50 protein-coding genes (2 of these 50 cut by a window edge) are annotated in these 57,086 nt (G+C 61.5%); 24 read left to right on the top strand and 26 right to left on the bottom strand.

Annotated features, from left to right (window positions below; genetic code table 11):
• The 3 genes from ACU680_RS13490 to ACU680_RS13500 form a co-directional block, all read right to left on the bottom strand.
• Positions 1 to 551, bottom strand: partial view of an autotransporter assembly complex protein TamA gene (locus tag ACU680_RS13490; protein WP_448179688.1) — the 5' end (the start) only. Its footprint begins 1,177 nt before the window's first position; 551 of the gene's 1,728 nt are visible here — the first part of the coding sequence; the start codon lies at positions 549 to 551; its stop codon lies beyond the left edge, outside the window.
• A gap of 66 nt (positions 552 to 617) precedes the next feature.
• Entirely contained in the window at positions 618 to 1,268 is a 651-nt protein-coding gene (locus ACU680_RS13495) for a GNAT family N-acetyltransferase (RefSeq protein WP_007961094.1), read from the bottom strand.
• Between the two features lie 27 nt (positions 1,269 to 1,295).
• A complete protein-coding gene (locus tag ACU680_RS13500) occupies positions 1,296 to 1,598 on the bottom strand; it encodes a hypothetical protein (protein ID WP_448179689.1) in 303 nt (100 codons plus the stop codon).
• Between ACU680_RS13500 and xthA the strand changes: the two genes are divergently transcribed.
• Positions 1,597 to 2,409 (top strand): exodeoxyribonuclease III, encoded by an 813-nt coding sequence (xthA, locus tag ACU680_RS13505; RefSeq protein ID WP_007961102.1) that lies wholly within the window; start codon positions 1,597 to 1,599, stop codon positions 2,407 to 2,409. The genes ACU680_RS13500 and xthA overlap by 2 nt on opposite strands.
• Before the next feature lie 188 nt (positions 2,410 to 2,597).
• Entirely contained in the window at positions 2,598 to 3,932 is a 1,335-nt protein-coding gene (locus ACU680_RS13510; RefSeq protein WP_448179690.1) for a substrate-binding domain-containing protein, read from the top strand.
• 145 nt (positions 3,933 to 4,077) lie between these two features.
• On the opposite strand, the gene ACU680_RS13515 is transcribed toward ACU680_RS13510, so the two are convergent.
• Positions 4,078 to 5,307 (bottom strand): acyl-CoA dehydrogenase, encoded by a 1,230-nt coding sequence (locus tag ACU680_RS13515; RefSeq protein WP_367084113.1) that lies wholly within the window; start codon positions 5,305 to 5,307, stop codon positions 4,078 to 4,080.
• A 157-nt stretch (positions 5,308 to 5,464) separates the two neighbouring features.
• Here ACU680_RS13515 and ACU680_RS13520 point away from each other — a divergent pair, with 157 nt between their 5' ends.
• The 3 genes from ACU680_RS13520 to ACU680_RS13530 all read left to right on the top strand — a co-directional run bounded on the left by ACU680_RS13520 (position 5,465) and on the right by ACU680_RS13530 (position 8,024).
• Positions 5,465 to 6,394, top strand: a complete 930-nt coding sequence (locus ACU680_RS13520) for a LysR family transcriptional regulator (protein WP_448179691.1) — start codon at positions 5,465 to 5,467, stop codon at positions 6,392 to 6,394.
• Between the two features lie 187 nt (positions 6,395 to 6,581).
• On the top strand, positions 6,582 to 6,980 hold the full coding sequence (locus ACU680_RS13525; RefSeq protein WP_098968123.1) for a MerR family transcriptional regulator: 399 nt from the start codon (positions 6,582 to 6,584) through the stop codon (positions 6,978 to 6,980).
• 144 nt (positions 6,981 to 7,124) lie between these two features.
• A complete protein-coding gene (locus ACU680_RS13530; protein WP_448179692.1) occupies positions 7,125 to 8,024 on the top strand; it encodes a hydroxymethylglutaryl-CoA lyase in 900 nt (299 codons plus the stop codon).
• 665 nt (positions 8,025 to 8,689) lie between these two features.
• Here the strand turns inward: ACU680_RS13530 and ACU680_RS13535 are convergent.
• On the bottom strand, positions 8,690 to 10,387 hold the full coding sequence (locus tag ACU680_RS13535) for an AMP-binding protein (RefSeq protein ID WP_448179693.1): 1,698 nt from the start codon (positions 10,385 to 10,387) through the stop codon (positions 8,690 to 8,692).
• A 346-nt stretch (positions 10,388 to 10,733) separates the two neighbouring features.
• Between ACU680_RS13535 and ACU680_RS13540 the strand changes: the two genes are divergently transcribed.
• From ACU680_RS13540 to ACU680_RS13555, 4 genes are all read left to right on the top strand, one after another.
• Positions 10,734 to 11,897: an isovaleryl-CoA dehydrogenase gene (locus tag ACU680_RS13540; RefSeq protein WP_003223703.1), complete on the top strand. Its 1,164-nt coding sequence runs from the start codon at positions 10,734 to 10,736 to the stop codon at positions 11,895 to 11,897.
• Between the two features lie 12 nt (positions 11,898 to 11,909).
• On the top strand, positions 11,910 to 13,517 hold the full coding sequence (locus tag ACU680_RS13545; RefSeq protein WP_139054542.1) for a carboxyl transferase domain-containing protein: 1,608 nt from the start codon (positions 11,910 to 11,912) through the stop codon (positions 13,515 to 13,517).
• A gap of 115 nt (positions 13,518 to 13,632) precedes the next feature.
• A complete protein-coding gene (locus ACU680_RS13550; RefSeq protein ID WP_448179694.1) occupies positions 13,633 to 14,448 on the top strand; it encodes a gamma-carboxygeranoyl-CoA hydratase in 816 nt (271 codons plus the stop codon).
• A complete protein-coding gene (locus tag ACU680_RS13555; protein WP_448179695.1) occupies positions 14,448 to 16,397 on the top strand; it encodes an acetyl/propionyl/methylcrotonyl-CoA carboxylase subunit alpha in 1,950 nt (649 codons plus the stop codon). The genes ACU680_RS13550 and ACU680_RS13555 overlap by 1 nt, the downstream gene beginning before the upstream one ends.
• Positions 16,398 to 16,436: 39 nt before the next feature.
• On the opposite strand, the gene ACU680_RS13560 is transcribed toward ACU680_RS13555, so the two are convergent.
• Positions 16,437 to 17,096 (bottom strand): LexA family protein, encoded by a 660-nt coding sequence (locus ACU680_RS13560; protein ID WP_448179696.1) that lies wholly within the window; start codon positions 17,094 to 17,096, stop codon positions 16,437 to 16,439.
• Between the two features lie 131 nt (positions 17,097 to 17,227).
• Between ACU680_RS13560 and ACU680_RS13565 the strand changes: the two genes are divergently transcribed.
• From ACU680_RS13565 to ACU680_RS13575, 3 genes are all read left to right on the top strand, one after another.
• Entirely contained in the window at positions 17,228 to 17,566 is a 339-nt protein-coding gene (locus ACU680_RS13565; protein ID WP_003223691.1) for a DUF6124 family protein, read from the top strand.
• Positions 17,567 to 18,047: 481 nt separating this feature from the next.
• Positions 18,048 to 19,199 (top strand): M14 family metallopeptidase, encoded by a 1,152-nt coding sequence (locus tag ACU680_RS13570; RefSeq protein WP_448179697.1) that lies wholly within the window; start codon positions 18,048 to 18,050, stop codon positions 19,197 to 19,199.
• A 149-nt stretch (positions 19,200 to 19,348) separates the two neighbouring features.
• Positions 19,349 to 20,548, top strand: coding sequence for an MFS transporter (locus ACU680_RS13575; RefSeq protein ID WP_448179698.1), 1,200 nt, complete (start codon positions 19,349 to 19,351; stop codon positions 20,546 to 20,548).
• On the opposite strand, the gene ACU680_RS13580 is transcribed toward ACU680_RS13575, so the two are convergent.
• A complete protein-coding gene (locus ACU680_RS13580) occupies positions 20,545 to 21,090 on the bottom strand; it encodes a cytochrome b (protein WP_400758821.1) in 546 nt (181 codons plus the stop codon). The genes ACU680_RS13575 and ACU680_RS13580 overlap by 4 nt on opposite strands.
• Complete coding sequence (locus ACU680_RS13585) at positions 21,087 to 22,181, bottom strand: catalase family peroxidase (RefSeq protein WP_448179699.1); 1,095 nt, start codon at positions 22,179 to 22,181, stop codon at positions 21,087 to 21,089. The genes ACU680_RS13580 and ACU680_RS13585 overlap by 4 nt, the downstream gene beginning before the upstream one ends.
• Positions 22,182 to 22,339: 158 nt before the next feature.
• Between ACU680_RS13585 and ACU680_RS13590 the strand changes: the two genes are divergently transcribed.
• Entirely contained in the window at positions 22,340 to 22,846 is a 507-nt protein-coding gene (locus tag ACU680_RS13590) for an RNA polymerase sigma factor (protein WP_258679384.1), read from the top strand.
• A complete protein-coding gene (locus ACU680_RS13595; RefSeq protein ID WP_448179700.1) occupies positions 22,843 to 23,598 on the top strand; it encodes an anti-sigma factor family protein in 756 nt (251 codons plus the stop codon). The genes ACU680_RS13590 and ACU680_RS13595 overlap by 4 nt, the downstream gene beginning before the upstream one ends.
• A 103-nt stretch (positions 23,599 to 23,701) precedes the next feature.
• Here ACU680_RS13595 and ACU680_RS13600 read toward each other — a convergent pair whose 3' ends face one another.
• The 7 genes from ACU680_RS13600 to ACU680_RS13630 form a co-directional block, all read right to left on the bottom strand.
• Positions 23,702 to 24,673: a Csu type fimbrial protein gene (locus ACU680_RS13600; RefSeq protein WP_448179701.1), complete on the bottom strand. Its 972-nt coding sequence runs from the start codon at positions 24,671 to 24,673 to the stop codon at positions 23,702 to 23,704.
• Positions 24,670 to 27,027, bottom strand: coding sequence for a fimbria/pilus outer membrane usher protein (locus tag ACU680_RS13605; RefSeq protein WP_448179702.1), 2,358 nt, complete (start codon positions 27,025 to 27,027; stop codon positions 24,670 to 24,672). The genes ACU680_RS13600 and ACU680_RS13605 overlap by 4 nt, the downstream gene beginning before the upstream one ends.
• A gap of 258 nt (positions 27,028 to 27,285) precedes the next feature.
• A complete protein-coding gene (locus ACU680_RS13610; RefSeq protein WP_367084101.1) occupies positions 27,286 to 28,074 on the bottom strand; it encodes a fimbrial biogenesis chaperone in 789 nt (262 codons plus the stop codon).
• Between the two features lie 34 nt (positions 28,075 to 28,108).
• A complete protein-coding gene (locus ACU680_RS13615; RefSeq protein WP_400758810.1) occupies positions 28,109 to 28,609 on the bottom strand; it encodes a Csu type fimbrial protein in 501 nt (166 codons plus the stop codon).
• A 4-nt stretch (positions 28,610 to 28,613) separates the two neighbouring features.
• On the bottom strand, positions 28,614 to 29,150 hold the full coding sequence (locus ACU680_RS13620) for a Csu type fimbrial protein (protein ID WP_007961145.1): 537 nt from the start codon (positions 29,148 to 29,150) through the stop codon (positions 28,614 to 28,616).
• Positions 29,151 to 29,170: 20 nt separating this feature from the next.
• Complete coding sequence (locus ACU680_RS13625; protein ID WP_096795681.1) at positions 29,171 to 29,704, bottom strand: Csu type fimbrial protein; 534 nt, start codon at positions 29,702 to 29,704, stop codon at positions 29,171 to 29,173.
• A 104-nt stretch (positions 29,705 to 29,808) separates the two neighbouring features.
• Positions 29,809 to 30,330, bottom strand: a complete 522-nt coding sequence (locus tag ACU680_RS13630) for a Csu type fimbrial protein (protein WP_448179703.1) — start codon at positions 30,328 to 30,330, stop codon at positions 29,809 to 29,811.
• A gap of 287 nt (positions 30,331 to 30,617) precedes the next feature.
• Here ACU680_RS13630 and zapE point away from each other — a divergent pair, with 287 nt between their 5' ends.
• Positions 30,618 to 31,739, top strand: coding sequence for a cell division protein ZapE (zapE, locus tag ACU680_RS13635; RefSeq protein WP_448179704.1), 1,122 nt, complete (start codon positions 30,618 to 30,620; stop codon positions 31,737 to 31,739).
• Between the two features lie 224 nt (positions 31,740 to 31,963).
• Positions 31,964 to 33,277, top strand: a complete 1,314-nt coding sequence (locus tag ACU680_RS13640; RefSeq protein ID WP_448179705.1) for a leucine-rich repeat-containing protein kinase family protein — start codon at positions 31,964 to 31,966, stop codon at positions 33,275 to 33,277.
• A 124-nt stretch (positions 33,278 to 33,401) separates the two neighbouring features.
• Here the strand turns inward: ACU680_RS13640 and ACU680_RS13645 are convergent, their stop codons facing one another.
• Positions 33,402 to 34,106, bottom strand: coding sequence for a YebC/PmpR family DNA-binding transcriptional regulator (locus ACU680_RS13645; protein ID WP_027614601.1), 705 nt, complete (start codon positions 34,104 to 34,106; stop codon positions 33,402 to 33,404).
• Positions 34,107 to 34,325: 219 nt separating this feature from the next.
• On the opposite strand from ACU680_RS13645, the gene ACU680_RS13650 reads away from it, so the two are divergent.
• Entirely contained in the window at positions 34,326 to 35,711 is a 1,386-nt protein-coding gene (locus ACU680_RS13650; RefSeq protein WP_448179706.1) for a type VI secretion system Vgr family protein, read from the top strand.
• Positions 35,712 to 36,251: 540 nt separating this feature from the next.
• Here the strand turns inward: ACU680_RS13650 and ACU680_RS13655 are convergent.
• Both ACU680_RS13655 and ACU680_RS13660 read right to left on the bottom strand, forming a co-directional pair.
• Positions 36,252 to 37,643, bottom strand: coding sequence for an FAD-dependent oxidoreductase (locus ACU680_RS13655; protein WP_448179707.1), 1,392 nt, complete (start codon positions 37,641 to 37,643; stop codon positions 36,252 to 36,254).
• Positions 37,644 to 37,714: 71 nt separating this feature from the next.
• The gene (locus tag ACU680_RS13660; protein WP_448179708.1) at positions 37,715 to 39,040 is read right to left on the bottom strand and encodes an MFS transporter; all 1,326 of its coding nucleotides are present in this window, start codon (positions 39,038 to 39,040) and stop codon (positions 37,715 to 37,717) included.
• A gap of 269 nt (positions 39,041 to 39,309) precedes the next feature.
• On the opposite strand from ACU680_RS13660, the gene ACU680_RS13665 reads away from it, so the two are divergent.
• Entirely contained in the window at positions 39,310 to 40,182 is an 873-nt protein-coding gene (locus ACU680_RS13665; protein WP_367084093.1) for a LysR family transcriptional regulator, read from the top strand.
• 120 nt (positions 40,183 to 40,302) lie between these two features.
• Here ACU680_RS13665 and ACU680_RS13670 read toward each other — a convergent pair whose 3' ends face one another.
• On the bottom strand, positions 40,303 to 41,163 hold the full coding sequence (locus ACU680_RS13670; protein ID WP_367084092.1) for a LysR substrate-binding domain-containing protein: 861 nt from the start codon (positions 41,161 to 41,163) through the stop codon (positions 40,303 to 40,305).
• 113 nt (positions 41,164 to 41,276) lie between these two features.
• On the opposite strand from ACU680_RS13670, the gene ACU680_RS13675 reads away from it, so the two are divergent.
• The 3 genes from ACU680_RS13675 to ACU680_RS13685 all read left to right on the top strand — a co-directional run bounded on the left by ACU680_RS13675 (position 41,277) and on the right by ACU680_RS13685 (position 44,109).
• The gene (locus ACU680_RS13675) at positions 41,277 to 42,386 is read left to right on the top strand and encodes a 2-aminoethylphosphonate--pyruvate transaminase (RefSeq protein ID WP_367084091.1); all 1,110 of its coding nucleotides are present in this window, start codon (positions 41,277 to 41,279) and stop codon (positions 42,384 to 42,386) included.
• A gap of 154 nt (positions 42,387 to 42,540) precedes the next feature.
• Positions 42,541 to 43,368 (top strand): phosphonoacetaldehyde hydrolase, encoded by an 828-nt coding sequence (gene phnX / locus ACU680_RS13680; protein WP_367084090.1) that lies wholly within the window; start codon positions 42,541 to 42,543, stop codon positions 43,366 to 43,368.
• A 192-nt stretch (positions 43,369 to 43,560) separates the two neighbouring features.
• Positions 43,561 to 44,109: a cytochrome b gene (locus ACU680_RS13685; protein ID WP_448179709.1), complete on the top strand. Its 549-nt coding sequence runs from the start codon at positions 43,561 to 43,563 to the stop codon at positions 44,107 to 44,109.
• 161 nt (positions 44,110 to 44,270) lie between these two features.
• Here ACU680_RS13685 and ACU680_RS13690 read toward each other — a convergent pair whose 3' ends face one another.
• Complete coding sequence (locus ACU680_RS13690; protein ID WP_448179710.1) at positions 44,271 to 45,197, bottom strand: 1-aminocyclopropane-1-carboxylate deaminase/D-cysteine desulfhydrase; 927 nt, start codon at positions 45,195 to 45,197, stop codon at positions 44,271 to 44,273.
• A gap of 227 nt (positions 45,198 to 45,424) precedes the next feature.
• Complete coding sequence (locus ACU680_RS13695; RefSeq protein ID WP_448179711.1) at positions 45,425 to 47,464, bottom strand: 2,4-dienoyl-CoA reductase FMN-binding domain-containing protein; 2,040 nt, start codon at positions 47,462 to 47,464, stop codon at positions 45,425 to 45,427.
• A gap of 206 nt (positions 47,465 to 47,670) precedes the next feature.
• Here ACU680_RS13695 and ACU680_RS13700 point away from each other — a divergent pair, with 206 nt between their 5' ends.
• Together ACU680_RS13700 and ACU680_RS13705 are read left to right on the top strand one after the other, a co-directional pair.
• Complete coding sequence (locus ACU680_RS13700; RefSeq protein ID WP_448179712.1) at positions 47,671 to 48,801, top strand: nitrilase-related carbon-nitrogen hydrolase; 1,131 nt, start codon at positions 47,671 to 47,673, stop codon at positions 48,799 to 48,801.
• Between the two features lie 3 nt (positions 48,802 to 48,804).
• On the top strand, positions 48,805 to 49,845 hold the full coding sequence (locus ACU680_RS13705) for an AraC family transcriptional regulator (RefSeq protein WP_448179713.1): 1,041 nt from the start codon (positions 48,805 to 48,807) through the stop codon (positions 49,843 to 49,845).
• Positions 49,846 to 50,164: 319 nt separating this feature from the next.
• Here ACU680_RS13705 and ACU680_RS13710 read toward each other — a convergent pair whose 3' ends face one another.
• Together ACU680_RS13710 and ACU680_RS13715 are read right to left on the bottom strand one after the other, a co-directional pair.
• Positions 50,165 to 51,052 carry a DUF2242 domain-containing protein gene (locus ACU680_RS13710; RefSeq protein ID WP_400758776.1) on the bottom strand — a complete coding sequence of 296 codons (888 nt, stop codon included), beginning with the start codon at positions 51,050 to 51,052 and terminating at the stop codon, positions 50,165 to 50,167.
• Positions 51,053 to 51,143: 91 nt separating this feature from the next.
• Entirely contained in the window at positions 51,144 to 52,043 is a 900-nt protein-coding gene (locus ACU680_RS13715) for a LysR family transcriptional regulator (protein WP_448179714.1), read from the bottom strand.
• Positions 52,044 to 52,163: 120 nt separating this feature from the next.
• Between ACU680_RS13715 and ACU680_RS13720 the strand changes: the two genes are divergently transcribed.
• The gene (locus ACU680_RS13720; RefSeq protein WP_448179715.1) at positions 52,164 to 53,366 is read left to right on the top strand and encodes an MFS transporter; all 1,203 of its coding nucleotides are present in this window, start codon (positions 52,164 to 52,166) and stop codon (positions 53,364 to 53,366) included.
• A 583-nt stretch (positions 53,367 to 53,949) separates the two neighbouring features.
• Here the strand turns inward: ACU680_RS13720 and ACU680_RS13725 are convergent.
• The 3 genes from ACU680_RS13725 to lon form a co-directional block, all read right to left on the bottom strand.
• Entirely contained in the window at positions 53,950 to 55,821 is a 1,872-nt protein-coding gene (locus ACU680_RS13725; protein WP_367084082.1) for a SurA N-terminal domain-containing protein, read from the bottom strand.
• Between the two features lie 236 nt (positions 55,822 to 56,057).
• Positions 56,058 to 56,330, bottom strand: a complete 273-nt coding sequence (locus tag ACU680_RS13730; protein WP_002552737.1) for an HU family DNA-binding protein — start codon at positions 56,328 to 56,330, stop codon at positions 56,058 to 56,060.
• A gap of 147 nt (positions 56,331 to 56,477) precedes the next feature.
• Positions 56,478 to 57,086: the end of an endopeptidase La gene (lon, locus tag ACU680_RS13735; RefSeq protein ID WP_027614583.1), read on the bottom strand. Its footprint extends 1,788 nt past the window's final position; only the last 609 of its 2,397 coding nucleotides appear in the window; its start codon lies beyond the right edge, outside the window; the stop codon is at positions 56,478 to 56,480.

Raw genomic sequence — 57,086 nt, forward strand, 5'->3', positions numbered from 1 at the left:
CTTTCGTAGATCAATTCGACATCGGCCACCCCGGCACGCGGATCGACCAGGAGTTTTTGGCTGGTGAAATGACCACTGAAGAAACCGAAGCGCGAGGCCTGGTTCTGGATCAGGCGTTTGGCGTCTTCATAACGCCCGTGGTTGAGCACGGCGCCGGACTTGAGCGTGTCACTGCTCGGCACACGAAAGGATTTGAGGGAGGCGGCAGGCCCGTCGACGCGGATGGTGACGTTGCGCAGACGAATAGGCTCGCCGGGATCGATGTTCAGTACCAGGCGCGGTTTTTCGCCGCCCTTCACGTCACTGTCGATCTGCGGCTGGTAATAACCCAAGGCCTGCGCGGCTTTGCGCGCCTGCTCCTCGGCCCCGCGACTGAAGCGCAGCAAGGCTTGTTCGTCACGGTCGCCGAGGCTGCCGATATAGCCTTCTATATTGGCCTTGAGTTCGTCGTTGGACGGTTTGATCCGCACGTCCAATTCACTTTGCGCCAGCGCCGCGCAGCTGGTTAACAGCATGAGCACGCCACTGGTAAATCTTCCTGGAAACTTCATAGGCGCGGATGCTATCACGGGCTTGGGAGCGTGATAGAACAGGAAATTTCCGAAGAAGTTCGATCGCTATGCTGTTGCAGTTTGTAACACCTGCGGATTGGCGTGGAAAAACACGTGCTCGCGCACCGGGCCGACGGCCACTTCGCCGATCTCTTCGTAGCCCTGGCGTTTATAGAATTCCAGGTAACGCGGGTTGCCGGTGTCGAGCACCACGCCTTGGGAGGTTTCGTCCACCGCGCACCAGTTGTGCACAGCGGTCAGCAACTGCTCACCGAAGTGTTTGCCCTGAAACTGCGGATGAATCCCCAGCAGCGGCAGCATGTGCACCGAATCACTGGGCACGCAGGCGGCCACGGCATCGTGGTATTCCAGATAGCGCCGAGTGCAGCGAAATCCGGTGCTGAGCACCATGCGCAGACGCCAGGCCCAACTCTCGGTGATGCCCAGGCGACGCTGCGGCGGCGCGATCAGGGCGATGCCGATCAGCCGGTCGTTGACCAACAGGCCGATGGCCGGCTGATCCTGCAGAAAATGCTGTTTGACCAGTTCACGCACCGTGGCCCGCACGCGCTGCTCGTAGCCCGGCCGCTCGGCCTCGAACAGGTAACCGAAGGTCGGCTCGTGCCGATAGGCCTGATACAGCAGCGAGCGGGCTTCGCGCGAGTAACCGCGGTCGAGCATGTGGATGTCGGCGATGGCGGTCTGGGTTTCAGGCATAACGGTGATTCTCCCCCGGGGCGCGGCTCAAATGACTGCGCTCTTGTTGGTACGAACCTTTTGCGGGTGGCGCAGTTCCCCACAGGTATAGACCAACTCGGGATCTTCATCGACTGGGCGGGCCTCATCGCTGGCAAGCCAGCTCCCACAGGTTTTTCGGGTGTACATGAATTGTTTGTCCGACATGGACACTGTGGGAGCTGGCTTGCCAGCGATGAGGCCCATCCAGGCACCACCCATCCCACAGATGAAAATGATTTCTCCCACCCCACACTGGCCCCCATCCCACATGTCAGCTAGCATCGCCCTTTTGCCAGGACTGCCGACCATGAAGATTGTTTCCTTCAACATCAACGGACTGCGCGCCCGTCCGCATCAGCTGGCAGCGCTGATCGAAAAGCATCAGCCGGACGTGATCGGCCTGCAGGAAACCAAGGTCCACGATGACCAGTTCCCGCTCGAAGAAGTGCGTGCGCTGGGCTATCACGTTTATTTCCACGGCCAGAAAGGTCATTACGGCGTCGCCCTGCTCTCGCGCAATGAACCGATCGCCATTCACAAAGGCTTCGCCAGCGATGAAGAAGACGCCCAGCGCCGCTTTATCTGGGGCACCTTCGCCGACGCCAATGGCGTGCCGGTGACCATCATGAACGGCTACTTCCCACAGGGCGAAAGCCGCGACCACCCGACCAAGTTCCCGGCCAAGCAACGTTTTTACAGCGACCTGCAAACCCTGCTGGAAAGCCAGTTCCACAACGAACAGCCGCTGGTGGTGATGGGCGATGTGAACATTTCCCCGGAAGACTGCGACATCGGCATCGGCCCGGACAACATGAAGCGCTGGCTGAAAACCGGCAAATGCAGCTTCCTGCCGGAAGAACGCGAGTGGATGGCCCGCCTGAAAAACTGGGGCCTGACCGACAGTTACCGTCACCTGAACCCGGACGTGACCGACATGTTCAGTTGGTTCGACTACCGCAGCCGTGGGTTTGAAGACGAACCGAAACGCGGTCTGCGGATCGATGTGATCCTGGCGTCCCATGGTTTGCTGCCGCGGGTCAAGGATGCGGGCGTGGACTATGAACTGCGCGGCATGGAAAAACCGTCGGATCATGCGCCGATCTGGCTTGAGCTGGCCTGATCTCAAGCTTTAAGAGAACCTTGTAGGAGTGAGCCTGCTCGCGATGACGGTGGATCAGTCGATGTGTTTATTGGCTGATACTCCGCCATCGCGAGCAGGCTCACTCCTACATTGGATCACTGTCATGTTTTGGTCATGCGCCTGACTTAATCTCCCCGGCAATCCCCTTGGCTTGATTCGGTGCCGGCATGACCCTGCGTGTTCTGTTCGCTTTTGTGTCGAGTGCATGGCTGACGGTCAGTGCCGCCACCCTGCCCATCCCTGAAAACGGCCCGGCATTGCGCATTCAGGGTTCCAACACCATTGGCGCCGATCTCGGCCCGGCGCTGGTCGAAGGCTTTCTGCAAGACCAGGGCCTGCTGAAAATTCACCGCGAGAACCCCGACGCCGCCAACGAACAACACATCGTCGGCCAGACTGCCCAAGGCAAACGGGTGGTGATTGAAGTCGCCGCCCACGGTTCCAGCACCGGGTTCACCGCGCTGAAAAGCGCCAGTGCCGACCTCGCCGCCTCCTCCCGACCGATCAAGGACAGCGAACTGCTCAGCCTGCAAGCGCTCGGCGATCTGAAAAGCGCCGCCGCCGAGCAGGTGATTGCCATCGACGGCCTGGCGATCATCCTTCACCCCGGCAACCCACTGCAGCAACTGGACACCGAGCAACTGGCGCGGATCTTCAGCGGTGAGGTGAAAACCTGGGAAGACCTCGGCGGTCGCGGCGGCGCGATTCATTTATATGCGCGGGATGATCAGTCCGGCACTTACGACACGTTCAAGGAACTGGTGCTGGGTCGGCGTGGGAAAAGTCTGAGTTCCAGTGCGAAACGCTTCGAATCCAGCGAGCAATTGTCCGACGCGGTGAGCAGTGATCCGCAGGGTATCGGTTTCATCGGTCTGCCGTATGTGCGTCAGGCCAAAGCCGTGGCGATTGCCGACGGCGCATCGCAATCGATGTTGCCGCTCAACAGCCTGATTGCCACTGAGGACTATCCGCTGTCGCGGCGCCTGATCTTTTATCTGCCGCCCAATAGCCAGAATCCGTGGGCATTGGCACTGGTGGCGTTTGCGCAAAGCCCACAGGGCCAGAGGATTGTCGCGGCCAACGGTTTCATCAGTCAGACCGTGCACGCGATGACCGTCACCCCGAATGCGCTGATGCCCGAGGGTTATCAATCCCTCAGCCGCCACGCCCAGCGTCTGACGGTGAATTTCCGTTTCGAAGAAGGCAGCGCCAGCCTCGACAACAAGGCGCGGCAGGATCTGGCGCGGGTGCTCGACTATATACAGCGCCACGACAAGACCGAGCGCGCGGTGACGCTGGTGGGGTTTGGCGACGAGAAAGACGATCCGGCCCGCGCCGACCTGCTGTCAAAGCTGCGGGCGATGGCGGTGCGCCGTGAATTGGTGAAGAACGGCGTGGTGCTGCGCGAGGTGCGCGGGTTTGGCGCGTTGATGCCGGTGGCGGCGAACAGTGCGGATGAAGGCAGGATCAAGAATCGGCGGGTTGAGGTTTGGGTGTATTGAGCCTGATGTTGATCTGTTGAACCTGCTTACGTCATCGCTGGCAAGCCAGCTCCCACAGAAATTTCCAGTGAACACAAAGTTTGTGAACACCACACAAACCTGTGGGAGCTGGCTTGCCAGCGATGAACGATGACGCGGTACTGGATCAGCGCTCGTTACGCAGCATCTCTTTCGGCACATACTTGCCGATCTCGAACTTGCCGATCGCCGCGCGGTGCACTTCGTCCGGGCCGTCGGCCAGGCGCAGGGTGCGCTGCATGGCGTACATGTAGGCCAGCGGGAAATCATTCGAGACCCCGGCCCCGCCGTGGATCTGGATCGCCCGGTCGATCACCCGCAGGGCCACGTTCGGCGCGACGACCTTGATCTGCGCGATCTCGCTCTTCGCCACTTTGTTGCCGACGGTGTCCATCATGTACGCCGCTTTCAGGGTCAGCAGGCGTGCCATGTCGATTTCCATGCGCGAGTCGGCGATCTTGTCGACATTACCGCCCAGACGCGCCAACGGTTTGCCGAACGCGGTGCGGCTCACCGAGCGTTTGCACATCAATTCCAGCGCACGCTCGGCCATGCCGATCGAGCGCATGCAGTGATGAATCCGCCCCGGGCCAAGGCGACCCTGAGCGATTTCGAAGCCTCTTCCCTCACCGAGCAGGACGTTTTCGTACGGCACGCGCACGTTGTCGAACAACACTTCGGCATGCCCGTGCGGGGCATCGTCGTAGCCGAACACCGGCAGCGGGCGGACGATTTTCACCCCGGGGGTGTCGACCGGCACCAGGATCATCGAGTGCTGGGCATGGCGCGGCGCGTCGGGGTTGCTCAAGCCCATGAAGATCAGAATCTTGCAGCGCGGATCGCAGGCGCCGGAAGTCCACCACTTCTTGCCATTGATCACCCACTCGTCGCCATCACGCACGGCGCGAGCGGCCATGTTGGTGGCGTCGGACGAGGCCACGTCCGGCTCGGTCATGGCGAACGCCGAGCGGATCTCGCCGCGCAGCAGCGGTTCGAGCCAGCGCTGTTTCTGCTCTTCGTTGGCGTAGCGCACCAGCACTTCCATGTTGCCGGTGTCCGGCGCCGAGCAGTTGAACGGCTCCGGCCCCAACAGCGAACGGCCCATGATTTCCGCCAGCGGGGCGTATTCGAGGTTGGTCAGGCCGGCACCGAGTTCCGATTCCGGCAGGAACAGATTCCACAGGCCTTCGGCTTTGGCCTTGGCCTTGAGCTCTTCCATGATCGCGGTCGGCTGCCAGCGATCACCCTCGGCAACCTGGCGTTCGAACACGGCTTCGGCCGGGTAAACGTAAGCGTCCATGAACGCGGTCACGCGCTCACGCAGTTCTTGCACCTTGGGCGAATAAGCGAAATCCATGAGCAATTACCTTCTTTAGGCAGAGGTTGTTCAGATCATGCAATCGATGCTAGAACAGCGCGGATAATTTACCTAGCCTATTCTCGGCGTGTATAAACATTCATCACCGATATATGATCCGCTGATTGTCAGCCCACAGAACAAGAGAAGCCGCGTTATGAATCTGAGTAAGGTCGATCTCAACCTTTTCATCGTCTTCGACGCGATCTACACCGAAGCCAACCTGACCCGCGCCGGGCAGATTGTCGGGATTACCCAACCGGCGGTGTCCAACGCGTTGGCGCGGTTGCGCGAGACCTTCAACGATCCGCTGTTCGTGCGCACCGCCCAGGGCATGGTGCCGACACCGATGGCGCAGAACATCATCGGCCCGGTACGCAACGCGCTGTCACTGCTGCGGGTGTCGGTGCAGGAGAGCCGGATTTTCAACCCGGCGCAGGCAGTGAAGACTTACCGCATCAGCATGACCGACCTGACTGAGGCGGTGATCCTGCCGCCGCTGTTCCAGCGTTTGCGGCGTCTGGCGCCGACGGTGATCATCGAAAGCTTTCTGTCCAAACGCCGCGAGACCACCAAGGAACTGGCCGCCGGACGCCTGGATTTCGCCGTCGATGCGCCGCTCAACACCGACCCGCAGGTGCGTCACGTCAAGCTGATGGAAGACCGTTACGTCTGTGCGATGCGCAAGGGCCATCCGCTGGCGGGCAAGGAGAAACTGTCGCTGGATGACTATCTGTCGCTGACCCACATCCATATATCCAGTCGCCGCAGCGGGCTGGGCTATGTGGATCTGGCGCTGGGCAAAATGGGCATTCAGCGCAAGATCGCTCTGCGCTCGCAGCATTATCTGATGGCGTCGCAGGTCATGCAGCAGACCGACATGGTGATGACGGTGCCCGAGCGCTTTGCCCGGCGTAATGACTTGCATGCGTTCAACCTGCCGGTCAACGACGTGCCGCCGCTGGAGACTCACCTGTATTGGCATGAAAGCACCGATCAGGACCCGGCCAATCGCTGGATGCGCGAGCAGATCATCGAGTTGTGCCAGCAGGCGGCGGCGCAGGAGAAGAAGCTCGATAAGGTGTAAGGCTGGCAACCGCGTTATCGTTCTTCGCGAGCAAGCTCGCTCCCACATGGACTTGTGCGCGCCACTGATCCTGTGGGAGCGAGCTTGCTCGCGAAGAGGCCGGCTCTGACAACAACGATCCTTCCTGCTTGACGTAAACGTCAACTCGCCATTAGCTTAGCGCCAAGACCTTTTTCCGAGCGCTTTCATGAGCAGCCAGACCTACAGCATTTCCGACCTCGCCCGCGAGCTGGACATCACCACTCGGGCGATCCGCTTTTATGAAGAACAAGGCCTGCTCAGCCCCGAGCGCCGTGGCCAGGAACGCATCTATTCACCGCGCGACAAGGTCAGCCTGAAGCTGATCCTGCGCGGCAAGCGCATCGGTTTCTCGCTGGCCGAATGCCGTGAGCTGATCGAGCTCTATGACCCGTCCAGCGGTAACACCAAACAGCTCAACAGCATGCTGGCGAAAATCAGCGAGCGCCGCGAACAGCTCGAACAGCAGCTACTCGACATCGAACAGATGAAGCTGGAACTCGACACTGCGGAAGAGCGCTGCGTGCAGGCGTTGGAGCAGACGCTCAAGGGTCAGCAGGCGAGCTAGCAAACAACACCAATCCCTTGTAGGAGTGAGCCTGCTCGCGATAGCGGAGTGTCAGTCGAGCAAATACTATCTGACTCACCGCTATCGCGAGCAGGCTCACTCCTACAGGGGTTCACCTCGAATTCAGAAGAGCAGGTCAATCCCATGTCCCTCCCCTCCCAAGTACGCCTGATCGAAGTCGGCCCGCGCGATGGCCTGCAGAACGAAGCCCAACCGATCAGCGTAGCTGACAAAGTGCAACTGGTCGACGCCCTGAGCGCCGCCGGTTTGGGTTACATCGAAGTCGGCAGTTTTGTCTCACCGAAATGGGTGCCGCAAATGGCCGGATCCGCCGAAGTGTTCGCGCAAATCCAGCGCAAGCCTGGCGTCACCTACGGCGCACTCGCACCGAACCTGCGCGGCTTTGAAGACGCGCTGGCTGCCGGCGTGAAAGAAGTCGCGGTGTTCGCCGCCGCGTCCGAGGCGTTCTCGCAGCGCAACATCAACTGCTCGATCAGCGAAAGCCTGGCGCGCTTCGCGCCGATCATGGAAGCGGCGAAACAACATGGCGTTAGCGTGCGTGGCTACGTGTCCTGCGTGCTCGGTTGCCCTTATGAAGGCGAAGTGGCGCCGGAGCAAGTGGCGATGGTCGCGCGTGAGCTGTACGCGATGGGCTGCTACGAAGTGTCCCTCGGCGACACCATCGGCACCGGCACCGCGGGCGCGACCCGGCGGTTGTTCGAAGTGGTGTCGGCGCAAGTGCCACGGGACAAACTCGCCGGGCACTTCCACGACACCTACGGCCAGGCCATGGCCAACATCTATGCCAGCCTGCTGGAAGGCATTGCGGTGTTCGACAGCTCTATCGCCGGCCTCGGCGGCTGCCCGTACGCCAAAGGCGCGAGCGGTAACGTCGCCACCGAAGACGTGGTGTACCTGCTCAATGGCCTGGGTATCGAGACCGGTATCGACCTCGATGCGCTGATTGCCGCCGGCCAGCAGATAAGTGCCGTGCTGGGTCGTCCCACCGGTTCGCGCGTGGCCAAGGCCCGTAACGCCCAGTGAGGGCGAAGGTGTTACCGCTGTGTCCGAAACGTGGGCACAGTCGAGTAACACGGAAACAAATTGTCTGGTTTGCCCTGAAGGAAAAATCCTTCAAAAATCTCAAGCAATTGATTTAAAAGGGTTTTATAAAGTTGGCACGGCTTCTGCTATCTCTATGGCATAACAAGAATAAAAAGCAGCAAACCAATAAAAATAAGACGTACCGACTCTGACATAACAAAAACAACACGGCAGAGACGCAGCTAACAGATTTTTTTGGAGAAGGTGTGCTTTTCAGGGTGCTCTCAGGAGTGACCCGCAACCGGGCAGAGAACAATAAAACTACCTTCAGGTAGCTCCCGAATCGGTTGGATCGTTTGACGAGAAAGCAGATCAGCGCTCAAAAAAATACGTTTGCTCTTGACCCCGGATGGGGGTCGCCAAAAACAGCGGTAAAGGGCCACGGTTGCCAAAAACAACAACAGACCGCCCCTCAATAATAAAAAAGAGCACGCGACGACAAAATTAAAGGGGAGCTTCGGCTCCCCTTTGTGCTTTCTGCGATTCCCGAATCCCCGAACATCCCTGTGGGAGCTGGCTTGCCAGCGATAGCGTCAGGTCAGCCAGCATCAATGTTGAATGATCTACCGCAATCGCTGGCAAGCCAGCTCCCACAGGGGTGGTGGTTACCGTTCGATTGTTTTTAAGTCTTCGATAGTGATCTCACGCATCCGGAATTTCTGAATCTTGCCCGTCACCGTCATCGGAAACTCTTCGACGAACTTGAAATGCCGCGGCGTCTTGAAGTGCGCGATGCGCTCCTTGCACCAGGTTTGCAGCTCCAGCTCGGACGCCGTGTGGCCGGGGTGGAATTTGATCCAGGCGACAATCTCCTCACCGTAACGCGAGCACGGAATGCCGATCACCTGCACGTCCGCCACCGCCGGGTGGGTGAAGAAAAACTCTTCCAGCTCACGCGGGTAAATGTTCTCGCCACCGCGAATGATCATGTCCTTGTTGCGCCCGGCGATGTTCACGTAGCCCTCATCGTTCATGCTCGCCAGGTCGCCAGTGTGCATCCAGCCCGCGTCATCGATGGCTTCGGCCGTGGCTTGCGGGTTGCTCCAGTAACCGAGCATCACGCTGTAACCGCGGGTGCACAGCTCACCGATGGTGCCGCGCGGCACTAGATTGCCCGCCTCGTCGATGATCTTGCTTTCCAGTTGCGGCTGGGTGCGGCCGACGGTGGTCACGCGCAATTCCAGTTCATCGTTCGGCCCGGTCTGCAGCGACACCGGGCTGGTTTCGGTCATGCCGTAGGCAATCTGCACTTCGCTCATGTGCATCTCGCTGATGACCCGGCGCATCACTTCGATCGGGCAAGTCGCCCCGGCCATGATCCCGGTGCGCAGGCTCGACAGGTCGAACTCGGCGCGTTGTGGCTGATCGAGCATGGCGATGAACATGGTTGGTACGCCGTACAGGCCGGTGGCTTGTTCTTCGGCGACGGTTTGCAGGGTCAGTAACGGATCGAACGCGTCGTTGGGGTAGATCATGGTGCTGGCGTGGGTGATGCAGCCGAGGTTGCCCATGACCATGCCGAAGCAGTGATACAGCGGCACCGGGATCACCAGGCGGTCGCTCGGGGTCAGGCCGATGCTTTCGCCGACCATGTAACCGTTGTTGAGGATGTTGTAGTGACTGAGGGTCGCGCCCTTGGGGAAACCGGTGGTGCCAGAGGTGTACTGGATGTTCACCGGTTGATCGAAGTGCAGGCTGGCGCTGCGTTCACGCAACTGGTCGGGCGTCACACTGCTCGCCAGATCGGCCAGTTGCGACCACGGCAGGAAGCCCGACGGTGGCTGTGCGTCGAGGCTGATCACCCCACGCAAATCCGGCAGACGTTCGCTGCGCAATTGGCCGATGGATTGCTCGGCGAGTTGTGGTACCAGCCCTTGCAGCATGGCGTGGTAGTTGGAGGACTTGAACGCGCCGGCGCAGACCAGCCACTGGCAACCGGACTGCTTGAGCACGTATTCCAGTTCGGAGCTGCGATAGGCCGGGTTGATGTTGACCAGGATCACGCCGATCTTCGCCGTGGCGATTTGTGTGATGCACCACTGCGCACAGTTCGGCGCCCAGATGCCGAGCCGATCACCGGCCTGCAAACCCAGCGCCAGCAAGGCTCTGGCGTGCAGGTCGACGCTATCGGCCAGTTGCAGCCAGGTGTAGCGCAATTGCTGATGACGTACGACCAGGGCCTCGCTGTGCGGGTGTTGCGCAACCGTCTGATCGAACTTCTGCCCGATGGTCATCGCCAGCAAGGCTTTGTCCTGGGAGCCACGGGTGTAGCTGCGCTGCGGGTTTGCACTGGGTTGATCCATGATGACCCCTGTTGTCTTTTTTGTAGGAGCGAAGCTCTTCTGTGGCGAGGGAGCTTGTCGAATCGTCGCACCGTCCCGCTCGGCTGCGCAGCAGTCGTCAAATCAGCATGCGGGTGCAACCTGACACACCGCGATTACCGATTTTGCGACCGCTTCGCGCTCGAGCGGGAGCAAGCTCCCTCGCCACACAGAGCGACACCGGTCTTTCTGAACTACCCCTACTCTCGCCCAAGTTGACGTTAACGTAAAGGGTGATTGACAGCCAATCATCGCAGGCTTACGTTAACGTAAAGGTGAGAGCCGTTCGACCGCCCTCCCAACCTACAAAAAAGCCAAAAGGTGACCCATGAGCTATCCATCCCTGAACTTCGCCCTCGGTGAAACCATCGACATGCTGCGCGATCAGGTTCAGTCCTTCGTCGCCGATCAGATCGCCCCACGCGCCGCGCAGATCGACCGCGACAACCTGTTCCCGGCCGACATGTGGCGCAAATTCGGGGACATGGGCCTGCTCGGCATCACCGTGCCGGAAGAGTACGGTGGCGCGGGCCTGGGTTACCTGGCGCACGTGGTGGCGATGGAAGAAATCAGCCGCGGTTCGGCCTCGGTGGCCCTGTCCTACGGCGCGCACTCCAACCTCTGCGTCAACCAGATCAACCGTAACGGCAACCACGAACAGAAAAGCCAATACCTGCCGAAGCTGATCAGCGGCGAACACGTCGGCGCCCTCGCCATGAGCGAACCGAACGCCGGCTCCGACGTGGTCTCGATGAAGTTGCGCGCCGACAAACGCGGCGACCGCTTCGTGCTCAACGGCAGCAAGACCTGGATCACCAACGGCCCTGACGCCAACACCTACGTGATCTACGCCAAGACTGACCTGGAAAAAGGCCCGCACGGCATCACCGCGTTCATCGTCGAGCGCGACTGGAAAGGCTTCAGCCGCAGCAACAAGTTCGACAAGCTCGGCATGCGCGGTTCAAACACCTGCGAGCTGTTCTTCGATGACGTCGAAGTGCCGGAAGAAAATATCCTCGGCGTGCTCAACGGCGGTGTGAAAGTGCTGATGAGCGGCCTCGATTACGAGCGCGTCGTACTGTCCGGCGGCCCGACCGGGATCATGCAGTCGTGCATGGACCTGATCGTGCCGTACATCCACGACCGCAAGCAGTTCGGCCAGAGCATCGGCGAATTCCAGCTGATCCAGGGCAAAGTCGCCGACATGTACACCCAGCTCAACGCCAGCCGCGCCTACCTGTACGCAGTGGCCCAGGCGTGCGAGCGCGGCGAAACCACGCGCAAGGACGCCGCCGGGGTGATCCTCTACACCGCCGAGCGCGCCACGCAAATGGCCCTCGACGCGATCCAGATTCTTGGCGGCAACGGCTACATCAACGAATTCCCGGCCGGGCGTCTGTTACGTGACGCCAAGCTGTATGAAATCGGCGCGGGTACCAGTGAGATCCGGCGCATGCTGATCGGCCGCGAACTGTTCAACGAAACCCGCTAAACGGAGCTGCACATGGCTATCCTGCATACCCAGCTCAATCCACGTTCAGCGGAGTTCGCCGCCAACAGTGCAGCGATGCTTGAACAGGTCGACGCCCTGCACACCCTGCTCGCCCAGGTGGCGCAGGGTGGTGGCGCGAAAGCCCAGGAACGGCACACCTCGCGCGGCAAACTGCTGCCGCGTGAACGCATCAATCGCCTGCTCGATCCGGGCTCGCCGTTTCTCGAGATCAGCCAGCTCGCCGCCCACGCCGTGTATGGCGAAGACGTGCCGGCCGCCGGGGTGATTGCCGGGATCGGCCGGGTCGAAGGTGTCGAGTGCATGATCGTCGCCAACGACGCGACGGTGAAAGGCGGCTCGTACTACCCGCTGACCGTGAAAAAGCACCTGCGCGCGCAGACCATCGCCCAGCAGAACCGCCTGCCGTGCATCTATCTGGTGGACTCGGGCGGCGCCAACCTGCCGCGCCAGGACGAAGTGTTCCCGGACCGCGAACACTTTGGTCGGATCTTCTTCAACCAGGCCAACATGAGCGCCATGGGCATTCCGCAGATCGCCGTGGTCATGGGCTCGTGCACCGCGGGCGGTGCCTATGTGCCGGCGATGGCGGACGAAGCGATCATGGTGCGCAATCAGGCGACGATTTTCCTCGCTGGCCCGCCGCTGGTGAAAGCCGCGACCGGTGAAGTGGTCAGCGCTGAAGACCTTGGCGGTGCCGATGTGCACTGCAAGATTTCCGGCGTGGCCGACCATTACGCCGAGAGCGATGAACACGCCCTCGCCCTCGCCCGCCGCAGCGTCGCCAACCTCAACTGGCGCAAGCTCGGCGAAGTGCAGCAGCGCACGCCGATTGCGCCGCTGTACGCCAGCGACGAGTTGTATGGCGTGGTGTCGGCCGACGCCAAGCAACCGTTCGATGTGCGCGAAGTGATTGCGCGGCTGGTCGACGGTTCGGTGTTCGATGAATTCAAAGCCTTGTTCGGCACCACGCTGGTGTGCGGCTTTGCCCACCTGCACGGCTACCCGATCGCGATCCTCGCCAACAACGGCATCCTCTTCGCCGAAGCCGCGCAAAAAGGCGCGCACTTCATCGAACTGGCCTGCCAGCGCGGCATTCCGCTGCTGTTCCTGCAGAACATCACCGGGTTCATGGTCGGCCAGAAATACGAGGCCGGCGGCATCGCCAAGCACGGCGCGAAACTGGTGACCGCCGTGGCCTGCGCCAAGGTGCCGAAATTCACCGTGATCATCGGTGGCAGCTTCGGCGCCGGCAACTACGGCATGTGCGGGCGCGCTTACGATCCGCGTTTCCTGTGGATGTGGCCGAACGCGCGCATCGGCGTGATGGGCGCCGAACAGGCGGCGGGTGTGCTGGTGCAGGTCAAGCGCGAGCAGGCCGAACGCAGCGGCCAGGCCTTCAGCGCCGCGCAGGAAGCCGAGATCAAGCAGCCGATCCTCGACCAGTACGAAGAGCAGGGTCACCCCTACTACTCCAGCGCACGGCTGTGGGACGACGGCGTCATCGACCCGGCGCAGACTCGCGATGTGCTGGCCCTGGCCTTGTCCGCGTCGTTGAACGCGCCTATCGAACCGAGCCGCTTCGGCGTGTTCCGGATGTGATGCTTTTTGTCGGAGCGAGCCTGTGTGGCGAGGGAGCTTGCTCCCGTTCGATTGCGCAGCAATCGTAATCCAGGCCCACAGGCAGCTCCCACAAGAACCGTGGAGACGGAAGAATATGAGCGATTTCAACACCCTCGAACTGCACAACGATCCAAGGGGTTTTGCCACCCTGTGGCTCAATCGTGCAGAAAAGAACAACGCGTTCAACGCCGAAATGATCCGCGAACTGATTCTGGCGCTGGACAAGGTTGCCAGCGACGCCAGCCTGCGTTTCCTGCTGGTGCGCGGGCGCGGCAAACATTTCAGCGCCGGCGCTGACCTGGCGTGGATGCAGCAATCGGCCGAACTCGATTACCACACCAATCTGGACGACGCCCGCGAGCTGGCGGAGCTGATGTACAACCTCGCCAAGCTGAAAATCCCGACCGTGGCCGTGGTGCAAGGCGCGGCGTTCGGCGGCGCGCTGGGGCTGATCAGTTGCTGCGACATGGCGATTGGCGCCGATGATGCGCAGTTCTGTCTGTCGGAAGTGCGCATCGGTTTGGCGCCGGCGGTGATCAGTCCGTTCGTGGTCCAGGCCATCGGCGAACGTGCGGCGCGTCGTTATGCGCTGACTGCCGAGCGCTTCGGCGGGCAGCGGGCGCGGGAAATCGGTTTGTTGTCCGAGAGCTACCCGGCCGCCGAGCTTGATCAAGCCGTCGAGCAATGGATCGACAACCTGCTGCTCAACAGCCCCGCCGCGATGCGCGCCAGCAAGGATCTGCTGCGCGAAGTCGGCAATGGTGCGCTGACCCCGGCGCTGCGCCGCTACACCGAAAACGCCATCGCCCGGATCCGCGTCAGCCCTGAAGGCCAGGAAGGCTTGCGCGCCTTTCTGCAAAAGCGTGCGCCGAGCTGGCAAGCCGCAACCACCACCAAGGAGCCGCGTTGATGAGCGCACCTGTTCTCACCACCCTGCTGGTGGCCAACCGTGGCGAAATCGCTTGCCGGGTCATGCGCACCGCCAAGGCGCTGGGCCTGACCACCGTCGCCGTGCACAGTGCCACCGATCGCGAAGCGCGGCACAGTCGCGAAGCGGATATCCGCGTTGATCTCGGCGGCAGCAAAGCCGCTGACAGTTATCTGCAAATCGACATGCTGATCGCGGCGGCCAAGGCCAGCGGTGCGCAGGCGATTCATCCGGGTTACGGCTTTCTGTCGGAGAACGCCGGCTTCGCCCGTGCCATTGAACAGGCCGGGCTGATTTTCCTCGGTCCGCCGGCCTCGGCCATCGACGCCATGGGCAGCAAGTCTGCCGCCAAGGCCTTGATGGAAACCGCCGGTGTGCCGCTGGTGCCGGGTTATCACGGCGAGGCGCAGGATCTCGATACGTTCCGCGAAGCCTGCGAACGCATTGGTTATCCGGTGCTGCTCAAAGCCACGGCCGGTGGCGGCGGCAAAGGCATGAAAGTGGTCGAGGACGTCAGCCAACTGGCCGAAGCCCTGGCTTCGGCGCAACGTGAAGCGCAGTCGTCGTTCGGCGATTCGCGGATGCTGGTGGAGAAATACCTGCTCAAACCGCGTCACGTGGAAATCCAGGTGTTCGCTGACCAGCACGGCAACTGTCTGTACCTCAACGAGCGTGATTGCTCGATCCAGCGCCGGCATCAGAAGGTCGTCGAAGAAGCCCCGGCGCCGGGCCTGACCGCGGAACTGCGCCGGGCCATGGGCGAAGCGGCGGTGCGTTCGGCGCAGGCCATCGGTTATGTCGGCGCCGGTACAGTGGAATTTCTGCTGGATGCGCGAGGCGAATTCTTCTTCATGGAGATGAACACGCGCCTGCAGGTCGAGCATCCGGTCACCGAAGCGATCACCGGCCTCGATCTGGTGGCGTGGCAGATTCGTGTGGCGCGCGGTGAAGCGCTGCCGATCACCCAGGATCAGGTGCCGCTCAATGGCCATGCGATTGAAGTACGGCTGTATGCCGAAGATCCGTCGAATGATTTCCTGCCCGCCACCGGACGCCTGGAGCTTTACCGCGAATCGGCCGCCGGACCGGGGCGTCGGGTCGATAGCGGCGTTGAGCAAGGCGATGAAATTTCGCCGTTCTACGACCCGATGCTCGGCAAGCTGATCGCCTGGGGCGAGGATCGCGAGCAGGCGCGCCTGCGGCTGTTGAGCATGCTCGATGAGTTCGCGATTGGCGGTTTGAAGACCAACATCAACTTCCTGCGGCGGATCATCGCGCATCCGGCGTTCGCCGCTGCCGAGCTGGATACCGGGTTTATTCCGCGTTATCAGGAACAGTTGTTACCGACGCCGCGTGCGTTGAGCGATGAGTTCTGGCAGGCCGCAGCGCAGGCGTTCGCGCAGAGTTTGCCGGGCGCTGTTCGGGCGGATGACCTGGGTTCGCCGTGGGCTTTGAAGAGAGGTTTGCGCGCGGGGTTGCCGGCGGAAATCACTTTGCATTTGAGCTGCGAAGGTCAGGATCGGGCGTTGACCTTGAGCAGCACCGGCAACGCCAAACTGTCGGATGAAGCATTGGTCGTCGAGCACGATGGCGTACGTCGCACCTTGCGCGCCATTCGTCAGGGCGATTCGCTGCACCTGCAATGGGACGGCGAGTTGCGGCGTATTCAGATGTTCGACCCGATCAGCGCCGTCGACGCCATCCACAGCCATCAAGGCGGTCTGACTGCCCCCATGAACGGCAGCATCGTGCGGGTGTTGGTGGAGGCCGGGCAATCGGTCGAGGCCGGTGCGCAACTGGTGGTGCTGGAGGCGATGAAGATGGAGCACAGCATTCGCGCGCCCCATGCGGGGGTGATCAAAGCGCTGTATTGCCAGGAAGGTGAAATGGTCGGCGAAGGCAGCGCTTTGGTGGAACTGGAAGCCGTGTGAATGGGAGATCGATCCTACGCAAAGCGAGGATCGATCTGACTAGAAGCGCGCTGTAGCCTGAACCACCACGCCGATTATTCGACACTCATCGGTGAACAGGGCTTTGGGCCAGGTCGGATTGAGCGGTACCAGGTAACGCTGGCCGCCCTCTTCGTCGAGCTTGCGAAAGATCGCTTCATCGCAGCCCTGCCACTGGGCGATCACCAGTTTGCCCGGCAGCGCTTCCGCCTCCGGATCCACCAGAATCAGCATGCCCTCGGCGACGCTCTGGCCTGAAGGTGCGGTCATCGAATTCCCCGTCACTGTCAGCCAGAACGCTGCGCCACGGGCGTGATAGTCCGTCAGTTCGAAGCGCTGCTTGTCATGCGTCGGGGCGTAAGCGGCGGTTGCACTCTCGCGTGATTCGCACGGCGTGTGCCAGTCGCTGACCGGATAGCGGAAGTACGGGTTGTACTTCTGCGCCAGCGGCATCTCGTCATCGTCGGTCTCCTGCGGCTCGCGAATCACCAGCACCACTTCCAGGAAGTCCATGCCCAGCGCCTGCAATACGCGGTTCATTTCCGTAATACCCGGCTCGCGACGTTTGTTCAGCCAATGGCCGATCCCGCCCTGGGACATGCCGACGCGCTCTCCGAGCTCTGTTTGAGTGATTTTGAGTTCACTCATCTTGGCCTTGACCAACTCAATCCATTTATCCATGTGCGGCACCTTACTTGCCCCGCCTTCGGCCGGCAAAACACATATTGTAGTATTTAAATTCTGGTCACAACTACGCACCGTACTATGCTGGCAGCACGGACTTTCAATCGAACAAGGAGTGACCCTTCACCATGAATATCAGCAGCAAAGACTTGCCCGATCTGCAAATGGACACCACGTTCACCTCCCCTCAAGGCAACGCGGCAGCGCAGCGAGCACTGGACTATTACTTGAAACCAGCTGTTTCAGAACCTGAGGTGGATGAACGTTTTTTCGATGTGAAACGCCATCTCAGCGGCGAAGAAGCGCTCGTGCACGCGTCGGATCTGCTGCGTTGTGCAGCCGCCACTGCCTTCAAGGCAGCGGAAAACCTGCAGGGCGCGAGCCGCGACCTGGCATTTTCGGTGGTGCATATGGTGGATATGGCGCGAGCGATGGTCGACCATTCAATTGATGGCGAGCAGCTCTGACTGACACGGGAAGCGGACGGACAGGAAAGAATTTTCCAATCGCGCAGATAAAAACATTTGACTTGCAAATGATAATGATTATTATTGCAAGCAGCTGGTCGCGAGATCAGTCGATGGACCAGAGACCTCAGGTCGGTCTTCTGGACTATCTCCTCATCAGGCTAATCACGGTTTTTGACCCGGCTTTTTGCCGGGTCTTTTTTTTGCCCGTTTTTCGGGCTTATGGCTTCAGGCTAATGAAGTCTTTGGGTGCTGCAAATTCGATGGCGCGGATAATATCAAAAGAATATCGCTTGGCAAGCAAAGCCCGGCCCGATTGGGGCAAACTAATGACAATTAGCACTTGAGAATCAATCGCACAGTCTCTAAGCTGCTTGCGCGTCACGGAAGACGCCCCCCACCGCAACCCGCAATTTCCCTCGGTTTCACCGCAGTCTTGCGTGTAAAGTAGCTGCCATAAAAATCATATTCAGGAACCGATATGACCGTGGCCAAATCTTCGTTCGACATCAGCGCCAACTTCGACAGCGGTAACATCCAAGTCATCGACATCTCCAATCCGCTCAACCCGGTTCTGGCCATTCGCCCGGATACCCGGAGCGCTCACTTCCAGTGGTTCCACTTCAAGGCCAGCGGCCTGCATGTTCATCAGGAACACTGGTTTCGCCTGGTCAACGCCAGCCAATCCTCCTACAACAAAGCCTGGACCGGCTATCAGGCGGTCGCTTCCTACGATCACGTCAACTGGTTCCGCATTCCCACCAGTTTTGAAGGCGACAGCCTGCGCTTTTGCCTCGAAGCCGAGCAGACTCACGCCTGGTTCGCCTACTTCGAACCCTACAGCCGCGGTCGTCACGACTGGCTGATCGAGCAGGCGCTGAGCAAGGCCGGCACCGAACTGGTGTCCACCGGCAAGAGCGTCGAGGGTCGGGACATTCAACTGCTGCGCAAGGGCAGCGGCGCAGAAGGCCAGCGCAAAGTCTGGATCATCGCGCAACAGCACCCGGGCGAACACATGGCCGAATGGTTCATGGAGGGCGTGATCGAACGCCTGGAACGCCACGACGACCCGGTATTGAACAAACTGCTGGCCAGCGCGGATCTGTATCTGGTGCCGAACATGAACCCGGACGGCGCCTTCCACGGCCATCTGCGTACCAACGCCATGGGCCAGGACCTGAACCGCGCCTGGCAGAGCGCCAGTCAGGAGGTCAGCCCCGAGGTACTTTTCGTACAACAGCAGATGGAAAAGTACGGCGTCGATCTGTTCCTCGACGTACACGGTGACGAGGAAATCCCCCACGTGTTCACCGCCGGTTGTGAAGGCAACCCGGGTTACACACCGCGCATCGAGAAGCTTGAAGAGCATTTCCGCACGCACCTCAAGCACACCACCAAAGACTTCCAGACCCAGTACGGCTACACCCGCGACGAACCGGGCCAGGCCAACATGACCCTGGCCTGCAACGCGGTCGGGCAGAAATACAACTGCCTGTCGCTGACTCTGGAAATGCCGTTCAAGGATCACGACGACCATCCGAACAAAGAAACGGGCTGGTCGGGCAAGCGCTCGAAACAGTTGGGCAAGGACGTGCTGACCACCATCGCCGACATGGTCGACACTCTGCGCTGATCCCTCCCCCGCTCCACCCAAAGATCGCAGCTATGCCTGCGATCTTTTTTTTGCGCATTCAAACGCCATAACCAACAAGGTTGCAAATTAAAACCAGAATGCTTACCGTAATTCTGGTTTTAATTTGAAACCCAAAAAGGAATCAGGGCATGCAATCTCAACCCCTCAAAAGCAGCGTTGTGCTGCTGTTCGCCATTGCCTGCGGTCTGGCTGTAGGCAATGTGTATTACGCGCAGCCGCTGCTGGACGCCATGGCCGAGGCCTTCGCCATGTCGCCGGCAACCATCGGCATCGTCATCACCTTGACGCAGATCGGCTACGGCATCGGTCTGGTGTTGCTGGTGCCACTCGGCGACCTGCTCAACCGACGCCGGTTGATCGTCACCCAGACCCTGCTCTCGGCCGCCGCACTGCTGATGATCGCGCTGGCGCCAAGCAGCGCGTGGTTGCTGCTCGGCATGACCCTGACCGGCCTGCTCGCCGTGGTGACGCAAGTGCTGGTGGCGTATGCCGCGACACTGGCCATCCCGGCGCAACGCGGGCGCGTGGTCGGCGTGGTCACCAGCGGCATCGTCGTCGGTATTCTGCTCGCGCGCACCGTTGCCGGGGCCATGGCTGATCTGGCCGGTTGGCGGGCAATTTATCTGCTGTCGGCGGGGCTGACGCTGCTGATGGCGCTGCTGCTGTTACGTGTATTGCCCAAGAATGAAGCCGCGCAGCCGGCGAGCCGTTACGGCGCGCTGATCGCTTCGGTGTTCAGCCTGTTCAGGCAAGAGCCGGTGCTGCGACAACGGGCGATTCTCGCGCTGCTGACCTTCGCCAGCGCCATGGTTTTGTGGACGCCGATGGTGCTGCCGTTGGCCGCCCCACCGCTGTCGTTGTCCCATAGCGAAATCGGTCTGTTCGGCCTCGCCGGTGCCGCCGGTGCACTCGCCGCCGCGCGTGCCGGACATCTCGCCGACCGCGGCCTGGGCCAATGGGTCAGTGGTCTGTCGCTGTTGCTGATGCTCGCCTCGTGGCTGCCGATCGCCCTGACCCAGTCCTCGTTGTGGGCGCTGTTGCTGGGGGTGATCACCCTCGATCTGGGCTTGCAGGCCGTACACGTCACCAGCCAAAGCATGATCTACAGCGTGCGGCCCGAAGCGCAAAGCCGCCTCACCGCCGGCTACATGCTGTTCTATTCGATCGGCAGCGCATTGGGTTCGATTACCTCGACGGCGATGTACGCCTGGGCCGGCTGGACCGGCGTGTGTCTGCTTGGCGCCGCTATCAATGCAGTGGCGCTGGGCTATTGGTGGCTGACCCTGAAAAGTGGCGCACCGCAGCGGTGCGCCACGCAGGCGGGTTAATCGCGATCGCGACCGCGCAACATGCTGTCGAGCACCTCGTCGCGGCGTACCCAACCGTGGAACAGCGCCGCCGCCAGGTGCAACAGCACCGTCAGGAACAACAGATACGCCAGATAGCCATGCGCCTTGCGCAGCAGGGCAAACACTTGCGCATCGGCCGGCAGGATCGACGGCAACTGCAAGGTATTGCTGAGCATCACCGGCTCGCCCGAGGCACTGATCATCGCCCAACCGAGCAGCGGCAACACCAGCATCAAGGCGTACAACAACACATGCGAAGCCTTGGCCGCCATCACCTGCCAGCCCGGCAGATCGGCGGGCAGCGGCGGCTGTCGGGTGGAAAACCGCACCAACAGACGCACGATCACCAGCAGCAGAATCGCAATCCCCAGCGGTTTGTGCAGATGAATCAGCCATTCATGCCGCTGTGAAACCGAAGTGACCATGCCGGCGCCAATGAACAACATGGCGATGATCATCAGCGCCATCAGCCAGTGCAGCAGCCGCGCCAACAGCGCGAAATGAGTCGGTTGCGTGCTCATGGGCGAGCCTCCTGACGGGCGGCGGGCAATTGGCCGACTTCACTGGTACGCCGCAGATAGGAGTCGGCGTAACCGGCGGAACGCGCGGCGAGCAGCGGGTCGTCGGAACCTTCGATACCGGCCGGCAGTACCAGCGGATCGTAGTTGATGTCGCGGCATTCGCCGCTGAGCTGCGGCTGAGTCTTCTCCAGCACCAGCGTGCCGGCGTTGATCACCTTGCGACCCTCGGGCCAGGTTTTGCTCGCATCGTTCACTGGATCACCGGGGTTGGCCAGGGTGATATTCAGCTGCCAGCGCAACGGCCCCTCGGCCAGGCGCTGCACCAGATCCTTCTCGAGAAAATCCGCACCCTCCGGCGCCGCGGCTCCGGCGGCATCACGCGCCAGTGGCGTGACACTCCAGCGCACCGCCTGCTTCTGCCCGCTGGCGTTGACCAGATAGAACGCATTCACGCTGTTGTAGGTTTCGGTGGCATAGCTGGCCGACGGTTTGGCGGTTTTCACCCACGTCAGAAACGGCACGGCTTCCGGGTGCGCGGCGAAGAACGCCGGGACTTTCGACGGATCCGGTTTACCTGTGGCCGGATCCGGCGACTGTGCCTGCTGCAACTGGTAGAACGCCTCGGGAGTGCCGACCGGGAACACCGGCATGCTGTTCATCCCGGTTCGCCATTGCTGACCGTTGGCCTGGGTGAAACGCAGCGCCAGACTGCGGATCGGCACGCTGCTGTCCGGGGCGTAGGGATTGCCCGCCGGCAATGCGAAACGCCCGACCACCGGCGTCTGCGCCTCGTTGAACACCTGCGCGGAAGAGAACGCTCGCGCCTCGCCAGTGCTCTCGAAATGCCCGATCACGCACACGCCCTTGGCGTGGTTGCGCCGAAACCCGGGATGCACGCCGTTGTTTTTCTCCAGCACATCGACCAGCGCCTTGGGCGTCAGACGTTGTGGGTCAAGATTACCGTGCACGTAGGCAAACGCCCCAGCGACAGCGGCAACCACCACGGCAATCGCCGTCAGGCGCAACACTGTGCTCGCGGCACTCAAGGGCGGACGCGGCGGCCTGCCCGGCGGTGAAGTGCGATCAACCATGAATAACTCCAGGGCCATCGGCCACAAGTAGGGAAGAATCAGCAAGACGCACCCCAGCGGGATTTATTCCATGGCCCGGTATTTATTTTTCCGAACGTGGAATAACCTCGAACGGCAGACGTCTCCCTAGTCCACAGCGTAGTGACTAGCAGAAATTCATGAGCGAATTCGACGAACAGTTGAGAGAAATCATTCCCAGATTGCGCCGCTTTGCCGTGTCGTTGACCCGCAACAGCAGCAGCGCCGACGATCTGGTGCAGGCCAGCCTCGAGCGGGCCCTGTCCGGCTGGGGTGCGAAACGCGCCGAGGGGGACGTGCGCGCGTGGCTGTTCGCGATCCTCTATCGGCAGTTTCTCGACGCCCACCGACGCTCCCGTCGTTATGCGCGGATGCTCGAATTCTTCACCGGTCGCGACGACGCCGAACCCTCGACCGAGCGCACCGTGATCGCCCAATCGACCCTGCAAGCCTTCGATCGCCTGCCCACCGAGCAACGCGCACTGTTGCTGATGGTCTCGGTCGAAGGCCTGAGCTACAAGGAAGTCGCCGAGATTCTGGACGTCCCCACCGGCACCGTGATGTCGCGCCTGTCCCGCGCCCGCCAGGCCTTGCGCCAACTCAGCGACGGCGAAATCAGCAGCCCTTCTTTGCGGATACTCAAATGATCAGCATGCCCCCCAGCGAGCGCGACCTGCACGCGTACGTCGATCACCAACTCAACGAAGCCGACCGGCGTCTGATCGACACCTGGCTGACCGCTCACCCGGAAGCCGCCGCGCAGGTGCGCGCCTGGCAGCACGACGCCCAGTTGTTGCGCGCAGCACTGGGCGGCGCCTTGCAACAACCGGCCAATCCGGCGCTCGATCCGGCGCTGATTCGCCAGCGCCTCAAGCGTCAGTCGCGGCGGCACCTGGCCAGCGCCGCGGTGTTGCTGATTGCGGTCGGCATCGGCGGCTTCAGTGGCTGGCAGGCACGGGAGATGACCTTGGTGCGGTCTTCGATGCTGCCGATGACCGACGCCTTGCAGGCCTATCGTTTGATTGCCCAGCAAGGGATTTTGCCAGCGGACTACAAAGTCGACACTGACGGCGATATGCAGCGTTGGCTCGATCGCTATTTCACTCAGGCCAGTCGCTTGCCGGACCTGAAATCCGCCGGGTTCGAACCGGTCAGCGGCCGCCTGCTCAGCACCGACGAAGGCCCGGCGGCGATGGTCATGTACGAGGATCGCAGCGGCCACAAGGTCAGTTTCTATGTGCGGCCACCTGGGCCGAAGAACACCTTCCTGCCACGCGGCAGCCGCAGCGACGGCGATCTGCAGGCGGATTACTGGTCCGGTGGCGGGTACAACTATGCAATGGTCAGCCCGACGGACTCGCCGGCGGCAAAACAACTGAAGCAATCAATGCAATTCTGAAAGCCCCCCTGTAGGAGCTGCGGCACGCTGCGATCTTTTGACCTTGATGTTAAAAATCAAAAGATCGCAGCGTGCCGCAGCTCCTACAGGGGACTGTGTTGGGTCAGAAACCTATGTCGAGCACCACATTGTCCAAATAAGTGCCCGCCGGCGGCGTGGTCTGGTCGGTGTAGATCTTCGCGTTGTAATTGAAGATCTGGCTCCCCGTACCCAAACCGTTCCCCGGATTAACCTCGGCGTCAGTGCTGCTGCGACGGGCACTGCCAACGCTGCCCCAACGAGTGGTGCCGGCGCTCTTGAAGATGTCGTAGGCCAGATAATTACTCCCGGAAATCATCCGCCGCCGACCGCCAACACTGACCGGGTTCTGCCCGTCGCTCAAACCGACGGTGTAGGCGCTGCCCTTGGTACAGGCCAGATTGATCGTCTGCCCGGTCACCGGGGTAAAAGCGCTGATCACCGGTGCGCTACCAAAGGCAATGTTCGGCGCAGTAATCGTGCAGTCGTTGGACACGGTCAGGTTCACCGTCAACGTCGCGGTACCGCTATTGATGTCGCGCCCCAGACAGACACTGCCGATACCGATCCCGGAGCAGTAATTCCAGTTCCAGAAAATGCTCAGGGTTTCCGTATAGACACCGGCGGCAACGTTGCTGCCAATGGTCGTGCCCAGATACAGCGGCACGGTTTTCGGGGTGGTGCCGTTGAGCAGTCCCAAGGCATCGATGATGCCGTTGCGCGCGAAGTCATAGGCGGTGCCGCGAGTCACCGGGTAGCTGGTGCTGTTGTTGGCGTAGATTGTGTAGCCAATGACGTCGCCCGTCGGCCCGAGCAAGCCGCTCTGGGTCGAGGTGATGGTGGCGTAGAAATGATCGTTGCTGGTCAGCAATGACAGCAGCGAACCAGTACAACTCAACCCGGCGTTGAGCGTGGAACTGGGCTGCGTCGTGGTGCGCACGGCAATCGAGCTGATCGAGCCGAACGCCGCCGGCGTGGTGCTGACCACCGAACACAAGGCCTGCGCCATCCCCGGCAGCAGCAACGCCAGACACAGGCAGATCCGCGCCGCGCTCATTGGCACACCAACGGGCCGATCAGCGGCACCTGGCTTTGCTGCATGTCCACAGCGAATTGCGTCTTGCAGGTCTTGCCGTCGGCCAGCGTCACCAACAACGAGTTCTGCGCCTGCAGGTTTTCCAGATAGACCAGCCCGTCCCAGCCGACCACCGTCTTCGTACCACTCTGCTCGTGCAGCACGCCCGCGCCCAGTGGCAGTTCACGTTGCTGCGCATCCACCAGCACGATGCTCGCGGCGATCACCCGGGTCAGTGGAAATTCCAGCAAGTAGCCGCTGCCACGGCGTACGGCGATACGTTGTTCGACGTTGGGGCTGCGCACGTTGGCCGGCAGATTCAGCGGATCGATTTCGTATTTGCCGCGGTAGTACGCGCTGCTCCACGGCACCAGCAAGTGGCCGTTTTTATCGGTCTGCCCGACCTGCTGGTTTTCGTAGCGCACCGGAATATCGGCGAAACCCTCGGTGCTGACCACCACAAACGCGTCGTCGATGCGATTGGCGGCGAACACCTGGCGGTCCATCCACACCAGCGAGCCACTGGCATCGGCCCAACGGGTCTCGGCCTCGGACGTGCCGTAGACCCCGGCCTGCAACTGCACCGACTGCATACGCCAGGTCACGTCGGCCTGGCGATAGTCAGGACCATCACCCTTGGCGTAACCCAGATTGAAACCGACCCCGCCCTCGGTCGGCACCGAGCGGCTGTAATTGACCCGCTGCTGACTCTGCCCGGTTTTGCTGCGTTCACTGCTGATCGCCAGGCTGCCGCGCAGATCGAACGGGATCACCAGTTGCGCCTGCACTGCCCAGTTGCTGTCGCCGATCTCGCGGTTGGCCGACAGGTAGAAGCTGCTGTTGCGCCACAGCGGTTTGCTCCAGCTCAGGTTGAGCAGACGCGTGCGCGAATCGTCCGCCGCGCGCACGTCGAAATAACCGGCACCGAGGCTGCCCCAGCGCTCGAGGTTGACACTCAGGGTCGCCTGCTCGCTGCGCCGGCTGAGGCTGATGTAAGGGCTGTCGATCACGCTCAGGTCGGCGTATTGGTCGCGACGTTGCAGGCGCTGCCAGGAAAAGCTGTAGCGCTGGCTGCTGTACTGATAACCGAGGCTCAACTGCTCGCCGCCGTCGCCGTCGAATCGGCTCTGACTGATGGCGCTGTTGAGTACACCGAAATTGCCCAGACGCAAATTGCCGCCGATGCCGCCGAGGCTCAGCGAGTCAGCCGCTTCGGCGTGGCTTTCCAGGGTGAAGCTGTCGCTGACACCGTAGCGCAGGCTGCCGGAAGTCACGCCAGGGCCATAGCTGAAGTCCTTCAAGCCGTAATCGCGGCGCAACGTACCGGCCGCCACCGAGAAATCACTCAGGCCTTTTTGCAGCAGACTGCTGGTGACATAGAACGGCACCGTGGTCGACACCTGCCGCCCCAATGCATCAGTGGTCACTACCACGGCCTCCCCGGCGCCGTTGATGAAGGGAATATTGGTCAGGGTATACGGCCCCGGTTGCAGGTCGGTGCTACTCGACTTGTAGCCGTTGATGAACAGATCCACCGACGACGGCACCGCGGCCTCGCCGGCGAACTGCGGCAACGGATAGGTGACCAGATCCGGACGCACGGCAAAATCCCGTGAAAATTGCACGCCGCCCAGACGCACCGAGTTGCTCCAAGGCAAGGCGCCGCTGATCACGTCCCCGCCTTCGTAGGTGAGCATTCGCTCGTCATCGGAGTAACGCCAGGTGGTGTCGTAGCGCAGGTAACCGTTGTCGAGCGTGCTGACCGAATCCCCGGACAAGGTGCGCCGGTACTGCCCGGTATTGGACAACGTGCCCCAGCTGTCGAACAGCCGCAGCTCATTCCAGGCCGCCAGATAAGTGCCGGCATCGTCAGTGTCGTTGAGGTACAAGTCGTAGTTGAACAACGCGCCGAAACTGCTCAGCGCCGGGGTGCGTGGATAGTTCTCGCGGTTGCCGATGAACTGGTCCGGCAACCACTGCGGTGGTACATCCAGCAGCAGACGCTGGCCGACACTGTCGTATTCGCTGTGCAGTCCCGGCAAACCGTCGAGATCGACTTCGTCAGCGCTGCCCTCGGGCAATTTCATTCCGGTTTCGCGCAGTGCACTGGCCGGCAGAAACAGATGCCCGTTACGCTGCTGCACCGCCACCACCCGCCCGGTGTTCATCTGATTGACCACCAGTTCCAGAAACAACTGTGCATCACTCACAGCCTCCATGCCGCTGGGCGGCGGCGGCAGTTCGCCGGCCTCAGATGGTTGCACGAACATCAGGCACCACGCGCCGGTCATGAGCCACAACGGACGCTGAATACGACGAGCCCATCCCGGGCTCATACACGCTTTACGTCCGTCAATGGACTTGATCCTCCTGATGCCACTCTTGCCAAAGCCAGTTATCTTTCTCTGGAATTTTGACGACCTGACGCAATCATTGTGGCGAGGGAGCTTGCTCCCGCTCGGCGGCGCAGCCGTCGTTAGATCTGTTTAAGCGGGCTACCTGACACTGCGTGCTCGCCTGACTTGGGGCTGCTTCGCAACCCGGCGGGAGCAAGCTCCCTCGCCACAGTAATCCACTCAACACAGGGTCTTGGTTCAGCGTCCCGGCGCAATGTTCTGCACCTGCGCCCCGCCATTGACCCGCACCTGCAACGCCGACTCACTGGCCAACGGCCCCGGTGCCGGCCAGCGCATCACCGCCCCCGGCAACACGTAACCCAGCAAGCCTTCGGCCAATGGTTTGTTCTGTCCGCCCTGTTTGATCGCCACGTCGGTGAGCCGCGCATGCACCGCGCCCTGATTGCGCACCTCGACATACGGCCGGCCGTCCACCGTCACCGTGCGCCAGCTCAGTTGCGGCACACCGATACCTTTGGGATCACGCGGGCGGCTGCTGTCTTCCTTGCTCCACAGCCCCGCGCCGTAGGCAAACAAGGGCACCGAATAGCGCATCTGGAAGCGGATCGCGGCGGCGGTCTTGCCGCCCTCGGCAGCCGGCGGCTGGGCGGAAGGGATTTCGTCGATGATGATCCGGTAGGCCAGCTCCTGCCCCGGCGGCACATCCTTGGTCCGGGTCAGACGCACCAGTTGCTTTTGCCCTGGCTCGATCTTCGCTACCGGCGGGCTGCCGATCACGTCGCGCTGATTCTGGTATTGCTCTGCAAAACCGCTCTGGCTCCAGCCGAACACACGGATCTGCAGGTTGGCGGTTTCCGTGCCACGGTTTTCCAGCCACAGCGCACTGGCCTGTTGATCGGCCTCCAGCACCGGATCGATCGGCCAGATCAGCACCGAGCTGGCGGCCTGCGCATGGCCGGCCCCGAGCATGACCAGCGCCAGCAACGCGCCCTGCAACAACGAATGTCCAGACGTAACTGCCCCCATGAACCTGCTCCTTGTCGGCCATTCAAATGTCGCTTTACCACGACAGCTGCACCTGCAACACGTCGCTGTACGTCCCCCCGGGCTGATTGCCCGGCAATTGCACCTGGCCGTAAATCGGCAGGCTGATGTTGTTTGCATCGCTATAGGCCACCGCCACACTCTGGCCGATGCCCAGGCTCTGACTGTAAGCCGCATCGCGAAACAGCGCATACGCCACCCGCGCACTGCCGCTGTTGATCTGCATGTGGCGACCGCTGCTGTTGTACTGGCCGCCATCGACGCTCATGTTCAAGGTCACACCGGGGGTGCATTGCAGCTGCACGCCGCCGGTCAATGCCACTTGCACCGTTCCCGTCGCGAGGGCCGAGCGCGAGCCGAAATTCAGCCCGCCGTAATTCGACACCCCGCCAACTACCAGACACCCCGGCGTGACGGTCGCGCTGACCTGAAAGCTCTGGCTGGTCGCCGCCCCCAGCGGCAGCGGCACACTGCCCGCACAGAGCAGGAGCAGCGCGGCACAGCCCTGGCGGCGCATGGCATCAGAACGTCAGTTCGACAGCGACGGTGTCGGTGTAAGTCCCGGCCGGCAGCCCGGCCTTGCCCACCGCCTGACCGTAGATATTCACCGTCTGTGCCACGCCAGTGCTGGTCGCCAGGTTGATCGTGCCGTCGATCGGCAGCAGCTGTGAATGCCCGGCATCGGTGTAGAAATCGTACGGCACATAGTTGGCGACACCGTCGTACAGCGCACGAGCGCCGCCCGGCGACTGCCCGTCGTGAGCACCGGCGCGCACTTTGACCACCGGGGTCGTGCCGCTGGAACAGAGAATCGACAACGCCCCGCCGCCACCGCCGAGCACTTGCCCGCTGGCGGTGGTGAACAGACTGTTGGCGGTACCGAAGTTCAGCGCACCGAAGTTCAGGCCCGTGGAGCCGCCGGCGCCATTGACCTGACAGCTGCTGATCAGAGTCAGGCTGGCGGTGATCTGGCCGGTGACCGTGGTGGCGGCGTGGGCACTGGAAACCAGCGTCAGGCCGAGCAACGACAAACCTATCCTTGATGCAAACGTACGCATGGTGTCCGTCCTCTACGGGGTTACCAGTCGAGCGTCACCGTCAGCGTGTCGGTATAGACACCTGCCGGTACCGCGCGGGTATTCGCCACCACCGTGCCAAACACCGGAATCGGTATTTGCGCACCGCTGGTGACAGCGAAATTGTGTTGTTGACCAATGCTGTAGCGCTGGCTGCCGGAGGCATCCAGAAAGAGTTGGTAAGGCAGGGTCTGACGCCCGTTGCTCAGGCGGCGGGTGGTGCCGTCACCGTGGCTGCCGCCATCGATGGTGACGGTGAAACCGGTGACCGAAGGATTGCAGGCGACATTCAGCTTGCCGCTGCTGTCGCCGTCGAGGCTGGCCTTGATCGGCGCGTTCCAGGTCGGCCCCTGCTGACCGAAATCGAGGGTACCCAGATTGCTCACCGGGATCGCCGGGGTGGCGCTGTTGGTGACTTCGCACCCGGCGATCAGGATCAGCCGCGCATTGATCTGCCCACTGATCGCCGCCTGTGCGTCGTCAGCGAGCAACAGCAACGTACCCGTGGCGATGACCATCCAGTGCTTGCCTGTCATTGCGTCCGTCCTACTCCTTCAGGATGCCTGCGTACCTTGCGTTCAGCATTGAACGCCCCTTCCCTGCGCAACCCGCCTCCAGCGAATTGCCTGAAATCCTGCACTCACCAGGTCACGGTGACTTTCACCAGATCCGAATAGCGGCTGACCTGCGGCACCTGCGCCAGACGCTCGATTCGTGCATACAGCGGCAGCTCCACCGTGCCGGTGTCCGGCACCCGGCCGCTGACCGGCACGTCCACCACCAGCGGCACCCGGCGCGCCGCGTCCTGATACAGCCGATAGGGAATCGGCTGGCTTCCCGCAGCCCCCGCCATGTAGCGAACCTCACCAACGCCGCCATGCAGGCCACCGTCGACCCGCAGCTGATACGGCGTGTCGGGGTTGCACTCCAGGCGCGGCAGACGTTGGTTGGTCAGTGCCGCACCCAGTGATCCGGCCGGATCATCGAGACGCGCAGTACTGCCGAAATCCAGCACACCCAGTTGTTCGATACCCGCCTCACGCTGCTGGCCGATCAGTTGGCAGCCTCGCTGCACGTCAACGCGGACTTCGACCTGAAGATCCGCCGCATGCACCGAGGCCCCCAGCACCCCGAGCAGGCCCATCACCACACGTACAATCACTGTCCCATTCCTTGTGAGGGAACATCCTGGATGACGTTACTGTGTTTCAGATTAGCAACGGTCGACGAATTCGCCAGTCGATTGGATCCATGGATCTGCCGGGATATGTTTCGAAAGTTTGGCAACACGGCGAATTACATCGCTGAAAATAGCTGTACGCTCCGCACAAATCTGTTCAGTGATCGCCCACAGTCGACCAGCCGCGATAGAAGCCGGGCGCAGCCTCTGGTTACACTACGGCGCCGCGCCTCCGGGCGCCGGTCTGATGAACACGGAGTGACTGCACTGTGCCCTCTCGAGCGCCCAAACGATCGCCACTGACCTTACGCTGGTCGGCGCTGCGCCGCTGGTTCGCCAAGGGTCGGCCAGCGCATGCCGGGCATGACGCGAATGCCCAGTCGATCCGCGACTATTTCCGGCGCAAGGCCCAGGGCCAGGGTTACACCCTCAGCCACAGCCAGCAGCGGGTGATCGATTGCATGGCGCAGCAGGCCAGCCTGTTGTTCGGCGCCAGGCCGCAAACGCCGCCGAGCCTGTACCTGCATGGTGCGGTCGGACGTGGCAAGAGCTGGCTGCTCGACGGTTTTTTCCAGGCGCTGCCGACCGCGCAGAAACAGCGCGTGCATTTCCATGAATTCTTTGCCCGGTTGCATCAGGGCATGTTTAACCATCGCGAACAGGACGACGCTCTCGGCGTCACCCTCGACGAGCTGTTAGACGATTGCCGGGTACTGTGCTTCGACGAATTTCATGTGCATGACATCGGCGATGCGATGCTCATCACCCGCCTGTTCAAGGCCTTGTTCCAGCGCGGCATCCTGTTGCTGGTGACCTCCAACTATCCGCCGGAAGGCTTGCTGCCCAACCCGCTCTATCACGCGCGCTTCAAACCGGTGATCGAATTGATCAACGCCCGCATGCAAGTGATGGAGGTCGGCGGCCCGCACGATTACCGCAGCCAGGCGAGCAACCATGCGCATCAGTTATTCACCCAGGGCCACTATGTGTGGCCGGCCACCGCGACCCAGCGCCAGGCCTTGAACCTGCCCGCGCAGGACGCGCCGGCGATTGCCTTGCCGGTGGGCATCCGGCACTTGCAGGCACGGCTGTGCGAAGGCCGCACCGTCGGTTTCACCTTCAACGATGTGTGTGAGCAACCAACGGCGGTCATGGATTATCTGGAGCTGTGTCGACGTTTCGATCACTGGATCATCGATGATCTGCCGGAACTGGGCGAATGCCCGATCGCCGCGCAACAGCGCTTCATCAACCTGATCGACGTGCTCTACGACCAGGACAAACACCTGATCCTGCTCAGCCGCTTGCCACTGCGCGATGCGCTTGGCGGCAATGCCATCGACCTGGCCCGCACCCGCAGCCGTTTGGGGCAGCTGCAGGAAATCCACTGATCCCATTGATCACCACCGATTACCACTGTGGGAGCGAGCTTGCTCGCGAAAGCGGAGTGTCAGTGACGAATCACTGACTGACAGGACGCCTTCGCGAGCAAGCTCGCTCCCACAGGGTTTCCGGTGTTATCGAGGGTCGGGTCAATGCAAATCCAGCCATTGCCGTTATCATGTCGCCCATTCCGAGCGCCCGGCGCTTCTTTCCCTTGATAGTGAACATCCCCATGCACACCCTTGCTCAATTGCGCGCCGGCGAGTTGTCGGGCATTACCCGGCTGGATCTGTCCTGCGGACTGACCGAGTTTCCCCGGGAGATTTTCGAACTGGCCGATACGCTGGAGGTGCTCAACCTCAGCGGCAACGCCTTGAGCAGCCTGCCGGACGACCTGCATCGACTGACCCGGATGCGCATCCTGTTCTGCTCGGACAACCGCTTCACCGAGGTGCCGGAGTGCGTCGGAAAATGTGCGGCGCTGACGATGATCGGCTTCAAGGCCAACCGCATCAGCCACGTGCCGGGCGCTGCATTGCCGCCGCTGCTGCGCTGGTTGATCCTGACCGATAACTGCATCGAAACCCTGCCGACCGAACTGGGCGAGCGCCCGTACCTGCAAAAGTTGCTGCTGGCCGGCAATCGCCTGCAAGCGCTGCCAGCCTCCATGAGCCAGTGCCATCGCCTGGAGCTGATCCGCATCGCCGCCAACCAGATGCGTGAACTGCCGCAGTGGCTGCTGACCCTGCCAAGCCTGACCTGGCTGGCGTACGCCGGTAATCCGCTGGAAACCGAGGCCGATGCCGCCGCGCTGGAAGCCACGCCGCTGATCGACTGGTCGGCGCTGCGTCTGGAACAACGCCTGGGCGAAGGCGCGTCGGGGGTGATTTCCCGGGCGCAGTGGCAGCGCGCCGACGGCTCGCAGGTGCCGGTAGCGGTGAAACTGTATAAAGGTGAAATGACCAGCGACGGATCGCCGCTGCACGAGATGAACGCCTGCATCACCGCCGGCCTGCACCCGAACCTGATCCGCGTGGAGGGCCGTATTCACGGGCATCCTGATGGCCAACAGGGACTGGTAATGCAACTGATCGACCCAAGCTTTCGCAACCTCGCGGCATTGCCGAGCCTGGCGAGCTGCTCACGGGATGTCTACGCAGAAGATTGCCGTTTCAGTGCCGAAGTGGCATTGAACATCGCCCAAGGCATCGCTTCGGCAGCCGAACACCTTCATCAACAGGGCATCACCCACGGCGACCTCTACGGCCACAACATTCTGTTGAACGATCAGGGCGAATGCTTGCTCGGGGATTTCGGCGCGGCGTCGTTCCATGCCACCACCGACAACCTGGAAACCCGGGCACTGCAGCGCATCGAAGTGCGGGCGTTCGGGGTTCTGCTCGGGGAGTTGCTGGCGCGCATCGACTCGGGGTTGAGCGATGAACGACGCGAGGTGCTGGAGGCGCTGGAACAGCGTTGCTGTCAGCCGGATGTGCTGGCGCGGCCGGGGTTCAGCGAAGTGATTGAGGTGCTGGAAAAGCTGTAACTGACCCAAATCCTGTGGCGAGGGAGCTTGCTCCCGCTGGACGGCGAAGCCGTCCCAAAAACAACGACTGCTATGCAGCCGAGCGGGAGCAAGCTCCCTCGCCACAGGTTATCTTTGCAGCAAATCAGCCCGCCAGACCGACAAACATGTCCTGCACGTCGTCGTGGTTGTCGAGGCCTTCGAGGAACGCTTCGACTTCAGCCATCTGCTCGGCACTCAGGCCGCTGACCGGGTTCTTCGGCTGGTAGCCGAGTTTGGCCGACAGCACGGTAAAACCTTGCTCAGGCAGGGCTTTCTGCACGGCGTCGAGGTCGGTCGGATCGGTCAGGAACAGGGTCGCGCCCTCTTCACCCGGCTCGAAGTCCTGGGCACCGGCTTCGATCGCGGCCATTTCCGGATCGGCGTCCGGGGTGTCCGGCGAGGCTTCGATCATGCCGACGTGGTTGAAGTCCCAGGCCACCGAACCGGAAGCACCCAGCTGCCCCTTGCGGAACGCCACGCGGATTTCCGCAACGGTGCGGTTGATGTTGTCGGTGACGCACTCGACGATCAACGGAACCTGGTGCGGTGCGAAACCTTCGTACGTCACACGGTGGTATTGCACGGTTTCGCCCAGCAGGCCGGCGCCTTTCTTGATGGCGCGGTCCAGGGTTTCCTTGGGCATCGAGGCTTTCTTGGCCTGTTCGACCACCAGACGCAGGTGTGCGTTGGTGGCGGTATCGGCACCGTTGCGGGCAGCGATGGTGATTTCTTTCACCAGTTTGCCGAAGATCTTGCCCTTGGCGTTGGCTGCCGCTTCTTTGTGTTTAACCTTCCACTGTGCGCCCATTACTCACTCTCTTGATCTGTGGCGCCGAGACATCTATTGGCCGACGCGTGGCGCCAAGTTTATACGGCCTAAAGTCGGCAATCGACCAAAAAAATCATTGTTGGATCGACATCTTCACCACGACTTGTAGGGCGATTCTGAAAAGCCCACCAGCCATGACCATTCGTGCTCGCGTTTTCGTACCCTCTGCCGTCCGTATTGCCCACAGAGCCCGTACGAATGCTCAATGACAAGGATAGCCCGTTCACCCTGACCCTGACCGACGGCCCGCTGTGCCTGCCGGTATTGCGTTTCAGCGGCACCGAAGCACTCAATCAGCCGTTTCGCTTCGAGATAGAAGTGATCGGTCTGGCGCCAGCGTTGCCCCCCGGCAGCCTGCTGCGCCAACCCGCGTTCCTGCGCCTGGGTACCGATCACGGGATTCACGGCCTGATCCACAGTGTCAGTTGCGAGCATCGCGCCAGCCACCGCATCGGCTACCGGCTGATCCTCGTCCCGCTGCTGCTGAGTCTGGACCAGCCGCCCCGGCGCCGGGTCTTCGTGCAAACGAGCGTGCCGACGATCCTTGCGCAACTGCTCGAAGAACATCAACTGCCAACGGACAGTTACCGGATCGAGATGAGTGTCGGCCAATACCCGCCACGGGAATTTTGCCTGCAATACGAGGAGAGCGACCTGGCCTTCGTGCAACGGCTGTGTGAGGAGGAAGGTATTCACTATCACTTCGAACATCACCCGAACGGGCATGTGCTGGTGTTTGCCGATGACAACCTGAGCCTGCCGCAGGAGCCGCTGCCAGTGCCTTTTGCCGTTGCCGACGACACGCCGTCACCACGCATCAGCACGCTGTTACAGCGTCATGACGCGACACCGGTCATGGCCGCGCCCGGCATTCGCAACCGGGGCCAGGCGGTCATTACCGCAGACGCGGCCAACCACCCCGTGCCCGCGCTCACACCGCTGAACCTGTCGAGCGACCAGCGTCACTCCGAACAACGCAGCCGGCGCCATCTGCAGCGTCAGCGCTGCCAGTCGCGCACGATCCGCGGCTCCGGCGACTGCAGCGCGTTGCGCAGCGGGCATCTGTTGCAGATCAGCGAACACCCGATCAATGCTTTCAACGAGCAATGGCTGATCACCGAGCTGCACCATCAGGGCCAGCACCCCTCGATCCTCGATCCGACAACCGACGTGCATCGCTACCGAAACGACTTCAGCGCCCTGCCCTGGTCGAGCGATTTTCGCCCGCCCCTGGCGCAGCCGCGCCCGAACATCGGCGGCTATCACCTGGCACGAGTGCTGGGATCGCCCGGCCAGTCAGCAGCACTGGATGATCGCGGGCGCATCGGCGTCAGTCTCTGGCCTGCGCAGACAGCCGAGTCCGCGTGCCTGTGGCTGCCAATCGCGCTGACCGGCACCGGCCGGCTCGCCGCCCACCAGTTGCCCCGCGCCGGCAGTGAGGTGTGGGTGAGCTTTCTCGACAGCGACCCGGATCGACCGATCCTCTGCCTCGCCAACCCGCGTCCCGCACCACCGAATGAAACGCCACCACCGCGCGACAGCAGCCTGTTGCTCGATTGGCTGCTGCATGGGGCCGATCCGTAAGCGTCGCAGACATTGGCATTGAGTACACCTGGAAGAAACTGGGTGGTTGTGAGGTCGCTATCGCTGGCAAGCCAGCTCCCACAGTTGGATTGGGTGTGAGCTGTTGGAGATTGGTCGGCTGGGAGATTGCTATCGCTGGCAAGCCAGCTCCCACAGGGAGCTAAAGCCAAGCGCATGCTTTTCACCACTCAATGGCCGAGTGTCAGCTCGCCGAAAGCTCTTGATCTTGCCGTGCCGGCCCCTTCGGCAGGCTGAGTGGAGGGATTTATCCGGGGGTGGGAGCGCAGCGACCGTTTGGCGCAGCCAAACACATCGAGAGGAGGTGCAGCGAAGCCAACCGGAGGCGATGCCCCCGGATCAACCCCGTAACGAAGGAACCCGAGCCTAAGCGAGGGCCGTACGCCGGGGCCCAGCCTTTTGGTTACTTTTCGGCGTCTGGAAAAGTGACCCGCCGTAAGGGCGGAACCCTAAGCCGCCGTTACCGCAGCAACGGATATGTACTCAGTAACCCAAAAGAACGCAGCTCTCGCCAGCCCCCAATCACCCCTTGTCAGCCTTCCCCGCCGCCGCCGCAAACTTCGCCAACCGCACATCCAGATGCCGCGGCCGCCGCCCATGATCCTCAGCCCGCTCCTTGCGCCGAATCGCATTACGCACCATCAACGACCCCAGATACCGAATCGGCTCCGGCGGAAAATACCCCAGCGGCCCGTTCACCAACGGCGAACGTGTCCAAGGGTTATCAAGCCCCTGCACCAACGAGGCAAGAATCTGCCCGCCCATGTGACACGGCCCGACGCCACTGCCGGAATAACCAAAACCATAAAACACATTGCCACTGGCACTCATCTGCCCAAAAAACGGCAACCCGGTCACCGAACGATCCGACGGTCCATTCCAGGTCGCATCCACCTTGACCCCGGCAAACGCCGGAAAAAACTCCCCAAGGCTGCGCTTGAGCACATCCGCATAAGGCGATGGCTGATCGAACACCGGCAACATCCGCCCACCAAACGCGAACGTGTTGCCACCCTTGCCGAGCATGATCCGGCCGTCCGGGGTGTTGTGGTAGTAGTGCACGAAAATCCGCGAATCGAGCACCGTGACGCCGCTGGTCAAGCCGATTTGCTGCAGCAGATCCGGGCGCGGCTCGGTGATCAGCATGTCGCTGGAAACAATCGCCACGCTGCGCTCGAACTGCGGAAACGCCCGGGCCATCCATGCGTTCATCGCCAACACCACACGATCGGCGATCACGCAGCCATTGGCCGTGTGAATGCGCGCCGGACGGCCCTCCTCCAGGCCGGTCATCGCCGTGTTTTCGTGGATCTTCACGCCCAGTTGCAACGCCACCCGACGCAAGCCGCGCACCAGTTTGCCCGGTTGCACACTGGCCGCCGCCGGCGAAAACCAGCCCTCCAGATGCTTGCTGGAACCGGCCATGCGCTGCACATCGGCCACCGGGCGTTGGGTAAAGGAGTTGATGCCATTGCGCTCCAGCGCCGCGATCACTGCGTCGGTCGAACCGACCTGCGCCTGGTTGGTGGCGGTGTACAGCGTGCCGTCGAGGCGGTAATCGGCGTCGACGCCGTACTGCTCGCAGAACTCGCCGATGGCGTGGATGCTGCGCTCGGATTCCTTGACCAGGCGCACCGCTTCCTCGACGCCGAACAGACGCTCAAGGGTGAAATACTTGGCAGACCACGACAACGCGCAACCACCGTTGCGCCCACTGGCACCGGCACCGCAGATGTCGGCTTCGATCAGCAATACGTCGAGTTCCGGATTCTGCTGCTTGAGCATGATCGCGGTCCACAACCCGGTATAGCCGCCGCCGACGATGCACACGTCAGTGCGCACTTCGCCTTGCAGCGACGGGCACGTTGCGGATGGGTCGGCCTGCAAGGCCTGCTCGAGCCAAAACGGTCGCATGGGATTCTCCAGTCAGATGGCCACGACACAGCCTGCCGCGAACGCCGCAGCAGGCCGCGAGGCAAGGGTTTTCAGTTACGCAGGGGTTTGATGGTCAGCGGGCAATTGGGAATGGCCGCGCGCGGTTCCATCACCCCGACCGGGCGGCTGTTCCAGTGCGGAATCAGTACCAGCGCCGAGAACAATGCGCAGCCGGCGAAGACGATGAACACCGTCACCGAATCGAAGTAACCTGGCAGCAATCCGCCGAGCACCGCGCCGACCGAGCCGCAGCCGTTGACGAAACCGGCCGCCGTGGCACCGGCCTTGGCCTTGCCGAAGTCAATGGCGGCCGCGCCGCTGATCATCGAATCCGGCCCGTACAGGGTCAGGCCCATGACAAACAGCAGCGCCACCACCAGCATCACGCTGCCGGTGTGCAACGCGCCCATGAACAGCGCCAACGTTACGGTCAGTGCCAGCAGACTGAGGACGCAGGCCGGCATGCGCCGGGCGCCGAACAGTTTGTCCGAGGCCAGACCGATCATGATCGGCCCGAGCAAACCGGCCAGTTCGAACGAGGTGGGAATGATCGCCGCGCCGACCTTGCCGACACTCGGCATCTGCTCGAAGACGATCACCGGGCCCCACAACAGAATCGCGTAACGCGCCGGTTTCAACATGAAGTACGCCAGGCCCAGCACCAGCACCGTGCGGTTGCGCAGGATTTCCTTCAACGGCTCCCAGACGCTGAGCTTGCTGTTGGCTTCGGTTTCCGCGGCACTGAGTTCCGGCTCCGGTTCAACTGCCGGCAGGCCGACGTCTTCCGGTTTGTTGCGCTGGAAGATGAAGAACAGCACCGCCACCGCCGCAACCACCGCCGCGCTGGAAATGAACGCGGCGTGCCAGGTGCCGACCAGCGTATACGCCCACCAGCCGGCGAACGGTGAGGCCACCAGACCGCCGAACGCATAGCAGGAACTCCACAGACCGAGCACTCGCCCGCGCTGTTCGGCAGGGAAGAAACTGCCGAGGTTCTTGCACAATCCCGACCAGCCGGTGGATTGCGCCAGCCCCTGAATCAGCATGCAGGTGGCGAAGATCGGCAGCGTGGCGAAACTGCCCATCACCAACGCGGCGCCAGCGGAAATCAGCAAGCCGCCGAGCACCACGACCCGTGGGCCGAAGCGGTCGGCGAGCATGCCCCAGGTGAATTGGCCGATGGCGTAGGCCGCCAGATAGATCGCATCGAGGTTGGCCATGGCCATCTTGTCGAGCATGAAGGTCGGGTCTTCGGCGATGCCCAGTTTGGCCACCGAAAACGCTTTGCGGGTGAAATAGAAAGCGGCGTACGCGAGCCAGGTGACAGCGAAAATCTGCATGCGCCAACGCGCAATGGTGCCGATGTGCTTGTTCATTGTGGTTCTGACCTCAGGGTGTGAGTGTGCCGGCAGAATCGTTAAGTAAACGCCTGTGTTTTTTATTGTTGAGCACTGCGCCAGCGCCCCATCCTTATGGCGATAGCGGTCAGATGAGTCCTGTTGTTGCACGCACAGGCTCATCGCCAACCTTGCGGCCCGAGCGGGCAGTCAGTGATGGCGTGAGCGGATCAAAGCAATTACTGTTTAATAAATAAAATCGATTTATCGTATTTCACACATAAGCTCAGCTTGTTACCGGAGGCTGCATGTCGGTGTCCCACGCCCAGCTCAAAGCCTTCCACGCCGTGGCCGTGCATGGAAGCTTCACCAAAGCCGCCGAACGGCTTTTTCTCACGCAACCGGCGATTTCCGACCAGGTGCGCAAACTCGAAGAACGCTTCGGTGTGTTGCTGTTTCATCGCAACAAGCGTTCGGTGCGCCTGACCGATCTGGGCGAGCGCCTGCTGGCGATCACCCAGCGGCTGTTTGTGATCGAAGCAGAGGCCCAGGAACTGCTGCAGGAATCCCAGGCGTTGCAGACCGGCAGCCTGATCCTCGCTGTGGACGCCCCGGTGCACGTGCTGCCGCAGATCGCGCGGTTCTGCGAGCGCTACCCGGGGATCAACGTGAAGATCGAGACTGGCAACACCGATGAATCGCTGTTTCGCCTGTTCAACTACCAGGCCGATCTGGCGCTGCTCGGGCGGGATGTCACTGATGAACGCCTGCTGTGCGTGCCGTTGCGCAACGACCCGATGGTGGCGTTCGTCTCGCGCCATCACCCGTGGGCCGAACGCGAGTCGATCTGCCTGGCTGATCTGGATGACACGCCGTTGGTGCTGCGCGAACACGGCTCGGTGACCCGGCAGACCCTGGAAGAAGAAATGGCCCGCGCCGGTTTTCGCATTCGTCCGGCGATTCAGGTCGAGGGTCGGGAGGCGGCGCGTGAAGCGGTGGTGGTGGGGATTGGCGTAGGTGTGGTGTCGGCAGCGGAGTTTGGCGCGGATTCACGGGTGTGCGCGCTGCCGATCACCGATTGCACCCGGCGGTTGACCGAGACGCTGGTGTGCTTGCGTGAACAGAGTTCGCGGCGGGTGGTGGCGACGTTTCTCGAGATGGTGCGCGAGAGTCTTGCTTAGACAGTCACGGCCTCATCGCTGGCAAGCCAGCTCCCACAGGTATGGCGTCGCACACAAATTTGGGGGCCACCACAAATTCTGTGGGAGCTGGCTTGCCAGCGATGAAGGCACCACGGTGTATCAGACTGGCGCCAGGCCGAAAAACGCCTGGATCAGGCGCAATTCCCGCCGCCGCTCCATACAGCCGATCATGTGCCGATTGACCAGCCCCTCCCCGACAATCGGAATCGCCACCACCCGCGGGTCATGGCTGACTTCTACCGACGACACCACACCCACCCCCAATTCCGCTGCCACCGCCTCGGTCACCGCCTCGCGGCTGTCCAGCTCCAGCAACACTCGCGGATGCACCGCCGCCTGCATGCAGGCCTGATCAAAGGTGCGCCGGGTAATCGAACTCGGCTCGCGCAACACCATGATCACCTGATCCAGCTCCTTGAGCCGCACCTCGCCGGTACGCTGCGCCCACGCATGCGCCGCCGGTACCAGCGCGCAGATCCGCGATTCGCTCAACGCTTGCAGATGCAGGCCCTTGCGCGGTTCGACCTCGGTCAGCACCGCCACGTCGGCATGCTCGGACAACAGCGCGGCGAGGGTTTCCTGCGCATTGCCCAGACGCAAATTCACCGTGATCCCCGGATAGCGCGCACGCAGGCTGGCGAGCATCGGCATGACCATGTGCGGGCCGTCCGCCGCCACTTCCAGGCGCCCGGTGAGCAACTGACGGTTGGCTTCGAGCAGGGTCTGCGCTTCTTCGGCCAGACCGAACATGGCGCGGGTGATAGCTGCCAGTTTGGTGCCCTCCTCGGTCAGTTCCACCCGGCGTGCGGTGCGACGCAACAAGGTGATCTGGTAATGCTCCTCCAGCGCCTTGATGTGTCCGGTGACCGCCGGCTGGCTGATGAACAGGCGCGCGGCGGCACGGGTGAAGCTGCCTTCCCGGGCCACGGCATCGAAGGCGCGTAGCTGGAACAGATTCATGGATAACCCTCGCTGATGGCTGGCATAACAACAAACAATTTGATTGATAGACCGCCGAATTGCAACGTATGCCCCGTAGCTTCATCCCACAGCGCTATCGCGAGGACACACGAATGAGTACTGCCGCACCCATCCTGCTCACTCCCGGCCCGTTGACCACCTCGGCCCGCACCCGCCAGGCAATGATGGTCGACTGGGGGTCATGGGATGACCGCTTCAATCAACTGACCTCCAGCCTCTGCGAGCAACTGCTGGCGATCCTCAACGCCGCCGCCACTCACCACTGCGTACCGTTGCAGGGCAGCGGCACCTTCGCCGTCGAAGCGGCCATTGGTACCTTGGTACCGCGTGACGGCAAGGTGCTGGTGCTGATCAACGGCGCCTACGGCAAGCGTCTGGCGAAGATCTGCGAAGTGCTCGGCCGCTCGTTCAGCACCTTCGAAACCGCTGAAGACGAACCGACCACCGCCGCTGACGTCGACCGCCTGCTGCGCGCCGATGGCGACATCAGCCATGTCGCGCTGATCCACTGCGAAACCAGCACCGGCATCCTCAATCCCCTGCCGGAAATCGCCGAGGTCGTTGCGCAACATGGCAAGCGCCTGATCATCGACGCCATGAGCTCATTTGGTGCATTACCAGTGGATGCGCAAAAAGTCCCGTTCGATGCGCTGATCGCCGCCTCGGGCAAGTGTCTGGAAGGCGTGCCGGGGATGGGTTTTGTTTTCGCTCGCAAGGAATCGCTGGCAGCAGCGGCCAGCAACTCGCATTCGCTGGCGATGGACCTGTACGACCAGCACAGCTACATGCAAAAGACCGGTCAGTGGCGTTTCACCCCACCGACCCACGTAGTCGCCGCGCTGCACGAAGCGTTGCTGCAATACAACGAAGAAGGTGGCCTGCCGGCGCGCCATGCGCGTTACGCCGCCAACTGTCAGGCGCTGATGGAAGAGATGAGCAAACTCGGCCTGCGCAGCTTCCTGCCGGCAGCGATCCAGGCGCCGATCATCGCCACCTTCCATGCCCCGAAAGATCCGCGCTACCAGTTCAAGGACTTCTACGAACGGGTCAAGGCCAAGGGTTACATCCTCTACCCCGGCAAACTGACCCAGGTCGAAACCTTCCGCGTCGGCTGCATCGGCCACGTCACCCCGGACCAGATGCGCCAGGCCGTGGCGGCCGTGGGCGAAGTGCTGCGCGAGATGGAAGTGCTCGATATTTGAATCACCACGCTACCTGTGGGAGCGGGCTTGCCCGCGATAGCGGTCTAACCATCAGCATAGATGTCGACTGAAAGGGCCCCATCGCGGGCAAGCCCGCTCCCACAGGATCGCCAAACCTTTTGAATTGCATTGCCAACACAGGATTCTTATTGCCATGAACTACGTAAACCCAAGCAAACTGCAAGCCGCCATCCTCGACTGGGCCGGCACCGTGGTCGATTTCGGCTCGTTCGCGCCAACGCAGATCTTCGTCGAAGCCTTCGCCGAATTCGATGTGCAGGTGTCCATCGAAGAAGCCCGTGGCCCGATGGGCATGGGCAAGTGGGACCACATCCGCACCCTGTGCGATCAGCCGCAAGTCGCCGAGCGTTATCGCAAAGCCTTCGGCCGCACCCCGACCGATGACGACGTGACCGCGATCTACAACCGCTTCATGCCGCTGCAGATCGAGAAGATCGCCGAGCACTCGGCGCTGATTCCCGGCGCCCTGGAAACCATCGCCAACCTACGTCAGCAAGGGATCAAGATCGGTTCCTGCTCCGGCTACCCGAAACAGGTGATGGACAAGGTCGTGGCCCTCGCTGCCACTAATGGCTACGTCGCCGACCACGTGGTCGCCACCGACGAAGTGCCGAACGGTCGCCCATGGCCGGCTCAGGCCCTGGCCAACGTGATTGCGCTGGGCATCGACGACGTAGGCGCCTGCGTGAAGATCGATGACACCGTGCCGGGCATCCTCGAAGGCCGTCGCGCCGGGATGTGGACCGTGGCGCTGATCTGCTCGGGCAACGCGCTGGGCCTGGACTACGCCGGCTATCGTGCGCTGGGCAGCGACGAACTGGCCAGCGAACGCAAACGCATCCATGCGCTGTTCGCCGACTCACGCCCGCACTACATGATCGACACCATCAGCGACCTGCCGGAAGTGATTGCCGACATCAACAAGCGTCTGGCCAACGGCGAGATGCCGCAATCGAGCTGATCACGCCTTTTATCAAAACAACAAAAAACGCCAGGGTCTTCGCGACACTGGCGTTTTTTTTGGCTAAAGCCCTGACTCAGCGCAGTGAAACTCCGATCAGCCTCAGGCAAATCCGCCAAAGCGGATTACAGTTAAAGCATGCCGTCGCGCAAGAACGGCACGTGGCGACCCTGATCTGTGAGGAAATACCGTATGCCGTGGACAAGTTCCGAATCCCGCTACAGCACTGTATCCGTGCTGTTGCACTGGCTGATGCTGCTTCTGTTGATCCTGGTGTACGCCAGCATGGAGCTTCGGGGGATCTTTCCAAAGGGCAGTGGCGGCCGCACGCTGATCCGCGAAGTGCATTACATGCTCGGCCTGACCGTGTTCGTGCTGGTGTGGTTTCGCCTGGTAGCGCGCAGCATCGGCCCGGCACCGAAAATCTTCCCGGCCTCGCCGCAATGGCAAACCCTGCTGGCGCGGGTGATGCACTGGCTGTTGTACCTGTTCATGATCTGCATGCCGATTCTTGGCTGGCTGATCACCAGCGCCGAGGGGCATCAGGTGATGTTCTACGGCTTCGATCTGCCGCTACTGGTGCATGAAGACAAGGCATTGGCCAAGCAGGTGGAGCATTGGCACGTGTTGATCGGCAACATCGGCTACTGGCTGATCGGCCTGCATGCGCTGGCGGGGCTTTATCACCATTATGTGGTGGGCGATAACACCTTGTTGCGGATGATGCCCAAGCGCGGTTGAACACCAACTCGGTGAATTTCCCCTGTGGCGAGGGAGCTTGCTCCCGCTGGGCTGCGCAGCAGACCTGAATCCTGAAAATGTGGACTGTCAGGCAAACTGTATTCGCTGAATCGACGACGGCTGCGCCGCCGAGCGGGAGCAAGCTCCCTCGCCACAGAAGTTCAACTGTAGGAAGTGAATCCGCGGCGCCCCTGCAAACCGCCAGTATGAACAAAGATCAACCGGGTGCCTGGCTCAAATCTGCCGGCCTCGATCTGCTCCTTGAGCGCCAACAACGCCTTGCCGGTATACAGCGGCTCCAACGGGACGCCGCTGCTCTGCTCAGTGTCCTCGATGAATTCGAGCAACATCGGATCGACCTTGGCGAAACCACACCGACTGGCATCAATCAGCTGATAAGCCGATAGCTGCAAACCCGCCTCCCGAACAATCGCCTCAACCTGCGGTGCCACGCCATGATCCTCCGGCACCGCCAGTGCGCCGTACACCGCACGCTCTCCCGCCTCGGCGAGCACTAGCCCCGCCAAGGTTGTCCCGGTGCCGCACGCCAGCCACCAGCCTTGATAATCGCTCCAGCCCAGATTGCTCAGTTGCGTGTTGACCTGTTCCTTGAGCACCTTGCAGCCCAGCGCACCGGCCAATCCGCCACCGCCCTCCGGCACTGCGTGCAGATTCGGATACCGTGCCTGCCAGGGCTCCCAGAAGCCGGGCTCATGCCGCGCCCGATAGCCGCCGTAACCGAGCCAGTGCAGTTGCATGCCGAACGCCTGCAGGTCCTCAACCGTGGGCGTCTGCTGTGGATGGCCACGCAACAGCCCAACGGTTTCGAAACCCAGACGCTTGCCAGCCGCCGCCAGCGCATGCAGATGATTGGAATGCGCGCCACCAAGGCTGATGATGCCCTGCGCGCCGGCGCGGTCGGCAGCTTTGAGGTGTTCGGTGAGTTTGAACCATTTGTTGCCGCTGATCAGCGGGTCGATCTGGTCGAGGCGCAGGATGGCGACCTCGATTCCGGCGTTGGTGAGCCAGTCGAGTTGCAGCCATTCGAGGGGGGCTTGGGGTAGCCAGTTGGGGGGAGGAAGAAGCATGGGCGACTGATCATTCTGGGCAGAGGCCCACATTCTAGTCGCGCATAAGCAGCCATCGCGAGCCGGCTCACTCCTGCATTGGCTTGATGGTGCTCACCGAATCAGTGAACAACACAAACACTGTGGGAGCGAGCTTGCTCGCGAAAGCGGAGTGTCAGCCAATACATATGTCGACTGACACCACGCCTTCGCGAGCAAGCTCGCTCCCACAGGTTAAGCGGCGTAGCTTAAAGTTCAGCGGCGAGACGCGAGCCTTGGTTGATCGCGCGCTTGGCATCCAGCTCCGCCGCCACATCGGCGCCGCCGATCAGGTGCACGTTCTGTCCCGCTGCCACCAGACCTTCCTGCAGCTCGCGCAGTGGATCCTGTCCGGCGCAGATCACGATGTTGTCCACCGCCAGCACTTGCGGCTCGCCGGTCTCGCCGATGCGGATGTGCAGGCCTTCATCGTCGATTTTCAGGTATTCGACGCTGTTGAGCATCTGCACCTGCTTGTTCTTCAGACCGGTGCGGTGAATCCAGCCAGTGGTCTTGCCCAGACCATCGCCGACCTTGGTTTTCTTGCGCTGCAACAGGAACACTTCGCGAGCCGGTGCGTGCGGCGCGGCTTTGATCCCGGCCACGCCCCCACGGGCTTCCAGATTCGTGTCGATGCCCCACTCTTTCCAGAACGCGGTGCGATCCAGACTGGTGGCCACGCCTTGGTGCACGAGGAACTCGGAAACGTCGAAACCGATACCGCCGGCGCCGATCACGGCAACGCGCTTGCCCACCGGCTTGCGCTCGAGGATCACGTCCAGGTAGCTCAGCACTTTGGCGTTGTCTACGCCCGGAATCGCCGGCACTCGCGGCGCGATGCCGGTGGCGAGGATGATTTCGTCGTAGCCGCCCTCGACCAGTTTCGCCACATCGACACGAGTGTTCAGGCACACCTCGACACTCGTGGTCTGCAGCTTGCGCTTGAAGTAGCGCAGGGTTTCGAAGAATTCTTCCTTGCCCGGCACACGCTTGGCGATGTTGAACTGGCCACCAATCTCGCTGGCCGAATCGAACAACGTCACCTGATGACCGCGCTCGGCGGCCACGGTCGCGGCGGACAGACCGGCAGGACCGGCACCGACCACAGCGATTTTCTTGATCTGCTGCACCGGCAAATAGTTGAGCTCGGTTTCATGGCAGGCACGCGGGTTGACCAGGCAACTGGTGAGCTTGCCGCCGAAGGTGTGATCGAGGCACGCCTGGTTGCAACCGATGCAGGTGTTGATTTCGTCGGCACGGCCTTCTGCAGCTTTGTTGACGAATTCCGGATCGGCGAGGAACGGCCGCGCCATCGAGACCATGTCGGCATCGCCTTCGGCGAGGATCTGCTCAGCGATTTCCGGGGTGTTGATGCGGTTGGTGGTAATCAGCGGAATGTTCACCGAACCACGCAGCTTGGCGGTGACCTTGCTGAATGCCGCGCGCGGCACTTTGGTGGCGATGGTCGGGATCCGCGCTTCGTGCCAGCCGATACCGGTGTTGATGATGGTCGCGCCGGCCTGCTCGATGGCTTTGGCCAGGGTCACGATCTCTTCCCAGCTGCTGCCACCCTCGACCAGATCGAGCATCGACAAACGGAAGATGATGATGAAATTCGGGCCGACCGCTTCACGTACGCGGCGGACGATTTCCACCGGCAGGCGCATGCGGTTTTCGTAACTGCCGCCCCAGCGGTCGGTGCGGTGGTTGGTGTGCGCGGCGAGGAACTGGTTAATGAAATAACCTTCCGAGCCCATGATTTCCACGCCGTCGTACTCGGCGGTTTGCGCCAGTACCGAGCAGGTGACGAAATCGCTGATCTGCTTCTCGATGCCTTCCTCATCCAGCTCTTTGGGCTTGAACGGGTTGATCGGCGCCTGAATCGCACTCGGCGCGACCTGTTTCGGGCTGTAGGCATAACGCCCGGCGTGGAGAATCTGCATGCAGATCTTGCCGCCCTCCTCATGCACCGCGCGGGTGACGATGCGGTGCTTGAGCGCCTCTTCCTCGGTGGTCAGCTTGGCCGCGCCGGAATACACGCCGCCCTCGTCGTTCGGGCCAATGCCGCCGGTGACCATCAGGCCGACGCCGCCACGGGCGCGCTCGGCGAAGTACGCCGCCATGCGTTCGAAGCCGCCCGGTTTCTCTTCAAGGCCAGTGTGCATCGAGCCCATCAGGGTGCGGTTGCGCAGCGTGGTGAATCCCAGGTCCAGCGGGGCCAACAGGTGCGGGTAATGAGCGGCGGTCATCGGTAACTCCACAGCGAGCGATCACGGAAATTGCGGGAGCTCTGCGTCCCCCGTCAGTCATGTTCGACAGACTAAGAGTCGCACTGCTGTCACTCAATGACCGAAACTGACAACTTATTGATCCAAATGCGCAGCGCCCCTTGGCAAGCGCCGGCATGCGCCCTACCCTAGTCGCCACACCCTGTACCCGGCTGTTGTTGGTTTTCATGCGCAAACTTCTGTATCTGTTTTTCTCCATGGCCATCGTTGCCGCCTTGACCACCTACGCCATGTGGGCGGCGGACCGGCCGGCGGGGCATTACCTGTCGGACCTGCGCATCAAACTGGCGGTCGATCAGGGCACACCCGCCGACCGTGGCAATCTGCTGGGCATCCAGCCAGAACTGTTCCCTACCGACTACCAGAGCCCCGAGCGCCTGCACCGCAAACTCGCGGCCTATCTGCAGCAGGCCCAGGATCAGGGGCTGCTCAATGAAAAAACCGTGGTGGTGCTGCCCGAGCATGTCGGTACCTGGCTGATGATCAGCGGCGAGAAAGACGAGCTGTACCAGGCGCCGACCCTGGTCGAAGCGATGAACTGGCTGGCGGCGAGCAATCCGTTGCTGTTCGCCCGCGCCTGGCTCACTGCCAAGGGCGAAAATCGCCTCGACGACGCGCACCTGCGCATGAAGTCCAACGCCATGGCCAAGGATTACCAGGCGCTGTTCGGTGGCCTGGCCAAGGAATTCCACGTGACCCTGGTGGCCGGCTCCATCGTCCTGCCCGAACCGAGTATTCGTGATGGACAGCTCAAGCCCGGCAGCGGTGCGCTGTTCAACAGCAGCGTGGTATTCGGTCGTGATGGCTTGCCGCTGGGCCAGCCCCAGCGGCAGATGCACCCGATCTTCGAACAACGTGACGTGATCGGAAGCGAAGACGAGCACGCGATCAACGTGGTCGAGACCCCGGCCGGGCGTCTGGGTGTGCTGATCGGCAGCGACAGCTGGTACCCGGACAACTATCGCCGACTCGACGAGCAAGGCGCGCAACTGGTGGCGGTGCCCGCCTTCGTCGTCGGTCACGACACCTGGAATCAGCCGTGGGCAGGTTACAAGGGTTCGAGTACACCGGGGTCGGTCAGCCTCAAGCCCGGGGAAATCAGTGAAGGTCAGGCCTGGCATCGCCTGACACTGACCGCACAGCCACCGAGCAGCCGTGCGATCGCCGGCATGAGCGTGTTCCTGCGCGGCCAGTTCTGGGACAAGCCCGGTTCGGGGCAAAGCTTCCTCAGCAGCAACGGCCAGCAATTCGCCGATGGCGAAGCCCGTGGCGCGCGTCTGCTGAACATCTGGTTGTAAGCCATGAAGCCGCTGCCGATGCGCCTGGGGGATCTGTCGGTAGGTTTCGTGCATAGCCTCGCTGATGCCGTGCGCAGCCATGGTGCCGATCCGCAACCGCTGCTGGAACAATATGGTCTGGATGCCGCGCGACTGGCCGAGGCCGGCGCGCGGTTGTCGATTCCGCGCTACATGCGTCTGGGGCACAGCGCGGTTCAGTTGACCGGCGATCCGGCACTGGGCTTGCGCATGGGCCAGCTCAGCCGCTTGAGTCAGGCCGGGCTCGCCGGGGTCACTGCCGCGCAGGCGCCGACCGTGCGCGAGGCCGCCCGTTGCCTGATCCGCTTCGAGCCGCTGTACGGCTCCAACTATCGCGGACAGTCGAGCTTTCACGAGGACGCCCACGGCGCGTGGCTGCGCTTTTATTCGATCAGCCCGTACAACGCCTATAACCGTTTTGTAGTTGATTCAATCATCGCCGGCTGGCTGCATCAGCTGTCCAGCGTCGGGCGCGAGCCACTGCGGGCCGAACGCATCGAGATCGAATTTGACGAGCCGGACTACCGCGACGCCTACAGCGTGCTGGGCGACTGCCCGATCCAGTTCGGCGCCGAACGCAATCAATTGCGCCTGAACCTGAACAGCCTCGCACAGCGTAATCCCGAGCACTGCCCGAGTACTTGGCGGCATCTGCTGCAATTGTGTGAAAGAGAACTGGAGCAATTGACCCGCACCCGCAGCCTGCGTGAACGCATCACTCAGCTGTTGGGGCCGTTGCTCAACGGTGGCCGGGAACCCGACCTGGAAGAAGTGGCGGCGCGCCTGAAGCTGCCGACCTGGACCTTGCGCCGCAAACTAGCCGAAGAAGGCACGCAGTTTCGCGCGATCCTCAACGACACCCGCCGTGATCTGGCAATGACCTACATCCGCGACACCGAACTGGCGTTCGGCGAGATCGCCTACCTGCTGGGCTTTGCTTCAGCCGAAGCGTTTCAACGCGCCTTCAAGCGCTGGAGCGGACAGACCCCCGGCGAGTTTCGCCGCAGTCACCGCAAAACCGCCTGACGCCTTACAACTCGGTGGCGTCTTCGGCCGGCTCTGGCTGATCCAGTTCATACGCCTGGTATTCGAGCAGTTCTTCTTGATAGTCATCCATCGTTTGATCCCCCTGCTGCCCGTTTGAAAATAGCCCGGTCAACTGACCAGTGCCTCGAGCCTAGCGTGCCCGTATGAAGGAAAAGTGACATCCCGCCTTCATGAATAAAACGTAGCAGGTGGTCAGGAATTTATCGCGGGATTTTTGTCAGGGGAATGTAACGAGCTTTCACGCGCCGCAGAAACACCTGTGGGAGCAGATTTGCTCCCACAGGGTTTCGCACCGGGCTTACTGCATTGCCGGAATCGGCTCGGACGGTGGCGGGATATTGCTCGGGTTGGCCGGCGGCGTGATCGTTTCGCTGGCCGGTGCTGGTTCAGCACTCGGTGCCGGGGTGATCGGCGCAGACTCCGCAGGCGGCACCACGGGTTCGGAACCCGTTGGCGTCGGTGCTACCGGGGCCGGCGCCGGGGTCGCTGCCGGGGCTGCCGGCGTCGTGGTCTGGGCTGGCTCGACAATCCCGGCTGGCGGCGGCGCAGGCGTTGCCTCTACCGCCGGCGCAGGAGTTGCCGGCGCTACAGCGGCAGGCTTCGGCTCCGGCACCCCGAGATCGGTCTTGGGTTTTTCTTCGATGTGCGCAGCTTTCTTCGCATCGGCTGGCAGAAACAGTTCAACCAGGGTGAAGAATCGCTCGTAGAACTTCTGCGAGGTCACGGTCTCACTGGCCACCTTGACCATCGAATCATCGGAGGAGCCGATCGGCATCGACACCGAACCCAACACACCGACCCCGAGGCTGGCGGAGTTATTGGTCTTCTTCAGCGCATAGCGATCCTGCAAGGCGTTGGCGAACACCGTGGCATGGTGCTTGGAGCTGCCGTCTTCGGTACACACCACATTGAAGCTGATCTCCATGTGGGTTTCACCGGTTTGCTGGAAGCTTTTGTGGCCACTGATGAGTTTCGGGTCACTGCTGGTGATGATGTAGCCCTGGCTGAGCAACGCACGACGGGCCGCCTCGCAACTCGCGGTGTCAGCCACCGGATAATTGCGCGAGAACGTGCCGGAATCATCGAAGTTCTCATGCTCATAGATCGGCTTGTCCTTCGAACAGCCAGCAACAGCGGTCAACAACAGCGCCAACCCAACGACACGCATGGGAGTTGAAATCAACATTGAACATCCTGAGGAAAAACAGTCCGGGGCGTATTGTGCAACAGAACTTGGCCCTGCGGCGCATGGATTGTGTCTTAAAGCCGTTACAACCCTATTGACCCTTGTTTGCCGGAAAAAGTCGCAGCGACAAGTGATCGACGAAGACGCGCAATTTGGCGGTGGCATGGCGGCTGGAGGGCCACAACACCCAGAACTGACCGGTGTGTTTCATATGCGCATCCAGCACTCGCTGCAAGCGCCCCTGCGCCACATCCTCATGGGTCATGAAATCCGGCAGGCAGGCGATACCCATCCCTGCCAGCGCCGCATGATGGACGGCTTCGATAGAAGTGGTAACCAGCCGCGTCGGCAAGCTCGGCTCCGGCGCGCCCTCCTCGCCAGTCAATGGCCATGGCTCCAGCTTGCCAGTGGCATGAAAGGTGTGCCGCAAGCAGGCGTGCTCCGCCAGATCGGCGGGAATTTGCGGCACGCCGTGCTGTTGCAGATACAGCGGGCTCGCCACCAGCACCATGTGAAACTCGCCCAAGGGCCGCGCCATCAGCCGTGAATCACGTGGTTGACCGGTACGAATCACCGCATCGAAGCCCTCCTCCACCACGTCGACCATGCGATCGGTCAGGTCCAGATCCAGTTCGATCTGCGGGTACAGCGCCATGAACTCATTCATCACCGGCATCACCAGGCCATGTACTTGAGGCAGGCTGATGCGCAGTTTGCCATGGGGCTGCGAGGCGGAATTGCAGAGTTCGAACTCGGCGGCTTCCACCTCGGCAAGAATCTTGCGACAGCGTGCGAGGAACAGCGCGCCCTCGCTGGTCAGGGTGATGCTGCGGGTGGTGCGATGAAACAGCCGCACGCCGAGTCGCGCCTCCAGCCGGGCAATGCTTTTGCCCACCGCCGATGACGAAACGCCCTGCAACCGCCCCGCCTCGGTAAAACTGCGAGTCTCGGCGACCTGAACAAACACCGAAATACTGCCCAGACTGTCCATTTCACCTCTCCGACTTACGACATCCGTGTCCGATATGTTCGGAACCGTAAACTATTTTTCTCCAATGCGCAGCGCCCTAGCCTATGGCCTTCACCCACTTCGGCACATGGACGCTGACTCATGAACGATACACAACTGACCTCGGCCCTCACCCAGCCAGTCGACACCCACCACCGATTACCCCTCGGCGCCTTGCTGGCCCTGGCCACCGCTGGCTTCATCACGGTGCTGACCGAAGCCATGCCCGCCGGCCTGCTGCCACAAATGAGCGCAGGGCTGAATGTCTCCCAGGCACTGATCGGACAACTGGTAACGCTGTACGCGATTGGCTCGATGCTCGCCGCCATCCCGCTGACCATCGTCACCCGCAGCTGGCGTCGCCGGCCATTGCTGCTGTCAGCCATCGGCGGCTTCGCCATCGCCAACAGCATCACCGCCCTGTCGGAGTGGTACTGGCTGACCTTGATCGCACGCTTGCTCGCCGGGATATTTGCCGGGCTGCTGTGGGCGTTGCTGGCAGGCTACGCCAGCCGCATGGTCGCGCCACACCTGCAAGGCCGCGCGATCACCGTCGCCATGCTCGGCGCACCGCTCGCCCTGTCGCTGGGCATCCCGGCCGGCACGTTACTCGGCACCCTGGTGGGCTGGCGCCTGAGCTTCGCGGTCATGACCGCACTGACACTGCTGCTGGTGATCTGGGTGCGCTGGCAAGTACCGGACTTTGCCGGAGAACACGCAGGAAAGCGCCTGCCCCTGCGTCAGGTCTTTACCCTGCCCGGGGTGCGATCGGTGCTGTTCGTGACCCTGTCCTACGTGGTCGCCCACAACCTGCTGTACACCTACATCGCCCCGTTCCTGCAACCGTCTGGACTTGGCGGCGATATCGACCGAGTGCTGCTGGTGTTCGGCCTGGCCTCGGTGCTGAGCCTGTGGATCGTCGGCAGCCTGATCGACCGCTGGCTGCGCGAGCTGGTGCTGATCAGCACCCTGCTGTTCATGCTTGCGGCCGTCGCCCTCGGCCTGTGGCGAGAATCGCCGGCCGTGGTGTATACCGCTGTCGCCGTGTGGGGCCTGGCGTTCGGCGCAATGCCCTCGCTGCTGCAAACCGCCTCAGCGAAAACCGCTGGAGAGGCTGCCGATACTGCGCAGTCGATGCTGGTGACCCTGTGGAATGTCGGGATTGCCGGGGGCGGCTTGGCGGGTGGTTTGCTGCTGGGGAATTTGGGAGTTGGGGCCTTTCCGTGGATTGTTGTGGGATTGCTGGTTCTGACTTTATATACGGCGCTCAGGGCGCGGGGTCATGGGTTTGCGGGGGTGAGGTGATGGGTTTGTCTGTCGCGGATTGGTTGACTGATCGACCGTCTTCGCGAGCAGGCTCGCTCCCACAGGGATTGAGGTGGGCAGTCAGAGATGGGGCGGCTGACAGGCCGCCATCGCTGGCAAGCCAGCTCCCACAAGATCAGGATCAAGATCAAGATCAAGATCAAGATCAAGATCAAAAGATCGCAGCCTTCGGCAGCTCCTACACAGGATGAGCGTTAGCTCGGCTGCAGCTCTTGATCTTGCCGTGCCGGCCCCTTCGGCAGGCTGAGTGGAGGGGTTTATCCGGGGGTGGGAGCGCAGCGACCGTTCGACGAAGTCGAACACATCGAGAGGAGGTGCAGCGAAGCAAACCGGAGGCGATGCGCCCGGATGAATCCCGCAACGAAGGAACCCGAGCCTAAGCGAGGGCCGTACGCCGGGGCCAAGCCTTTTGGTTACTTTTCGGCGTCTGGAAAAGTGACTCGCCGGAAGGGCGAAACCGCCAGCCGCAGCACCCGAAGCAACGGATATACACCCAAATCTCAACCATAAAAAAAACCCCGACCATAAGATCGGGGCTTTCCAGTTACCACTCAGTCAACCATCAATACCGCTTGATGTCCGCCTGACTCTCCAACTGTTTACGGAACGCCGCAAAATCCTGCTGGCCTTCACGCGAAGCCAGGAAACGACGGTACTGCGCCTTCTCTTCATCAGTCGGCGCTACCGCTTCATTCACACCGTCCAGACGCACAATCATCAGACTGCCGTCCTGCAAGGTCACGCTGCTGAACGTCGGCTTGCCCTTGGCCGCCGGTTTCGGCATGCGGAACAACGCCTGCAGCACAGTCGGGTCAACCCCTTCCTGAGCACGGGTCGCCGCGGTCACAACCTTCCAGTTCTGGCCATCAACCGCCTTGTCCAGCGGAGTCTTGCCATCGCGCAGACTGGCGATCAACTGGTCAGCCTTGGTCTTGGCCGCAGCGCTGGCATGCTCTTTGGTCAACTGCGCACGAATCGCCGTGTTGACGGCTTCCAGCGGCAGTTGCTCAGGCTTCAGATGCTCCTTGGCGCGCAGCACCACCACGGTTTCCGGATCCAGCTCGATGCCGGTGCTGTTGGCGTTTTCTTCCAGCACTTCCTGGCTGAACGCAGCCGTCACCACAGCGCGGTTGGCGGCGATGCCTTCGCCACCTTCACGGCCGAATGGCTTGGAGGTGTGCACAGTCAGTTTCAGATCTGCTGCAGGCTGGGCCAGGTCAGACGCTTCGAACGCCGAATCTTCCAGTTGCTTGGTCGCCTCGACAAAACGCTGCTCGACCTGTTGAGTCTTCAGCTCGCGGGTCAGCTTGTCTTTCAGGCTGGCCAGGGTCGGTACTTCTGGCGCTTCAACACCCAGCAGTTTGATCAGGTGGTAACCGAAGTCGGTACGCACCGGCTCGGACACCTGGTCCTTGTTCAACGAGTACAGGGCTTTTTCGAAGGCTGGGTCATAGACGCCAGGACCGGCGAAACCGAGATCACCGCCATTGTTGGCAGAACCCGGATCCTGCGAGAACTCCTTGGCCAACGCTTCGAATTTCTCGCCCTTGGCCAGACGCGCCTGGACTTCTTCGATCTTCGCCTTGGCCTGAGCGTCGGTGGTCTTGTCGTTGACTTCGATCAGAATGTGCGCCGCACGACGCTGTTCCGACAGGTTGGCGATCTCTTTCTGATACGCCGCCTGCAAGTCTTCATCCTTGACCGCAACCTGGTCAAAGAACGAGGACTTCTTCAGCTCGACATAATCGACAACCACCTGCTCAGGGGTCATGAACTCCTTGGCGTGCTCGTCATAATAAGCCTTGACCTCATCGTCGGTCAGCTTGACCGCGGCCGGGTCGGCCTTGACGTTCAGCGAAGCGAAGTCGCGGGTCTGTTTTTCCAGACGGGCGAATGCCAGCACTTCGGCGTCGGTGACGAAGCCGCTACCGGCAACACCGGCGCGCAACTGACCGATCAGCATTTCCTGAGCCAGCATCTGGCGGAATTGCATGCGGGTGTAGCCCAGTTGACGAATCACCTGGTCGAAACGCTCGGAGCTGAACTTGCCGTCCACCTGGAATTCAGGGGTCTGCAGGATCACCTGATCCAGCGCACCTTCGGAGAAAGCGAATTTCGATTGTTCTGCGCCTTGCAGCAGCAGCTTGCGATCGATCAGACCCTTGAGGGCCGATTCGCGGAGCATTTTTTCGTCAAGCAAGGAAGCATCGAAGTCCTTGCCCAGCTGTTGCATCAGCTGACGGCGTTGCATGTCAACGGCCTGGCTCAGCTCGTTCTGGCTGATTTCTTCACCATTGACCTTGGCCGCATCGTTGGTGTGCGTGGTGGCCTTGAAAATGGCATCGAAACCGGTCAGAGCCATCAGTGCAACGATGACCCCGATAATGGTCTTGGCAATCCAGCCTTGTGAATTGTCCCTGATATTCTGCAGCATGCGTCCCCCAGAAACGGTTGAACTTCAAAAATTAGGCAACCGTGGAGCGTGGGTAGAATCCGGATAGAAGAAAGGCGCATCCGAGGATGCGCCTTCTCGTAACTGGCGGAGCGGACAGGGCTCGAACCCTCGATCCCGGCGTTACAGGCGGCTGTTCCAGCGACCTGCTCTACCGCTCCGCTGCCAAGTCAGGCATGACCCCGACCCGGATGGGTAAAAACCTGAAACAAACTTGCTTAGTTGACAGCTTCTTTCAGCGCTTTACCGGCTTTGAAACCTGGCTTTTTAGCAGCAGCGATTTCCAGCGTCTTGCCAGTCTGTGGGTTACGACCGATACGAGCTGGACGATCAGTCACGGAGAACGTGCCGAAACCTACCAGAACAACGGAGTCGCCAGCCTTGAGAGCGCCAGTGACGGATTCGATTACAGCGTCCAGCGCACGGCCAGCAGCAGCTTTCGGGATATCAGCGGATGCAGCGATAGCATCAATCAGTTCCGACTTGTTCACTCTAAGTCCCCTTATATCTATTTTGAGATGATTCTAAGTTTTTTGGTGAAAGCAAAAACAGTGCTGAATGGCCTACAGACACTTAAGAGCCGCTTTATAACAAGGGCTCTAAAAAGCTGTCAAGGAAGCCCCCCAGGCAAAAACGTATTAATGCGTGCTAATTCTTTCCTTTGAATCAGACTCACGTTTTTCGTCCTTGGAAACTATCTCCGGAGCCACATCCGGCAAGGGCTCCGGCGCGTATTGCAGCGCAATTTGCAGGACCTCGTCAATCCATTTAACCGGTTTAATCTGCAGATCCTGCTTGATATTGTCAGGAATCTCCTTCAGATCGCGCACGTTTTCTTCCGGAATAATCACAATCTTGATTCCGCCGCGATGAGCCGCGAGCAGTTTCTCCTTCAGACCGCCAATTGCCAGCACCTGACCCCGCAGAGTGATTTCACCCGTCATGGCGACATCGGCGCGCACCGGGATCCCGGTCAAGGCCGACACCAGAGCCGTGCACATGCCCACACCCGCGCTAGGACCGTCCTTCGGGGTCGCCCCTTCCGGCATGTGAATGTGGGTATCGCGCTTCTCGTGGAAGTCCAGAGGAATGCCCAGGCTCTTGGCACGGCTGCGGACAACCGTCAGCGCGGCAGTGATCGATTCGACCATTACATCGCCCAGCGAACCGGTCTTGATCAACTGACCTTTACCCGGTACCACAGCGGCTTCGATGGTCAGCAATTCGCCGCCCACCTGCGTCCACGC

This window comes from Pseudomonas sp. LF020 (assembly GCF_053456425.1).

Bases quoted from the DNA above. Each gene is read 5' to 3' on its own strand.
- ACU680_RS13720 (WP_448179715.1), top strand. From the start codon at position 52,164: ATGAACGATACACAACTGACCTCGGCCCTCACCCAGCCAGTCGACACC.
- ACU680_RS13625 (WP_096795681.1), bottom strand. From the start codon at position 29,704: ATGACAGGCAAGCACTGGATGGTCATCGCCACGGGTACGTTGCTGTTG.
- ACU680_RS13660 (WP_448179708.1), bottom strand. From the start codon at position 39,040: ATGAACAAGCACATCGGCACCATTGCGCGTTGGCGCATGCAGATTTTC.
- ACU680_RS13595 (WP_448179700.1), top strand. From the start codon at position 22,843: ATGATCAGCATGCCCCCCAGCGAGCGCGACCTGCACGCGTACGTCGAT.
- ACU680_RS13570 (WP_448179697.1), top strand. From the start codon at position 18,048: ATGACCGTGGCCAAATCTTCGTTCGACATCAGCGCCAACTTCGACAGC.
- ACU680_RS13675 (WP_367084091.1), top strand. From the start codon at position 41,277: ATGAGTACTGCCGCACCCATCCTGCTCACTCCCGGCCCGTTGACCACC.
- ACU680_RS13515 (WP_367084113.1), bottom strand. From the start codon at position 5,307: ATGGATTTCGCTTATTCGCCCAAGGTGCAAGAACTGCGTGAGCGCGTG.
- ACU680_RS13710 (WP_400758776.1), bottom strand. From the start codon at position 51,052: ATGTTGATTTCAACTCCCATGCGTGTCGTTGGGTTGGCGCTGTTGTTG.
- ACU680_RS13600 (WP_448179701.1), bottom strand. From the start codon at position 24,673: ATGAGCGCGGCGCGGATCTGCCTGTGTCTGGCGTTGCTGCTGCCGGGG.
- ACU680_RS13665 (WP_367084093.1), top strand. From the start codon at position 39,310: ATGTCGGTGTCCCACGCCCAGCTCAAAGCCTTCCACGCCGTGGCCGTG.
- ACU680_RS13645 (WP_027614601.1), bottom strand. From the start codon at position 34,106: ATGGGCGCACAGTGGAAGGTTAAACACAAAGAAGCGGCAGCCAACGCC.
- ACU680_RS13715 (WP_448179714.1), bottom strand. From the start codon at position 52,043: ATGGACAGTCTGGGCAGTATTTCGGTGTTTGTTCAGGTCGCCGAGACT.
- ACU680_RS13540 (WP_003223703.1), top strand. From the start codon at position 10,734: ATGAGCTATCCATCCCTGAACTTCGCCCTCGGTGAAACCATCGACATG.
- ACU680_RS13580 (WP_400758821.1), bottom strand. From the start codon at position 21,090: ATGAGCACGCAACCGACTCATTTCGCGCTGTTGGCGCGGCTGCTGCAC.
- ACU680_RS13610 (WP_367084101.1), bottom strand. From the start codon at position 28,074: ATGGGGGCAGTTACGTCTGGACATTCGTTGTTGCAGGGCGCGTTGCTG.
- ACU680_RS13690 (WP_448179710.1), bottom strand. From the start codon at position 45,197: ATGCTTCTTCCTCCCCCCAACTGGCTACCCCAAGCCCCCCTCGAATGG.
- ACU680_RS13705 (WP_448179713.1), top strand. From the start codon at position 48,805: ATGAAGCCGCTGCCGATGCGCCTGGGGGATCTGTCGGTAGGTTTCGTG.
- ACU680_RS13575 (WP_448179698.1), top strand. From the start codon at position 19,349: ATGCAATCTCAACCCCTCAAAAGCAGCGTTGTGCTGCTGTTCGCCATT.
- ACU680_RS13650 (WP_448179706.1), top strand. From the start codon at position 34,326: ATGCTCAATGACAAGGATAGCCCGTTCACCCTGACCCTGACCGACGGC.
- ACU680_RS13495 (WP_007961094.1), bottom strand. From the start codon at position 1,268: ATGCCTGAAACCCAGACCGCCATCGCCGACATCCACATGCTCGACCGC.
- ACU680_RS13565 (WP_003223691.1), top strand. From the start codon at position 17,228: ATGAATATCAGCAGCAAAGACTTGCCCGATCTGCAAATGGACACCACG.
- ACU680_RS13640 (WP_448179705.1), top strand. From the start codon at position 31,964: ATGCACACCCTTGCTCAATTGCGCGCCGGCGAGTTGTCGGGCATTACC.
- ACU680_RS13525 (WP_098968123.1), top strand. From the start codon at position 6,582: ATGAGCAGCCAGACCTACAGCATTTCCGACCTCGCCCGCGAGCTGGAC.
- ACU680_RS13535 (WP_448179693.1), bottom strand. From the start codon at position 10,387: ATGGATCAACCCAGTGCAAACCCGCAGCGCAGCTACACCCGTGGCTCC.
- ACU680_RS13605 (WP_448179702.1), bottom strand. From the start codon at position 27,027: ATGAGCCCGGGATGGGCTCGTCGTATTCAGCGTCCGTTGTGGCTCATG.
- ACU680_RS13560 (WP_448179696.1), bottom strand. From the start codon at position 17,096: ATGGATAAATGGATTGAGTTGGTCAAGGCCAAGATGAGTGAACTCAAA.
- ACU680_RS13530 (WP_448179692.1), top strand. From the start codon at position 7,125: ATGTCCCTCCCCTCCCAAGTACGCCTGATCGAAGTCGGCCCGCGCGAT.
- ACU680_RS13585 (WP_448179699.1), bottom strand. From the start codon at position 22,181: ATGGTTGATCGCACTTCACCGCCGGGCAGGCCGCCGCGTCCGCCCTTG.
- ACU680_RS13695 (WP_448179711.1), bottom strand. From the start codon at position 47,464: ATGACCGCCGCTCATTACCCGCACCTGTTGGCCCCGCTGGACCTGGGA.
- ACU680_RS13615 (WP_400758810.1), bottom strand. From the start codon at position 28,609: ATGCGCCGCCAGGGCTGTGCCGCGCTGCTCCTGCTCTGTGCGGGCAGT.
- ACU680_RS13555 (WP_448179695.1), top strand. From the start codon at position 14,448: ATGAGCGCACCTGTTCTCACCACCCTGCTGGTGGCCAACCGTGGCGAA.
- ACU680_RS13510 (WP_448179690.1), top strand. From the start codon at position 2,598: ATGACCCTGCGTGTTCTGTTCGCTTTTGTGTCGAGTGCATGGCTGACG.
- ACU680_RS13670 (WP_367084092.1), bottom strand. From the start codon at position 41,163: ATGAATCTGTTCCAGCTACGCGCCTTCGATGCCGTGGCCCGGGAAGGC.
- ACU680_RS13550 (WP_448179694.1), top strand. From the start codon at position 13,633: ATGAGCGATTTCAACACCCTCGAACTGCACAACGATCCAAGGGGTTTT.
- ACU680_RS13685 (WP_448179709.1), top strand. From the start codon at position 43,561: ATGCCGTGGACAAGTTCCGAATCCCGCTACAGCACTGTATCCGTGCTG.
- ACU680_RS13725 (WP_367084082.1), bottom strand. From the start codon at position 55,821: ATGCTGCAGAATATCAGGGACAATTCACAAGGCTGGATTGCCAAGACC.
- ACU680_RS13700 (WP_448179712.1), top strand. From the start codon at position 47,671: ATGCGCAAACTTCTGTATCTGTTTTTCTCCATGGCCATCGTTGCCGCC.
- ACU680_RS13620 (WP_007961145.1), bottom strand. From the start codon at position 29,150: ATGCGTACGTTTGCATCAAGGATAGGTTTGTCGTTGCTCGGCCTGACG.
- xthA (WP_007961102.1), top strand. From the start codon at position 1,597: ATGAAGATTGTTTCCTTCAACATCAACGGACTGCGCGCCCGTCCGCAT.
- phnX (WP_367084090.1), top strand. From the start codon at position 42,541: ATGAACTACGTAAACCCAAGCAAACTGCAAGCCGCCATCCTCGACTGG.
- ACU680_RS13500 (WP_448179689.1), bottom strand. From the start codon at position 1,598: ATGGTCGGCAGTCCTGGCAAAAGGGCGATGCTAGCTGACATGTGGGAT.
- ACU680_RS13590 (WP_258679384.1), top strand. From the start codon at position 22,340: ATGAGCGAATTCGACGAACAGTTGAGAGAAATCATTCCCAGATTGCGC.
- ACU680_RS13545 (WP_139054542.1), top strand. From the start codon at position 11,910: ATGGCTATCCTGCATACCCAGCTCAATCCACGTTCAGCGGAGTTCGCC.
- ACU680_RS13520 (WP_448179691.1), top strand. From the start codon at position 5,465: ATGAATCTGAGTAAGGTCGATCTCAACCTTTTCATCGTCTTCGACGCG.
- ACU680_RS13655 (WP_448179707.1), bottom strand. From the start codon at position 37,643: ATGCGACCGTTTTGGCTCGAGCAGGCCTTGCAGGCCGACCCATCCGCA.